The sequence below is a fragment of the Alteromonas sp. ABV4_150 genome (genome assembly GCF_056311745.1).
In genome coordinates this window covers 3229089-3286759 of record NZ_CM149971.1, presented here as the reverse complement: position 1 = coordinate 3286759, position 57671 = coordinate 3229089, and the positions used below count along the sequence as shown (strand labels likewise).

Here is a 57671-nt window from a genome sequence, read left to right as displayed (position 1 = left end):
ATGTCGGTAAAAGGTATTGAGCTGCAAAAAATATCGCTAGGTGCTCTTATCATTGCCCTTGGTATGCTAGTCGACAACGCCATCGTAGTAACCGAAGGCATGCTAATTGGCGTTAAAAAAGGGCAAACCAAACTTCAGGCAGCAAAAGACGTAGTAACGCAAAACGGTTTACCCCTTCTTGGCGCTACCGTAATTGCTATTACCGCCTTTGCGCCAATTGGCCTTTCGCCAGATGCCACTGGGGAATTCGTTGGATCTCTCTTCTGGGTACTGTGCTTCTCGCTTTTCTTAAGTTGGATCACCGCGCTAACCATTACACCCTTCTTTTTCGACCTGTTATTTAAAACTGAAAAAGAACGCGGCAATAGTGAGGAAGACGACGACCCTTACCAAGGCATTATTTTCACGGTATACAAACGTGTGCTTACTGCGGCGATTAACCATCGTTACGTGACCATAATGCTGGTGCTTGTTGCGCTTGTGGGTAGCATGGCGTCGGGTAAGTTTGTAAAAAACGCGTTTTTCCCAGATTCCTCCACACCGCTGTTTTTCGTAGATTTGTGGCTGCCCGAAGGAAGCGACATCTTAACCACCGAGCAGTCTATACGACGCTTAGAGAGCAAGGTTCTGAGCATGGAAGATATCGCCAATGTGACTAGTGTTATTGGCGGCGGTGCACAGCGCCTTACACTTACCTATGCGCCAGAAGACCGATACGCCAGTTATGGCCAACTTATTGTTGAAACTAACACGGTCGAGTCTCGTGATGCTCGCATGCGAGAAATTATCGAGCTGGTGCGGCAAGACTTCCCTAATGTGCAATACAAGGTAAAAGCACTGCAAGTAGGCCCTTCTGCAAAAGCGGCGATAGAAGCGAGAATTTACGGGCCAGATCCTGAAGTTTTACGAGAAATAAGCAGCGACATTGAAGCGATATTTCAAGCAGAGAAAACTATGGATAGCGTGCGTTTGTCGTGGAGTAATAAAGTGCCATTTGTTGAGCCAGTATTCTTGGAAGAACAAGCCAGGCGTATTGGTGTAACGCGAGATGCCGTTCACACCGCGTTTCTGCTTAACAACGAAGGGGAAACTGTTGGCCTTTACCGAGAAGGGAGCGATTTAATACCTATTGTCATGCGTAACGATCCAAACCAGCGCTATGACATTGATAATCTTGCCTCACTCAACGTATGGAGCCAAGAGCAAGGTAAATACATAAGCATGGCTGATGTTATCAGTAATGTGGATGTATCGCTTGATAACCCTATCATCAAACGCCGCAACCGGGTGCGTATGCTGGCGGTTTATGCTGAGCCCATGCCTTTATCCGGAGAAACGGCAGCGAGCGTGCAAGCGAAAGTTCGCCCTCTTGTAGAAGAGCTTAAATTGCCTGATGGCTATCGCATCGAATGGGGCGGCGAATACGAAACCTCAACCGATGCGCAAAGCGCCCTCTTCGCCAGCATGCCTATTGGTATATTGGGTATGTTCATTATCACCGTATTACTATTCGGACGATTGCGTCAGGCGTTAGCGATATGGGGCATAATACCACTTACTACCATCGGCATTATTGGTGGCTTGGTACTGGTTGGTGCACCTTTTACTTTTATGGCGCTGCTGGGCAGCTTAAGCCTTATCGGTATGGTGCTTAAAAACGGGATCGTATTAATGGAAGAAATAAACGTACAGGCAAAAGGTAATAGGGATGCGTTTGAAGCGGTTGTTACCGCATCAGTATCTCGTGTACGTCCCGTTTCAATGGCAGCCATCACTACCATATTGGGTATGATCCCGCTGTTTTCTGACGCGTTCTTTGCATCAATGGCGGTCGTAATTGTATTTGGTCTGACCGTCGCAACCGTGCTTACACTACTTATACTGCCTGTGTTGCACTGTACGTTCCACGGTATTAAAGCAGAGTAAAAAGCCTACAACCAAATTGTACGGAGAAAGCTGGCCCCTTTTTTAGGTTGCCAGCTTTTTTATGTTTGCGCTAATGCCTACAAAAGGTTACTGAACAGATGCCATTTTTGGCCTAAGTTTCTGCTGTTTAAACAAGCCATTTGAAAATTTGCCAGTTTTACTATTAGTTATTCACACCACAAAATTTTTGCTTGGTCATCGAGTGCTAATGCAGCTTCTCTAAATCTCGTCTCAATTTCAAAGCGTCTAATTTTCATCGTCGGCGTAAGCATATTATTTTCAACTGTCCATGGCTCACTAGCCACAAGAATATGGCTTAGCTTTTGATGGTTTTCTAGGCTTTCATTAGTATTTTGAAGAAACCGCTCAAGCTCTTGTCTAATAGCGTCTTTATCTAATAATGATGCAGTATCGCTAAGTACAACTGCCACGAAAGGTTGAGGCCTGTTGCTCCCCATCACACACGCTAATTCTATAATGTCGTGATTACACATTATTGCCTCGATAGGAGAAGGAATAATGTACTTTCCCGTTGTAGTTTTAAATTCGTCCTTTAATCGGCCTACAATTTTAAGAGCGCCCTGTTCGTCCCACTCGCCTCTATCTTTGGTTTTAAACCAGCCGTCGTCGGTGAAACTTTCACCGGTTGTCTCTGGGTTTAAATGATAACGGTTGAATACATTGCGGCCCTTCACCTGAATCTCATTATCTTGTGAAAGACGAACCTGAGCATCAGTAAAGGGCCTGCCTATTGTACCTATCATCGAAGATTTAAACGGATAGTTAATACACCCAGCCCCCGTTACCTCGGTCATGCCCCAGGCTTCAGAAATATAGATATCAAGGGCTTCAAACTCTTCAATTATTTCTTTCGCGATTGGTGCGGCAGCCGATACCCAAACCCTTGTTTCTTCGAAACCTAAACTACATTTTATTTTTTGTTTAATACTTTGATTTATAGAAGGCTCCTTTAACAGCGCTGACAGTTTTTTCTTGGGAACAGTGTGATAAATTGAAGCAAGAAACTTGGCCCATAGGCGAGGAACTGAGAAAAAAACAGTTGGTTTTGCGGCTTTCAGGTCTTCAATGAAGGTTTCAAGTGACTCGGAGAAATAAGTCACTGCTCCTGGGGCATAAATCATCATACCTTCGGTAACAACACGCTCGGCAATATGAGCAAGAGGTAGATAGGAAAAGAGCCTATCGCTTTGATTTACGTTAAACAATCTTGCAGTATCAGCACATGATGATGCATATGCAAGCTGTGTAAGTTCCACGCCTTTGGGCGTGCCCGTCGAGCCCGATGTGTACATGATACTGATAACACTATCAGCCACCCCTTTAAAAAACTCACCGGTAAACGACTTTTGTGCCATCCAATCTTTCCATGTGATTGTGCCGTCAATCGAACCATAAGGAAGTGCTACCTGTGCAAGTGAAGAAGGAAGCACCCGCATACCTATTTGATTATCGTCAAGCCTTCCAATGAATATAGCCTTGCACTTTGTGCGCTCAATAATAAAAGCCAGCGTTTTTTCATTTGCAGTTGGGTAAATGGGAATCGAAACCATACCAGCCAGCATTATCGCCCAGTCAGCTATGATCCATTCGGCGCTATTTTTGCCATAAATTGCCACAGCATCGCCTTTACCCAGCCCTAAATCATGCAAACCACCTATTAACGATCGCACCGCTTTTTCTACTTCTTTCCAAGTCCATACGCGCTGCCTTACACCATCAGGTTGGTAAAATGCCGGTTTCACAGCAAGATGTTTAAAGTTGTGGCTCAGCGCACTTAAAGGGAGTACATCATTCATTATTTCGCATCCTTAGGCAGTTAGTTAGGCACGAGGGAACTAAAACCTACCAATTGGTAGGCTAAATAGAAATAACTTACCAACTGGTAGGTTGTCAACAATAATAAAATAATTTGTAAAAAAATTTTGATCGCTTAGAGGTGGCAAAATTTTTTGGTAGGACTAGGAATTGAGGGTTGTGAGACAAACAAACCGTTAGCGGAAGAGAAGGAGTGTTTTAATGGCTTTCCATTAGCTTTCATTTGTAGAAACAGGTTGAATATTGGCCCTATTAAGGGTCAATATTCACTTCAAGAAAGAGAAGCACCTATCGCAATCCCATGCAAGGTGCGCTTATTAATCAAAAATAATGCCCTTTAACATCTCCATGTGCTGCTTTTCGTGTAGCTCCCGTTCTTCACGCGTATAAAGCTTGTCGAGCGTGGGACGGGAAACCACATAGTACTGCGTTGCGCCCAACAAGTGATACACGAAAGCAAGCGGTGACTGCTCTTTAAAGTACCCGTGTTGTTGCCCGCTCGTTACAATACCTACAACATCATCGAGAAACGGGCGTAAAAACCACTTATGTGCCTGTTCAGCGCGTTCGCGATTATCAAGCAGCTCACGCATAAGCAATATAATTACCCTCAATCGTTCTTCATCAGCACATACCATTCTTTTAAATAGTGCGAAGAGTTGATTTGGCGCATTATCTGATTCAGTTTTTATTTCCTCTATCAAATCGACGAGATGATGAGCGGCCTGTGCTATTACGGCTGCGTAAAGCTTTTCTTTTGAAGGGAAATGATGCAGCAGGCCTTGTTTGCTAACGCTAACCTCCGCGGCAACATCGTTAATACTTGTGCCATAAAAACCATTTTTCGAAAAAAGAATTGTGGCGGTACTCAATAACTTATCTTTCGTTTTTAATTTCACTTCATCAATCCAAAGCAAAAAATGTAAATAGTATATTGACAGCTTACCACCTGGTAGTTATTTTGTAAAAACCTACCAACCGGTAAGTAAATTAAAATACGTATACCGCGTTTGATCCGTCAAAACATACGCTTCCAGTTTAGGAGTGACATCATGAACACCGATATCGAAAAGTTGTTGATTAAAAATGCGAAACAAAACGTCGCTAACAAAACCACCTCTCTGGGTGATATTGAGGTACGTTCGGATACCGACAGATATACCAGCCAATTTCGATTTAACGATGAACTAAAAAAGGTGTTCAATTCTCTACCGACCATTGTGGCTCATGCCTCTGAAGTAGGTGAGCTCGACAGTTATAAGGAAGTTAAGACAACTATGGGCTCGTTGATTGTCAGCCGTGATTCGAACAACCTCGTGCATGTATTTAGAAACGCCTGCCGACATAGAGGTGCGAAATTAGTTGAAGGCTCGGGGTGCAGTAAGCAGTTTGTATGCCCTTACCACGCATGGTCGTATACCACTGGTGGCGCACTTAACAACATTCCAGGTCACCAGCACTGCTTTCCAAATACCAATAAGTCAGACAATGGCTTAATAGCACTGCCTAGCATTGAAATGTATGGCTTTATATGGGTGTGTCCAAGCGCTGCTGAAAATGAAGATATCAAAGCCCATTTAACGGGTCACTTGGCAGGTATGAATGCGCACCTTGAGTGGCTTAAAGCAGATGAACTAACGCATTTCAAGCGCTTTACTAAGGTATGGAAGGGTAATTGGAAGCTCTTTTCTGAAGGCGGACTTGAGACTTATCACTTTGCATTTGCACACAAAGAGACCATTGCGCCGTTTTTTTACAACAATGTTGCGGTAATTGACAAGGTTGATATGCATTACCGGGTAGTTATGCCCACAAAGAACTTGTCGTCTGAAGAAGCACAGGCAACAGACGATTTATCGCTGCATGACTATAGCCACACGCTGTTCATGTTGCTGCCTAATACGGCGCTGCTTATACAAAAGGAACACGTTGAATTTATTAACTTTCGCCCACTTAGCGCGGGAGAAACCGAAATTACTATTACGACCTTAATCCCCAAGAGCGCCGATCTTAACGATATTAATCAGCTTCGTCATTGGCAGAAAAACCACGACATCACCAATACCACGCTCAACGAGGATTGGGCTTTGGGTGAGTCTATCCAATCATCGTTAGAAAGCGGCGCCCTGCCCTACATTCAATATGGTAAGAACGAGTGGGCTTTACACGCGTTTAATGAAGAGCTTGATGCACTTCTTTCAGCGTAACGACTGTTTTTCATAAAAAATTGTCTTTAGTGGCTATAAAACAAAAGGCTCGGTGAGGTAGAAGCTATGTCGCAGTATAGAATATGGGAATGTCAGGCTTGTGGTTGGCTATATGATGAGGAACAAGGCTGCCCTGAAGAAGGCTTACGCCCAGGTACTAAATGGGAAGACATTCCCGACGATTGGTGTTGCCCTGACTGTGGCATTAGTAAGCGCGATTTTCAAATGAAACAAGTGACTGAAGTGAGAAATGTTGAGCATATGAACACGCAAAAGGCATCGCTCCAACCCTTTCACAGTGAAGGCCCTGCAAGCCCAAAGCCGCTAGCCAGCCAAGGAACTCAGCACGACGATGCAAGCGATGCACCCATCGTGGTTGTGGGTTCGGGCATGGCGGGCGTTAACTTTGTAAAATCGTACCGTCAACACGACAAACATACGCCTATTATTGTTATTTCTGCAGATGATGGCGCGGTTTACAGCAAGCCTCAGCTATCTAATGCTTATGCGCAACAAAAAAGTGTCGCTACGCTTACACAAAGTTCGGCCTCGGATTTTTCACGCCAATATCGCGTTAGACTGTTTACTCATACGTTGGTAGAACATATCGACACGCACGCTAAATGCGTGTTACTTCAAGGCGGTGGAGAGCAACCTTACGACAAGTTAGTTCTAGCGACAGGTTCATCGGCAGTGACGCCAGCTATTGAGGGTAACGCAAGTCACAAAATTCGCGTTGTAAATAACCTTACTGATTATGGACAGTTCATTACCGACGCCGCGCATGCCCGCCACATTACAATCATGGGGGCTGGCTTAATTGGCTGTGAATTTGCTGATAACCTGCTGCTGGCAGGTGTTCATGTGAGTATTGTCGACCCTCAACCCAGTGCGCTCAACGCGCTGCTGCCCAAAGAAGCTTCTACTTCACTCACTCATGCATTAGCAGAGGCAGGTGCAGCATTTCATTTTGACACTACAGTATCGCGTGTTGAAAATGATGGACAGGGCGTAGAAGTGTTGCTTGCTAACGGAGAGCGATTTAAAAGCGACCTTGTGCTATCAGCAATTGGTGTAAAGCCCAATATTGAGTTGGCGTTACGCGCTGACATTTCTTGTCAGCGCGGCATTTTAACTAATAGTAACCTAGAAACATCGGCGCCAGATGTGTTTGCCGTGGGAGACTGTGCGCAAGTCTCAACACAGCATGACGATGCAGGCGCTCAAATAATTGCTGATAATAAGTCTGAGCGAGTTGGCGTAGTTCTGCCCTACGTCGCGCCATTACTGAATCAAGTTAAGTTACTGGCGTCAAACTTAGCCAACGAGAAAATGAACGGGAAGCAACCCGCGCATTTGTCCTACCCCATTATGCCCATTGTTGTGAAAACCAGCTGTCATCCTATAAACATGGTGCTCCCCACTCATACTTCTAGTGGCCGCAATCGTTGGATAATTGAAGAACAAAGTAATAATGGGGTTAGTGCAAGGCTGCTCGACAATAAGTTCAATACCATTGGCTATGTGTTAACAGGTTGCTTTAATTCACCTAGTTCTGCAAAAGCATTCGCTCGACTCATCCCAGATTAGCATCCCATATTACAGTTTAATTGTGCTCCATAGTTAAGCCTGTCAGTACAACCAAACATCGGACAAGGCAACAAAAATACACTCAACAGTTTACTTTTTACTAGATTCGCTTATCATAAGTAAACTATACTGTGTAGTGTACTTTTAATTTAAGGTGAGAGCATGCCCGTTTTTAATCGCACACGCTTTCTTGTTGGAGTTTTATTTATGACATCTTTTTGTGGTTCTTCAAACACCCTTGCTGCAAGCGCGTCGCAACCTGAAAAATTCACTAATACTCATATTGAATATAAAACGACGTGGCGAGACATGTGGGAAGTCACCAAAGCGTATTTTCGTGACAATAGAGATGCTGCAACGCCAACGTTTGACATACCCGTGTCGGCACTTACACCACAAATGCTTGACGCAGTTGCAGAAGACAGCGTGATAAAGCTGGGCCACTCTACTACCCTATTGAAACTTGCCGAGCGTTATATATTGATCGACCCGGTTTTCAGTGAGCGCGCGTCTCCCGTTCAATGGGCGGGACCCAAGCGCTTCCACCAATCCCCTATATCGCTTGAAGATTTACCGAATTTAGATGCCGTAATTATCAGTCACGATCATTACGACCATTTAGATAAGGGCAGCATTGAAGTACTAAAAAACAAAGTCGACGTGTTTATTACACCGTTGCGAGTAGGCAATCATTTACGTGACTGGGGCGTAGATGCAAACAAAATCGTTGAGTTGGATTGGTGGCAAAACACAGGGGTTAGAGATATTGAAATCATAGCGACCCCCTCCCAGCATTTTTCTGGGCGAGGTTTATTTGATAGAGACGAGACCCTTTGGGCTAGCTGGGTTATTAAATCTTCGAATACCAACATCTTTTACAGCGGTGACTCGGGCTATTTTGAAGGCTTCAAAGTGATAGGCGACAAGTACGGCCCGTTCGACTTATCAATGATCGAAACCGGCGCATACAACGAACTGTGGTCTGACATTCATATGCTGCCTGAACAGAGTCTGCAAGCGCATATCGATATTCAAGCTAGTGTCATGATGCCCGTGCACAACAGTACCTTTGATTTAGCGCTACATAACTGGAATGAACCTTTGATGAAAATTACAGAGCTTGCCTATGCGAAGGGTGTTCCCACCAGCATTCCTATTTTTGGCGAAATAGTACCTGTAAAGCGTGCTGGTGAAGCCCCTAATAAAGTGTGGTGGCTAAATAGCAAGTAAAACGTATAGACAAGCTAAAAGCATTATTACTACTCGCTTAACATTTTGTTTTAATGTACATTTGTGATTACATTGTATAATTCGCACTCACCCCTTGTGTAAGCTACAATTACGCTTTAAGTGTAAGTGTCTTGCACTTAAAGCGTAATTGTACTGAACGGCTCGTGAATTCTTACACGGCAATGCCACACGACTGTTTTTAGCGAAAATTAATTTCTCAGTTAAAGGAGATAACTGCTAGTAATGAAGCTATCTAGCCAAACTAATTTGGGTATTGTAACCCTTTTGTTTTTAGCATTTACTGCATTGTCTGTTGCTGAATTACGTGAGTTACAAATTAACGCGTCTGAGGCGGTAACGCTGCAGGCTGAAAAAAGTGCGTTAATTTACAGGAGTGCCGTTGCTCAACAGGTTTCTCTTTCTCCCCAAAATGAGCGTCTAGCACTTAAAACATTGACGGAGAGTGCCGTAGCACAGCCCTATATATCTGCCGCATCGGTGATTGACGCTGACGGAAAAGAAGTATTGAGCGCAAAGGCCCTAAGCGAAGACACTTTGCCATCGTGGTATTCTCTTGTTGACCCAAGCCCCAGTTACACGAAGCGTGCACCTTTATATAATAGTGAGAATAACCTCGTACTTACGGCAAGTGAAAGTACGATTGCCAATAAGTTTATCGCTGTACTGATTAAAAATACCGCTGCTTTTGTCGCCCTTGCAGTGCTTCTTTCACTTTTCGTGGTACTCGTTAACGGACGGATAAAACGACCACTTTATAAGACCGTTAAAAAGCTTAATGAAATGGGCAGCCACAACTTCACATCGCCTGAACTAACGGCGTCGAGTGAAGAATTTAAGCCGTTAGCCGAAGCTGCTAACTCCCTCGCGAACACGTTATCTTCTAAGTTTGACGAGCTTAAGCGACAATCAGAACTATTCAAAAAAGAAGCCAGCAAAGATTCGCTCACAATGCTTGCGAATAGAGGCGCTTTCGAACGCCATATGCGTGCCCTATTAAACGAGAATGCCACTGCGCAAGAAAAAGAGCTCATTATTGTCAGGCTAGCTCATTTAGGCAGCATAAATACAAAATTAGGAATGGTGCCGGGCGACAATTACATAAAAGCAGTGGCGAATATTTTGGTGGAAGAAACTAAGAACAATCACAACATTCGCTTCGTGTTTCGATTGTCGGGCGGCGACTTTGCGCTTATTAGCGAGGCTATGGAAGGCGCAGCCCGAGAACTCATGCTTACTAATCTTGCAAAACAATGTGCAAGTGTCTCTCCACTTCGAGATGGAACAAAAGCAACCTACATGGGTATAACGCGTTTTGTCGGTACTATGTCAATGCCGCAAATCATGGAAAGTGTGGATAGCGCCCTTATTGCCGCCATGAAAACCCAAAACGGCTGGCAGTTAGCATCAGAAATATCAAAAGTGCACAGTAATACTCAGTGGCGTGAGCGACTGAACTACATTGTGTCTCAGCAATACGCAGATATTATGATTCAGCCTGTAATGAATACAGACCAAAACGTCCCCGCTTATTACGAAGCGTCAGGGCGCTTCAAGGATAAAGATACGAATGACGTGATCCCGATGGCACAGCTGATCCCAGCGTCGGAGCGACTAGACTTAATTCCGCAGGTAGACAAGCTTGTCACCACAATCGTACTTAAGAAGTTAGAGGTAACCTCGCAACAGGTTGCTGTGAATTTAAGCATAGCATCAATCGCTAATACTGAATTCAGGAATTGGTTGATAAAAGAAATCGCTAATCGCAAAGCCTTAAGCCACAGACTGTTTTTCGAAGTCGAGGATGCTGCATTGATTCAGTACAGAGAAGTGACAGAATCACTATGCCGGCAGTTAATCAACATAGGGTGTGGCATTACCATTGAGCGTTTTGGTGATAATTTTGCTTCACTATCTGGCCTTCGGGCGATACAGCCACAGTTTGTAAAGCTCTCCGGCAGGCTAACGCAAGGCATTCACACAAATAAAGACAACCAGCTATTTGTTTCAAGCCTTGTTAGCATAGCCAAAGGCTTGAACATAAAGGTAATATCCGAAATGGTAGAAAACGAGGCGGAATCGGTGGCGTTGAATAAGCTAGGGGTTGATCATCAGCAGGGCTACTATTTTGCAAAGCCATCACTGTGGAATGTGTATTAATACAGCGCTTTTTGATGATACTTGATAGGCGTTTACCGTGAACGAATGTGTGAAAAATACTTAGCGCCTTAAACGACTTTTTAAACCTAACGACTTTGCTCCTTATATAAGCTCTCTATGGCGTCAGCGCTTATTGGTCTTGAATACAGATAGCCTTGTACAAATTCTACATTTAGGGATTTACAATAGTCAGATTGGCTTTCTGTTTCCACTCCTTCCACAACGATCTTCAAGTTTAGCTTATGGCCTACATTAACAATGGCTGCCATTAATGCACTGTCGTACTCATTTTCCGGAGCGCCCTCTAGAAAAGAGCGGTCAATTTTAAGATGTGTAACCGGAAAATGCTTCAAATAACTTAGTGAAGAATAGCCAGTCCCGAAATCGTCAATTGAGATTTCTACGCCTAAATCCCGCTGTGCTCGAAGATCTTCTAAAATGTTACTGTCTGATTTAATTAGTACGTTTTCAGTAAGCTCTAAACCGATATCTTTAGGCTGCAGATTGTATTCGTCGCGACAAGCAGTAAGGCATTTAAAATACGAGCTTTTTTCTAGCTCTTTGCCTGAAACGTTAATATCGATACGAATTTTAATGCCTTTTTGCTTCCATGCGTGCGCCTGTTCACACGCTTTTCTAAGCACCCAGTTTCCTATATCTCCAATTAATTCACTACGCTCGGCGATAGGTATAAAAACATCAGGAGGTACAGCTTTGGTTTTATCTACAGGACACCATCTAAGCAGTGCTTCACATGAAGTAAACTCACCGGTTTTAACATCGACTTGGGGTTGAAATAAAAGTTCGAATTCATCATTGCGCAGCGATTTTCTTAAATTAACGGCTATGTTTCTCTGCTCGCGAAGCCGCTGACTTAAAGCGTTGGTGAAAAAGTGATATCTGTTGCGGCCCTCAGCCTTCGCCTGGTACATAGCTGCATCGGCATGCTTAAGGAGGTCGTCGATAACATCGCCATCACGGGGGTACAGGCTGATGCCAATGCTAGAGGTAATATGGACGTTTTCAGTACTTAGCGCGAAGCTCTCTTTAAAACACGCGGACAGGGTTTTCGCGATTTCCTCACACTTAATTTCGCAGGTTACGTCGATAGCCAAGTAAACGAACTCGTCTCCGCCAAACCGAGCTAGTACGCCATTAGCGTTGTCAATGCAGCCTGACAAGCGTTTGGCCACTGACTTTAGCAATTCATCACCCCAAGAATGCCCTAAGGTATCGTTAACCTCTTTAAACATATCTAGGTCGATAAAGAACAACGCAAAACCTGTGTTAGACGACTTTGCATCTTCAATAACAGAGGTTAAACACAGCTCTAGCGCGCGCCTGTTGGGCAAGTTAGTGAGTAAGTCAGTTGACGCCATTAGCTCCAACTCTTGACGTATCTCGTGCTGTTCAGTTAAGTCAATATCGACACAATACATCTCTGGCGAATCAGTACCTTGCTTTAACATTACGTGAGAAGAAAAAACGTGAATGGGCTGCCCCCCCTTCTTCTTTAACACCAATTCATCGGAGGGAATAGGCTCATCGAATTCGACCCATCGCTGATGAAGCTTGATAACATCATTTCGTATAAAGTTCGGAATAATAAGGTCTTCAAGCTTCTTACCCAGCGCTTCTTCCTCGCTGTAGCCGTAAATATCTTCGCTTGATTTATTCCAGTAAATCACCCTTCGTTGTTTGTCGTACCCTTGTACAGACACTTTTGGTAAGGCACTAATAAGCTCAAGGAACCGCCTCTCGGCAGCACCATGTTGTCCAAACAACAAGGGCTCTTCATATCTCTGCAAGCTCATCGTACTCCCTTAACTACTTTTTAAGTACTCAGCGTTTGAAAAAATTATCAGCACTACTTCAGTGTAGTCTAAAAGCAGTAATTAGATGATCTTATAAGACGTAATATTGAACACAGACGAATAAATGAATACTGTAATTGCCAACACACCATACCGTGCCAATAGCGCAAATAGGATTCGACAAAGGTTGAAATCTTTTTGATGAAAAATAGATGGTGCGTCTACCCTGATTCGAACAGGGGACCTCTACCATGTCAAGGTAGCGCTCTAACCAACTGAGCTATAGACGCATATAGAACTGTGTTGCACCTGTGAGGTGGGCGAATGCCGGACAACGGCGCGTATAATACTTAGCATAGACGCCACCTGCAAGAAAAACTTATTAAAAGAGGGTTCAAGTGACTAATTTGACAGCAATTAGCCGTTTACCTAACGATTAACCATCCCTTTTCATATCATATTAAATGGTAGTGGCTTAATAGCGTCCACTAAGGTTCCGTCATTTACAGCACGCATAAAGTATTCACCGAGCCTGTCGGTTTCTTGTAATACCGTTTGCCAGTATTTAATGCGCGTGTCAGCATCTAGCACTTCAAAATCTTTCCTGTCTGGAATTTTGCTATAAGGTAGATTTGCTACAAAAGAAGATGAAGGGACTAACATCACCACATTATCGTAGCTTGAACTGTGAGGCACCCTACCCTTTAAGCCTTTATCGAACCATCCTGGGATAGGTTTATCGTAAAAGTGCGGATACAGCACTAAACCGTCATCTGGTCCAAACGACAGGTCAAAGTGGTAGTCGATAATACCGCCATCGCGATACATACCTACTGGCGCACCTTCAATTTCCGGTACGCCTTCAATCACAATGGGAATAGAACCCGATGCAAGTAATGCTGCGTGTATATTACCTTGTGTCAGTTCATGGTACTTGGTAGGAAGCTGGTAGGGGTCGTGGATTGCAAAATCAGTATTCGGAGTAGAAAAGACATAACGTGTGTATAAGCGCGACAAATTTTTGCGATTTACAGTATTAGCCGCTGCGCTCATAGCTAAGCCCGAAAGCTGTCTGAATTTACTCTCAAAGCGGGTAGCACCCAAACACTTAGCAACTATAAGGTGGGCTTTGAATCGGGAATTAGACAGCACCTCTTGCTTGCCTGCTTCGTTTACCATTTCTTTCAACAAGTCTTCGGCTTTAGCCGTAATTTCTCTCGGCGTTGGTTTTTCGCTGTACGTTGTTGTCGAGTAAGACGTCGCTAGGCGGTTTATGGCAGCCAAGGGGTCGTCTTGAACAGCGCAAATTGCACGAAACGCACCTGCTGATGAGCCTATAACATGTATTTGATGGTCTATATTGGCAAACCATTCAGGAAATAGCACCCGGTCTAGGCCAGCAAGTGAAAACCATTTAGGGCCGCCAGAAGCCCCCAAAAAATAACTAAACAACTCAGGAACAAACCCGTTTTTCATTATGGTTTCACGTGCTTTTTTACCGGCGTATATGTCTAAGGGTGCCACTCAATTTCCTTGCTAAGTTTTTTTATGCAGCTCTGGTACAAGCGCTGGCTAGTAGCGATTGTTTAATATTTATAGGGCGATAAACCATGATTAATAAACGCCAAAGCTGTGCCATTTGATTAGTTCAGAGGAATCTAACAGTTAAAGGGGTAAAAGTAACCTTTATGGCGATAGACTCGCATCTGCTCAGACCAGACTTATCGAGGATTTCACCCGAATTTTAAGGCCTGAGTGCATCTATCACTTTTAGAAATATCTGGTACTCATCATCAGTGATATTTTCTAATCGATTATTTTGCCAGCATATGATTTTGGGTAACAAGGTTTTGTAAATTTGCTCCCCTTTTATTGACAGTGAAATAAGCGTGGCACGCTTGTCATCTGTACAGGAACGTTTGTAGATAGCGTCTCGTTTCACCAGTCGCTCTAGCGCTCGTGAGACTTGAACTTTATCAAGACGTGTTGCAATAGCGAGTTCTTTTGCCGTAAGCGAAGATACTGGCCCACTATCTTTAGCAGCACCTAGCGTGGCGAGGATACGCCACTCTGGGTTGGTAAGCTTATATTCAGCATATTCGTTTGCGAGAGACTCACTTAAATCGCTTGCTAGCATGGCCACCTTGTAGGCAAGCATGTCTTCTAGCTTCATGTACTCTTTCCTTTTATTAACGTAAGCCTTTCAACGCCTGTCATTAACAGTGTAAAGCTAGCGTACCGATGTCTGCTTCTTCATCATCCCGCCAACTGTATACCTATCATTGATTTACATTTCGTTTACCTCTAGCCTAAAACACATAGTTTCATTTGCAACTACTTTATTATTGGTCTGGGAGTAGAGCCAGACACTGGTCACGTCTATCGGAGCGTATATGGATAACTTGTCTTATTTAACGGGCTTTAACAACGAGCACGAAACTGAAGCGCTGCCAGGCGCCCTTCCCAAAGGTCAATTCAGTCCGCAGAAGGTGAACTATAAGCTCTATGCTGAACAGTTTAGCAGCACGGCATTTACCGCACCTCGGGCCGAGAACCGCCGCAGCTGGACGTACCGCCTGCGCCCATCTATCGCAATGGGTGACTTTGAAAAAATTGATAATGGCCTGGTAAGAACTGCGCCAGAAACTGATGTGCCTTGCCCACCTAATGTATTGAGATGGAGTCCTGTCCCTCTCCCTGAACAAGACATAGATTTTGTAGATTCACTAGTCACCATTGCCACTAACGGAGACGCTAAGGCGCAAGTAGGTATGGGAATACATTGCTACAGTGCTAATGCAGATATGCAAAATCGTGTTTTCTATTCATCTGATGGTGAGATGCTTATTGTCCCACAGCTTGGCGACATGCTCATTACCACCGAATTCGGCAAGCTCAATTTGTCTGTGGGTGAAATTGCGGTTATCCCTCGAGGTGTTCGTTTCTCTGTTAACCCTACAAGTGGACCAATTCGTGGGTATATATGTGAAAATTACGGCCATCCTTTTGTATTGCCCGAACGCGGCCCGGTTGGCGCAAATGGCTATGCAAACCAGCGAGATTTTTGTTATCCCACAGCTTGGTTTGAAGATAACGAAACGCCTCATACCATGGTCAACAAGTTCTGCGGTAACCTGTTTGAAGCCAAACTTGATCATTCCCCTTTTGATGTGGTGGCTTGGGTAGGTAATTCTGCCCCCTACAAATACGATCTCTCTCGTTTCAATGTGATGAATACCGTAAGCTTCGATCATCCTGACCCGTCTATTTTCACCGTACTTACCTCTCCGTCTGAGCTAGAGGGTACAGCAAACGTAGATTTCGTTATTTTTCCACCAAGGTGGATGGTAGCGGAAAATACCTTTCGCCCACCTTATTACCACAGAAATATCATGAGTGAATTTATGGGGCTTATTGAAGGTACGTACGATGCAAAAGAACATGGATTCGTGCCGGGCGGTATGAGCCTTCACAACTGCATGACGCCTCATGGACCTGAAGCTGAAGTTTTTGAAAAAGCGTCCAACGCTGAATTAGCCCCCCAGCGCTACGAAAACACATTGGCATTTATGTTTGAGTCTCGCTATGCCATTGCTCCGACGGAATTTGCTTTAAATAATGACACTCGCCAACGGGACTACTTGGCGTGCTGGGAAGGTCTTAAAAAATATTATGATGGACAGAAGTAAGCGCACTACTCTTCCTGATACTTACTAGTATTAAAAGGTTTACTCGTTTTGCTGCCTGTATCAATTTATGAACACAGGCACTAGTTATAAAACTGGTTTAATTCATAATACTTACAAAAAGTTAGAGCAACCACACTTGCTCTAACCTAACGTTACTGTCGCAGGTGAAAACTTAACGTTACAGCCTCACTTTCCATTTGCAGAACGGTGATACACGCCATCTATTGCTTGATTTTTCACTGCGGCCTTACAATCGAGCAACAATTATAAAATATGATTTACGTTGAGGATGTATCGCTATGGCTGATTTGTTTGAAAACCCAATCGGTTTGGACGGGTTTGAATTCCTAGAGTTCACTGCGCCAGAAAAAGGCATATTGGAGCCTATCTTTGAAGCGATGGGCTTTACGCTTGTTGCACGTCACAAGTCAAAGGACGTTGAGCTATGGCGTCAGGGCGACATCAATCTACTGAGTAACTACGAAAAAAACTGCCACGCAGGCTACTATGCTGAAGAGCACGGTCCTTCAGCTTGCGGCATGGCTTTTCGCGTTAAAGATTCCCAGCATGCTTACAAAGAAGTACTCGCACGCGGTGCGCAGCCTATGGACACACACACAGGCCCAATGGAATTGAAACTCCCTGCAATTAAAGGTATTGGCGGCGCAATGCTTTACCTTATAGACCGTTATGAAGGCGAGAACACTATCTATGATATCGACTTCAACTGGATTGAAGGTGTAGATCGCCACCCCGAAGGATGTGGCTTCCATACCCTCGACCACCTTACCCATAATGTGTATCGCGGTCGCATGGATTTCTGGGCAGGATTCTACGAAAAGCTATTTAATTTCAGAGAAATTCGCTACTTCGACATAAAAGGTGAATATACTGGCCTACTGTCGAAAGCCATGACAGCGCCAGACGGTAAAATTCGTATACCGCTAAACGAAGAGGCGGTTGGCGGCGGCGGCCAAATTGAAGAATTCTTAATGAAATACAACGGTGAAGGTATTCAGCATATCGCTTTCGCTTGTGACGATTTGGTAGCGTGCTTAGATAAACTGAAAGCAAGAGGCATGAAGTTTATGACGCCTCCGCCAAATACCTATTATGAAATGTTAGAAGAGCGCTTGCCTGGTCATGGTGAGAACGTTGACGAGCTTCAAAAGCGCGGTATTTTGCTTGATGGTACTACCGAGAACGGTGAACCTCGCTTATTGCTTCAGATTTTCTCTGAAACCGTATTTGGTCCAGTGTTCTTTGAATTTATCCAGCGTAAGCAAGATGAAGGTTTTGGAGAGGGTAACTTCAAAGCTCTGTTTGAATCTATTGAACGGGATCAAGTTAACCGCGGTGTACTGAACAAGTAAGCAATGAAGACAGGCAGCAAGTAGTTCTACACGCTGCCTTTTTTATTCTTCGCTCTTCTCTCTATGCGCTATTTCTAATCGTGGGGGTATTTGACTCTTCTTAGCTTTGTTCCTTTTGATAAAGCGCACAAGCTGCACCGCTTGGATCCAAAATCACGCAGAAGCTGTCTTTGCCATGGTGGCGAATTTCACCCACCTGCTTTCCGCCCTTTTCCGTCACCGCGTTTAACGCTGACTCAAGATTTTCCACCGTAAAATAGTTAATCCAGCCGCTGGGGTACTGCGCATTAACACCTTGCTTATGACAAATACCGCCTACTGGCGTACAGTCAGGCTTTAGCATGACGTAATCGTTGTAGCCTCCCATATCAATAGGTTCTTTTTTCCATTTCATCACGTCTTCATAAAAGCTGACTAGTTCATCTGCGTTTTCTACAGTAATATCGCACCATGATGAATCTGACATTGTCTTTTTCTCTATTGTTAGATTTAGGGATAAAGGGCTCTTGGTGTATTTAGTTTTGAGCTCTACGACTTAAAATTTATAACGTAACTACTGAATTTAGACCCTTACGAAATGTTTGTTAAATAATAGATCGTTTTAATTTTCACGCGCAGCAAAATCAATAGGTTTTACATGCAAGATCGTCAGTGAGCATCTGTTTTTCAATGCGCTGAATTTTTTAAAAAAGTGACGCTTGTCAAGCTAAGAAATTGCAAAATAACCAAACATTTTTTATTTTAGTTGTAGACATGACCTGTGGAAAATGCTTGTGAATTAGAGAATGTTATCCACTGACTATTGTTTGTACAGTTTATTTTATTATTCATTATCAATGACTTACATTAAGACCCCAAACTACTCAACAAACTTATCCACAGATTAAGTGGATAACACGTAGCACTTAATCACAGTTAGTGGTTTAATGTGGACATCTTCGAAGTTATCTTTTTTCCAATTTTTTCATGCCAAAACAAACACTGCTAGTTAGAGAATCTTTGTTTACAATTCACAGCTTGGATCCAGAAAGTGATATCCCAGCTTCTGTACTTAATAGTCCACTATTTTTTCTGGGCAAAACAGAAGATGAGTTGTCTATCGTTGTGCCAGACTCTATTGATGTCCCCTCCCTTGATAGCGATGAAGGTTGGCGTGCTCTTGAGTTGTTAGGGCCTTTGCATCTGTCTATGGTAGGGATCATGGCACAAATAGGCGAGGTATTAGCATCGGCCAAGGTGGCAATTTTCGTTGTATCAACCTTTGATACTGACTTCTTTTTGGTAAAAGATAATAAACTAAAAGATGCAATCCGCGCCCTCAAGGGAGCGGGCTACACGGTAAATCAGGACATTTAACGTAGTGAACGGTAAGCAATTACAGTACGCGCCAGACAGTTTTGCCAAGCAATTTGTCACCTTAAGTCCATTTTCGGGGCGGGTGATATCGCTTTGCGATATTGATGACCCTTTTTATCAAAGTGGACTTATGGGGCCAGGCGCCGCCATAAGTTCTAACTCGAATATTGTGGTCTCTCCTTTTGCTGGTAAAGTAATAAAGGTTTCGCCCTTGGACTATGCCATCGACATACAATCTTCCGCTGGTCTTAAGTGCAAAATTAAATACGGCGGTGATACGACTCACCTACATGCCGCACAATTCGGCTGCACGTTAAAGCGCGGCGAGTTAATTAAACCCAAACAGGTACTCTTTACTGTTAATGCAGCATGGCTGAAACAGCGTGGTGTAAGCAATACTTGTGCGCTAACTTTGCTTAATGCACAGGCGTTTATTGGTGTATTGCCCACACACCAAAAATTTGTAGAAGCTGGTGAAGACACACTCCTAACACTCTATCTATAACTTCACTCTTAATCTAAACACAGGCTTTTACCTTTAAAAACCATCGCGAGTGAGTTTAACAACGTATCAACTGCTTGTATGATGTAGCAAACAAGAAAAGTCGACAGCTGAAATCCTGTGAGTGCTAAAGATGCGCTTAGCGTTTATCTTCTTATGCACCGGCATAAATACTGGACTTAATGGCACCATGGCGACAGTGTCATCATCAATTAACAACAAAGTAGTACGGAATAAATCACCATGAGCACAATCCTTTATGGGATCCCTAACTGTGACACCATCAAAAAAGCGAAGAAATGGTTGGCAGAAAACGATATCCCGTTCACCTTTCACGACTATCGCAAAGACGGTATCGATAACGACTTCCTTGTACGCGCTGAGTCTGAGCTTGGCTGGGAAGCCATGTTAAATAAACGTGGAACAACCTACCGCCAGCTAGAAGAGCAAGAAAAAGCAAACTTAGATAAAGACAAAGCACTAGCCTTGTTAGAACTCCACCCTGCTATGGTTAAACGCCCAATTCTTTTTCACGATGATGCCTTTCACATTGGTTTTAAGCCTGCACAGTATGAGGAAATATTTTGTTAAACGATTCTGTTATTGAAATTGCTAAGCAGCTTATAAACCGCCGCTCTGTAACGCCAGAAGATGCAGGCTGCCAAGAAGCCATGGGCGAGTTTCTAGGCGCGCTAGGGTTTGACAATGAAACTATGGTGTTTGAAGACACTACTAACCTTTGGTCTCGCCGAGGTAAAGAAGGCCCCGTATTTTGTTTTGCTGGTCATACTGATGTGGTACCAAGCGGCCCAGAGTCGGCGTGGAAAACACCACCTTTCACTGCGACAGAAGTTGATGGCTATTTGCATGGTCGCGGCGCTGCCGACATGAAAGGCAGCCTTGCTGCTATGCTAGTCGCCACCCGCGAATTTGTGAACAAGTACCCAGATCACAAGGGAAGCATTGCCTACCTTATCACGAGCGACGAAGAAGGCCCGTTTATTAACGGTACTACACGCGTTATCGACACCCTAGAAGCGCGAAATGAAAAAATTGACTGGTGTATTGTTGGCGAGCCATCTTCAACAGACGAAGTCGGTGATATTGTTAAAAATGGCCGTAGAGGCTCATTAACTGGTGATTTAGTTGTGAAAGGTGTGCAAGGTCACGTTGCTTACCCTCACCTAGCTAACAACCCTGTGCACAGCGCCATGGCAGCCCTTGATGAGTTAGCTAAGTCCCATTGGGATAACGGTAACGACTTCTTTCCACCTACCAGCTTTCAGATTTCAAATATTCACGCAGGTACAGGTGCGGGCAACGTGATCCCTGGCGAACTTCACGTTTGCTTTAACTTCCGTTTTTCAACAGAAGTGACCGACCAACTTCTTATTGAACGTGTCACCGCTATTTTAGACGCCCACGATTTTGAGTACGAAATAAACTGGACCTTTAATGGACAACCATTTTTGACCGATACAGGCGCGCTGTTAGAAGCAACCCAAGGTGCGATTGCTGCAGTTAAAGGTACACCTACAGTACTCTCTACTGCTGGCGGCACATCAGATGGCCGCTTTATTGCACCTACGGGGGCACAAGTTATAGAGCTTGGGCCGGTTAACGCCACTATTCACAAAATTGACGAGTGCGTAAAAATGGCTGACCTAGAGCTACTTGCCGATATGTATTTCGGTATTTTAGAACGCTTGCTGGCTAAATAGCGTTTTTGTCTCACATGATTCAGATTGCGCAACAAGCATGGCTAGGCCAGCACAACAATCACCTTGTTGATGCTGGCAATGGGCATAGGCTTCATAAAGACGTTATTTCGCCCTTTCTTGCTATGCAAGATGCTGCGCACAATGACGGTATAGACCTACAGTTAGTCAGTAGCTTCCGCGATTTCGATAGGCAAACCGCCATTTTTAACCGCAAGTGGACGGGGCAGGCGCAGCTTCTTGATGTTAACGGCACAGAACTTCCTTTCGAGACGCTGAGTGACAATGAAAAACTGCATGCTATTTTGACCTGGTCTGCGCTACCTGGCGGCAGTCGTCATCATTGGGGCACCGATATTGACGTTTATGACAGAGCTGCTGTACACAATTGGGACGGCAACTTTAACCTTGTAGAAAGCGAATACCTTAATGGTGGCCCCTGCCATAACCTTTCCTGTTGGTTAGCTGATCATATGGAACAGTTCGGTTTCTATCGTCCTTTTTCTGTCAATAATGGTGGTGTGGCCGTTGAACCTTGGCATTTGAGCTTTAAAAGCACAGCAAGTATCTTTGAAAATGCCAGGAACCTAGACGGTTTTACACAAGCCATTCAACAAAGCGATATAGAAGGTAAATCGTGTATTTTGCCGCAGCTGCCTAACTTGTATAATCGCTACGTTTTGAACAAAGGGCGCAAGCCTACGGAATTTTTATGAGTACTACCTGGGTCATTATCGTTATTGTTTTAGTATTAGGCGTAGTCATCGGGAACATCACGCTACTTAAATACAGTGCTAAGTTTAAGTTCCCTACTCCCTCTAAGCCTTATGATGATGACAAAGGCGGTGACGAATATGATGACGAGTACGACAATCCCAATAGAGATGCTCACCACCCACATACCGAGCCCGAAACGTCCCGCGAAAATGCTTCGTCGACACTTGCACATAGCGATAGCGGTGACAGCGACAAGAGACCCGTGAAATAGCTCTTTCATTAAATCCTGTTATCGTCCATTACGGCCCATTATCGATAGTGACGCTTGAAACAAGTAACTAATTCCGTTCTTTTGAATTAGGTGCTTTTAGCCGCTTTGTGCATCGACGTATGCCGTTAAAACTAACTGTTTACACATGACGCTCACTATCTTCCTATCACATAAATACACTCTACGAGGTTCTAGACGTGTCTAATAAACAATCCTTACTTAGCAATATCGGCGTTCAAGTTGTCATTGCGATGATCATTGGTACTGCCGTTGGCGCCTTTATGGGTGAAAGCGCTGAAATGTTCGCACCTTTAGGAGCTATTTTTATCAACCTGATAAAAATGCTGGTTATCCCACTGGTGGCCGTGGCGCTTATCTCAGGTGCAGCGGGGCTTGGCAACAGCACCAATGCAGGAAAAGTGGGCCTATCTACGCTGGCCTATTTTGCTCTAACCTCAGCCCTCGCTGTGGCACTTGCGTTAATAATGGGCGAAGTGTTTAAGCCTGGTATCGGTATTGATGTATCATCGGTACAAGGCATGTTCTCTGGCGAATACGCATCTAAAGGTAAACTCCCCTCTTTTTGGGCAACCGTCACAGGCATGATCCCAACCAATGTGTTTGCATCATTAACTAACGCAAACATTCTGCAAATTTTGGTGTTTTGCTTATTCTTCGGTCTTGCCCTTTCCAAACAGCCGAAAAAGAACCGTGAGCCTATCTTAAATGGAGTAAACACCATTGTTGATGCCATGGTGTGGATGATTAACTGCGTAATGAAAATTGCCCCTATCGGCGTTTTCGGCTTAATGGCAGAGGCTGTAGGCACATTCGGTTTTGCCGCGCTTATGGTGGTGTTCAAACTTTTCTTAGTGTTTACTGCTGCTATTTTAGTGTTTGGTTTTGTGGTCTACCCCCTACTGGTTCAACTATTTACAAAAACATCGGCTAAGTCTTTTCTTGTTGCGATGAAAAAGCCGCAAGCTGTGGCGTTATCAACGGCATCATCTATGGCAACGCTACCAGTGACTATGAATACTGTAGAAAACGAATTGGGCGTAAGAAATTCAACAGCGTCGTTCGTACTGCCTTTGGGTGCCACTATTAATATGAGCGGAAACGCAATCTACTACGGCTTAGTGGCGGTGTTTTTTGCACAGCTTTTCAATATCGATTTATCAATGGGCGCCTATGTCGCCATTATCCTGACTTCTACCCTTGGTGCAGTTGGACAAGCAGGGGTTCCTGGTCCGTCATTCTTGGTCGTTGCCGTGTTAATTGCTGCTGGCATTCCTATTGAAGGCTTACCTTTGTTGTTTGCTCTCGACAGAATTTTTGACATGATCCGTACCGCCCTGAACATTACCGGTGATGCTGCTTGCGCCGTGATTATTGATACTATTGCTATTGATAAAACTGACAGCGATGGTAGTGCTAGCGATACTGCTTTTGAAGAGAAGGTGGTCACAGATAACGGTTAGATAAATGTGCATTCAATTGGCAGTGAAACAGCCAATATAAAAGTGCGATTTACAGGAAAAGAAAAAGGTGGTCACTTCACAGTGCCACCTTTTTTTAATTTCGCTATCAATACACTAGATAATATTACTGTGACTGTTTAGCGCCTTTGTTTTTCACATACTTTTCAAGCCACTGGTCTTGTTCCCAAAGGGTGTGCAATACACTTTCTTTCGCTCGGTATCCATGGCTTTCTTTTGGCAGCATAACTAATCGCGTCACTGCGCCTAAGCCTTTCAGAGCGTTAAAATAACGTTCACTTTGCATAGGATAGGTTCCCGAATTGTTGTCTGCTTCGCCATGTATTAGTAAAAGTGGCGTCTTCATTTTCTCAGCATGCATAAATGGCGACATGGTGTAATACACGTCTGGCGCATCCCAGTAATGGCGTTCTTCCGACTGAAAGCCAAATGGGGTCAGTGTACGATTGTAGGCACCAGAACGGGCAATTCCCGCAGCAAATAAATCCGAATGAGACAACAGGTTTGCCACCATGAAGGCACCATAGCTATGCCCGCCTACCGCGACACGTTCTGGGTCAATAAGGCCTTTTTCGTCAAGTGCATCAATTGCTGCCTTTGCGTTGGCAACAAGCTGAGGTCTAAAGGTGTCGTTAGGCTCTTCGTCTCCCTCCCCTACAATTGGAAAAGAAGCATCGTCTAGCACCACATAGCCTTTGGTTACCCAATATATAGGCGAGCCGTACCATGGATAAATAAAACGATTAGGGTTTTGTGTATTTTGACCTGCGCTCGATTTATCCTTAAATTCTTCTGGGTAAGCCCATAGGATCATGGGGTAGCGTTTGCCTTCTTCGTAGTTTGTTGGCAAATATAAGGTGCCTGTTAAATCTAAACCGTCATTACGCTTATACGTAATCACTTCTTTCTTAACGTTTTGAATACTTTCGAAAGGATTTTCGAAGTGGGTTAACTGAGTCAGCGTGTTATCTTTTAAGCTACGGAAATAGTAGTTCGGGTAATCCCGCTTAGACTCAATTCTTACCAACAAGCGGTCGTTTTTCATATTGAAATTGCGCAAGTCTTCAAATTTATCAGTGTACTCACTTGAATACACCCGCGATGTTTCTAGGGTTTTAAGGTTTATTTTGTCTAAGAACGGGAACTGCCCTTCAGGTGTAAAACCATCTCCAAGCAAAAACGCATGCTCTTCATCTAGTGCAAGCACATCTTTGAAAAATTCATTTTTGCGGGTAACAAAGCTGCCTGGGTCGCTGTATTTATCTTGATAGCTTCGATTTGAAATAATCTTTGCAGATTTACTTTGATCAGGGCTAAACAGATAAGTTTTTAGGTTGCGGGTATTCCACCAATAATCCATCGCTACCGCAGTACTGTCGTCGCTCCAAATAAAGCGATAAAACCTGTCCTCTGTTTTAAGGATTTGCTCAGCTTCGCCACTAAATGGCGCTTTAAGTTGCATTAGCTTGTCACGGTGCGTCACCTCTGTCTCAGGGTCTCCCCCGTCAAGCGCTTCAGCGTATACAATTGTATTTGGTTTATCGTTGCGCCACTGTACATCGCGAGGCCCAGTACGAACAGCCATGAAGCCTTGTGGTAAGTCTTCGATAAGCGGAACGTCGACAAGTGTTTTAGCTAGCGTTCCATTTTTATTATACAAGCTAATAGTGTGAGGAAAGCGGCGGTAGGTCACTAAATAAGAAAACGGGGTGTTGTACTCTTGCACCATCACGTAATCGCCGGCAGGAGAAACGCTAATATCGCCATACATTCCTGACGCTAACCAAGGTGAAGGCTCCCCTTTTAGTGGCACGTTATAAATTTCAGAACGGGCTAATTGCTCAAAATTAAACTTATCATTCTTATTTTTCAGCAAGTCTTGATATGTGCGGTTTTGTGCTTTTTTACCGTCGCTTACTGAAATCGTTGGGCCCGTTGGCACCGCTACGCTGGTGTCGATTAAGCCTTTTCTATCTTTGGGTACCACTTTTACCAAAAGTGAAAGGCTATCTGCATTCCAGTTTAAGGTATCGCCCATATTTGCATTTATGGGTTTATCAAAAAGTTTTCTCGCCGCCGCCGCCTCGATATCAAGCACCCAAAGCTCTACATCTTTATTTGTGGTGTGAGTAAATGCCATATAGTGCTGATTCGGTGACCAAGAAAAGTTGGTGAGGCGTGGTGTTTCAGGCATGCCTTTAACAGCAATGCTATCCTTATTCCCTACCCGCTGAACCTCTAACTTATTGTAAAAAGTGACACGACTTCCTATGTTGGTGACAGGGTCAATTCTAAGGCCTGCTAAGCGAAGCTCTTTTTTCGATAAGTCTTCTATCGACTTATAGTTATCGCGAAACAACAGCACCATATTCTTTTGTGCATCATCTACGAAGGTCGCTGGCGCAAGCGTAACATCTACTAAATCTAGAATTTCTTTAGACGGTTTTTGATACTGAAGGCCATCCTGCGCAAATAGCTGACAGGAACATGCAGTAAATAGGACAAACATCCATTTTCTAAGCATTCTATTTCCTTAAAAAGGTTTTTATAAGAGTAAAAACAAAAAAGCGAGGCATTGCCACTGTTGAAAAACATCTGGCTCAAGCCTCGCTTCAATTGATTTATAAGCGCATACTTTAAAAACTATACACTTTTTGTATTTATACCGGCGTCGTTTTTACTGCAGTACCGCTAATGCTCACCATTAGCATGCTGCCTTTATCACCTATTACTTGATAGTCTAGGTCTATACCAACCACAGCGTTGGCGCCCATGCTTCTTGCTTCATGTTCTAGTTCGGTAAACGCTAGTTTTCGCGCAGTAGTAAGTTCTTCTTCATAAGACCCCGAACGACCGCCCACGATATCCCGAATAGACGCGAAAAGATCTTTAAACACATTTGCGCCCATTACGGCCTCGCCTACAACAATACCGTAATAGGCTTCAATTTGGTGACCTTCCAAGGTTGGGGTAGTCGAAACAATCATGCGAAACTCCTTTTAATGTTAACTGTTAATTTATCGCTATTCGGGCATACCCGCCTAGCTGTTATTCTTAAGCCATTGCGCAATGGTTTCAACAAGCGCCTGCGCTTCACTGGTGTCATAGGCCACTGTAGGCTGATTACCCCATACAGGTTTTGGCCAAGCACTGTCGTTTTCAAAACGCGCGACGTGATGGACATGAAGCTGTCTTACCACGTTACCCAATGCGGCTACATTTAGTTTTAATGGTGAAAATATGGCTTGCATCGCTTTTGAAGCCAGCGCAGATTCTCTTAGTAAGACCACCTGCTCATCTTCTGATAAGTCGATAATTTCCGCGATATCATTTTTCATCGGCACCAGTATGAGCCACGGAAATTGACTGTCGTTCATTAACAGTACACGACACAGCGAGAGATCACAGACAAAAAATGTATCATTGTGTAAACGGCTATCGAGTTTAAACATCTAGCTTATCCAGTGTGGTAGGCACCACAGTTAATAAGGCACGTTGTCCAATGGCAACCTTTGCGTTAGGAAAAACAATGGCTTCACCGTCTTGCTCTGCTATGTACTCTTTGCCTAGTTCAGACGCCAGCACTGTGCCCTTAGGGTAGTCAGTGAAATTTGGCGTATCGTCATCGAAATGAAGTGTAAACGCTTCTTCTTGGCGGTTTATTACTTGGTTCACGCGATAGATATCAAGGTCTTCCATATTTACCGAAGGTGAAAAGTCCTGTTCCGTTATAAGCTGCAAGAGTGCGTTTTTAGCATCTGCAAACCGGCTCATATCGTTTTGCCCAAACGGGCGTACTTTTCCAAGTTCAACGGTAAACGCATGGGCGTTATATTGATAAGAAGAAAAATAGCTAAACGTGGTGGTTGAACTTTCAGAAAGTAGAATGGTTTTTACCCCGCACGCCGCGAGGAAGGCAAGCTGCCCTTTGCTGTGAACTCTGTCGTGAAGATAGGGATATACCGCAAACTTTTCATTTTTAGAAGCGCGAATTGCCGTATGTAGATCGTAGTGATGACGGGTACCCTCAGCCGCTTCAAAGAAAAACGCCACCGCTTCTTCCAGCTGCTTAGCACGCACCCGCTCAGCGTTCACTAAACCTTCACCTGTTGAGTGTGCCCCGCTGAACAACCGATTCATGTTCTCCTCAACAAAACGCTCAGCAATATCCATGGCTGGCAAATTGCCGAATAGAAACAGCACATCGTGTGCTAGCGTAATTTCCCCTGTAAGGATGCCCTTTACCAAGTCATCACAGATTTCAATAGGCGCGGTTTCATTACCGTGGACGCCACAAGACAATACAATACGTTTGTTTGGGGAGGAGGTAGGCTGTACGGAAAAACTAATGATGCCAGGCGCAGTAATGCTGACATCAGTGCCATTGGCTAGTGTAAATTGCTGAGCACGTTCGAATAACTCAGGTTGACGGCGAGAAAGTGTTAAAAATTGGCCGCTTTCGATAAGTTCTTGCATAAATGTGAGCTTTGTTGACTTTGTCTAATCTCGGATAGCTTAAGTGTACCGAGACCGTCTATCAAAATCACCTAATCGCAAGGTTTTATTGCGCTAAGATGTAACTAATAAATAACGCTTTCGCGCACTTGTTGCGATATTCTGCAGGGTCAGGCCGCTCTGTAATAATGAGGGTATATTAGTATTTAACCTAGTTCGGTGAGCAAAATTGGAGAGACTAGAAGCCAAAATGAAATAAAGTGCAGAGCTACTGAGGTTAATTGCGATTGACTCGTATTGGTAGTAGTCAAGCCTGTGCCCTTCTTGGCGAACTTCCAATAATGATTTCTTGCTGAGTAAGTTGAACAAATTCAGTGAAAGGTACGGCTCGAGAAAACAAATACCCCTGACCTTGGGAAACCCCTACTTCTCGAAGTATGTGAAGTTGTTCAACGGTTTCAATGCCCTCAGCGACGACACTACACCCCTTTGCGTGACCTATTACTTTCGCAGCCTCTATAATCGCTCTATTGACCGGGTGCGCTTCTAACTCCATCACAAAAGATTTATCTATTTTAAGTGCATCAAGATCGAGGTCGCGAATATAAGCGAGGTTAGAATATCCTTTGCCGAAGTCATCTACTGATATAGCCACACCGAGACTTCTCAATTCATCTAGTTGCTTTTTCACCATCAGTGAATTAGACAGCGCTACATCTTCTGTGAGCTCTAATTCAATGAGGGACAGCGGCAAACCATAAGTGTGACTTAACATTGTCAGCGTAGGTATCAACTGATTGTCATAGAGCTGGGTAGGTGAAATATTTACCGAAAGAACAATGGGCATTTTTAACCCATCTAGTTCAGCAAGGGCCTTAAATGCTTGCTCTAACGTCCAGTACCCCAGTTCATTCATCATATTGTATGACTCTGCGGCTTCAATTAATGGCCCGGGAAACAATACACCGTCAAGAGGATGGTTCCAACGTAACAAACACTCACCACCCACCACTTCAAGGGTATTCAGATCAACTTTGGGCTGGTAATAAAGCTCAAGTTCATTTTGAGCTAGCGCGCGTTTTAGGTCAGCTTTTAACGCTAAGCTTCTTCCAGTATTAGATTTGTCTGATTTAGTTAACGCGAAGTAGTTTTCGTATTTATTCTCTTTGGCCTGCTTTAATGCAGATTCGGCCCGAGATACAAACGCGGTAATCTCAAACCCGCCGTCTTCGCCGCATACTACGCCAACATTAAAGTCAGCAATAAATGCTGTGCCATCATAATGCATAGGCGTTTTGAAATGTTCTACAAGGCGCTCGAACATTTGCCGCATTACGGTTTCTTTATTTTCGTTGGGAAAAACGATTCCAAACACATCGCCGCTGATTCGCCCAATAAGCACATGTTGCCCAAAAAGGTGTTGAATACGGTTGGCTATCTCTAGCAGGAAACGGTCGCCGACGTGAATACCTAAACTCGTTGTTACATCTGAAAAACGCACAACATCAACCAGCATCAAAGAAATAGATGTGCTTTGAGACGCTTGTTTTAAAACGCTATCGATAAACGCATAGCGATTGGGGATGGTTGCCAGTGATGTGTGTTGGCTCATGATGTTTTCCTTGAGCTTTACGCTTCTAGGTACTAAAAACAACTACTTATATAAAACCATGCCACTACGAAAGGCGCAACGACACTCGCGTATTATTTTACATACCTTCTTATACTTAACTACAACTGTTCATGCTTGTTGTTTTAATCGTTGCTAGTTAATTGTCATTATTAAAAGAGCAAGCCGAACGAAAAAAGCGCTACATTGTTGTACCCGACTATGAATTCGGTTGTCAATATAGACGCTTTTTAAAAAGTGATAAAAAAACCCGGCTAGTCTAACACTGCCGGGTTCTTTCTATATGCTTCTGCGATTAGCTTTCAATCTTACACGGTGAAAAGCTTCCAAACACGCTCTACGTAGTCACGAATTGAGCGGTCTGAAGTGAACTTACCCATCTTCGCTGTGTTGATAATAGCCATTTCCGCCCAGCGCTCTTTGTCGCGATACGCAGCATCAACGGCTATTTGCGCGTCAGAATAGGCGCGGAAATCCGCTAGTACCATGTAAGGGTCGCCGTTATCTAGCAGGCTTTGCTTGATAGATACCAGAGCACCTGGTTTACCCGGCGTGAAATAATCAGTTTCTAACCAATCCAGCACCGCTTTAATCTCAGGGTCTTTGTAGTAGTAATCATGCGGATTGTAGCCGCTAGCTTTAAGCTCATTCACTTCTTCTACAGTAAGACCAAAGATAAAGATGTTGTCATCACCTACTTCTTCAGCAATTTCAACGTTTGCCCCGTCAAGTGTGCCAATAGTAACCGCACCATTTAGCGCAAGTTTCATATTACCTGTACCTGATGCCTCTTTACCTGCCGTACTGATTTGCTCAGACACGTCTGCCGCAGGGATCATTTTCTCCGCTAGCGATACGCGGTAGTTTGGTAAGAATGCCACTTTGATCTTATTATTTACTCGCGGGTCGTTATTGATCTTGTCAGCAACTTTATTAATCGCGTAAATAATGTCTTTTGCAAGCTTGTAGCCTGGTGCCGCTTTTGCACCGAATACAAATACACGTGGGTGCATATCGTAATCAGGATTCTCAAGAATACGACGGTACAAGGCCATAATATTTAATAGTGCTAAATGTTGACGCTTATATTCGTGCAAACGCTTAATCTGCACGTCAAAAATAGCATTAACGTCTACTTCTATATCCAGTGACTTGCGGATCTCTTCTGCTAACAACTCTTTGTTCTCAAGCTTCACTTTCATGAATTGCTTCTGGAACGTTTTGTTGCTTGCGAATTTTGCTAAGCCCTGCAGCTTATCTAAGTCGCGCGGCCAGTCATCACCAATTTTCTTATCAATCAGTTTAGACAGTCCTGGGTTACACGCTTTCAACCAGCGACGCGGCGTAATACCGTTGGTCACGTTAGTCAGCTTACCCGGGTACAGGTCGTCAAATTCAGGGAAAAGCGATGACTTAACAAGACGAGAGTGCATTTCTGCCACGCCGTTAACCGCAAACGAGCCAATCACTGAAAGATGACCCATTCGCACCATTTTCTCGTTACCCTCTTCAATGATTGAAAGCTTAGCTTTCATGGCATTGTCGCCAGGCCATTTCTTATCAACCTCTGCCATAAAGCGATGGTTGATTTCGTAAATGATTTCCAAGTGACGAGGAAGAATTTTCTCAATCATACGTGCAGGCCACTTTTCGAGTGCTTCTGGCAGCAAGGTATGGTTGGTGTAGGCGAATACTTTCGTACAGATGCCCCAAGCTTCGTCCCAACCTAACTCTGCGCGATCCACAAGAATACGCATTAGCTCTGGTATTGAAATAGCTGGGTGAGTATCGTTTAGCTGGATAACAACCTGGTCTGCGAAACGGCTCCAATCGTCACCGTGGGCGCGCTTGTAACGACGAATAATATCTTTAAGCGAGCATGAGCAGAAGAAATATTGCTGAATAAGGCGTAGCTCTTTACCCGCTTCGGTTTCATCGTTTGGATAAAGCACTTTTGAAATGGTTTCTGCCTGCACGTTTTCACGCTGTGCATCAACGTAACCACCCGCATTAAATACGTCCCAATTGAAGTAATCAGACGCTTCTGACTGCCACAAACGCAATACGTTTACTGTTTTACCTTCATAGCCTACAACCGGAATATCCCATGGTACACCTTTTACGATTGAGCCAGGGTGCCACTCTTTAAGCACACGACCATTTTCGCCGTACTTTGTTTCTACGTAACCATAAAGAGAGACTTCTTGTATAGATTCTGGGCGGCAAATTTCCCACGGGTTGCCATAATCACGCCAGCTATCTGGGCGCTCGATTTGTGCACCGCTCTTAATTTCCTGACGGAATAAACCGTGTTCGTAGTGAATACCATACCCAATGGCAGGCAACTCCATGGTCGCTAGCGAGTCAATAAAACACGCTGCAAGTCGACCAAGACCGCCGTTGCCAAGTGCCATGTCTGGCTCTTCTTCCAGAATATCTGAAATTTCAACGCCTAGCTCTTTTAATGCGCCGCCAGCAACATCGAACAGGCCAAAGTTTTGCAGGTTATTTGAAAGTAAACGACCCATAAGGAATTCGGCCGAAAAGTAATGAACGGCGCGGGTGTCATTCAAATAGTGACTCTTTTGCGTCTTGCGCAATCCTTCAAGCACTTGCTCTTGAATTGCCGCACAAGTTGCTTTCCACCATGCGTGGTTGTTGGCTTTGTTTTCGTCGGTGCCTAGCGTGCAGTGTAAGTGTTTGATGACCGCTGCTTTGAATGCAGCTTTATCGATCACAGGAGAGGTTTGCGTCTTGGTCGCTTTTGCGTTCATTTTGCGTCTCACTCTTAAATAGAAGCGGTGTTTTCACACCGAAAACGTAATTTAATTACAGAATAACTTCAGAATATGACAGCAATATAGCAGCGCTTAAACGATTATGTTGTAATAATTTTGTTAAAATAACAAAAAAGCGCATGAATTCGTATGCATTCACGCGCTTTTTAACACCTTGTTTACAACTCAACGTTAAAGCTGTTTTGTTTTTGTACTTATTTGATGATTTTACCTACCAAGGCTTCAGCTTCGCCAATTAATTCTTGTAAGTGGCTTTCACCGTTGAAGCTCTCTGCGTAGATTTTGTAGATCTGCTCGGTGCCCGATGGGCGAGCTGCAAACCAGCCGTTTTCTGTTGATACTTTAACACCACCAATGGCTGCATTATTGCCCGGAGCGTGAGTTTGCACAGAAGTTATAGGCTCACCTGCTAACGTATCGCTAGTGACTACCGATGCATCCATCGCAGAAAGTTTCTGCTTTTGCTCCAGGGTTGCTGCTACGTCAACACGGCTATATACCGGTGCTGCAAATTTTTCCGTTAGCGCTTTGTAGTGCTCGCCCGGGTCTTTGCCTGTAACGGCTAGAATTTCTGCTGCCAACAAGCAAAGAATAAAGCCGTCTTTATCTGTAGCCCAAGTGCTTCCATTGCGCTCAAGAAAAATACCACCCGCACTTTCTTCACCAGCGAAACCAATAGTGCTGTTAGATAGACCACCTACAAACCATTTGAAGCCAACAGGCATTTCAGCCAGCGGCTTACCTAGGCTATTCGCTACGCGGTCAATCATGCTGCTAGAAACAAGTGTCTTGCCAATATTTAAGTCACTTGGCCATTCTGGACGGTGGGTATAAAGGTAATTAATCGCCACGGCCAAATAGTGATTAGGGTTCATCAGCCCTGCACTTTTGCACACGATACCATGACGGTCGAAATCTGGGTCGTTGCCCCATGCTAAATCGAAGTTGCCTTTTAGCTCGATTAACCCTGCCATAGCGTAAGCAGATGAACAATCCATGCGAAGCTTTCCGTCTTTGTCGCGGCGCATAAAACCAAACTGAGGGTCAACAGCATCATTAACCACTGTGATGTCTAACCCAAATTTTTCAGAAATACGCGACCAATATCCTACCCCGGCGCCACCCAATGGGTCTGTGCCTAATTTTAGCTTCGCTTTTGCAATCGCTTCCATGTCGATGACTTTGGCTAAGTCTTCGATATAAGGTTCCATAAAGTCTTCTTCACGAACCAGTTTACGCTCGGTGGCTTGGCGAATATCAATACGCTTAACATCTTTGTTGCCATCAGCAATTAACATGTTCGCGCGCTCTTGGATTTGCTTGGTTACGTCGCTATCGGCAGGGCCTCCATGAGGGGGGTTGTATTTAAAGCCACCGTCTGAAGGAGGGTTATGAGAAGGCGTGATAACAATACCGTCTGCCTTGTCCTTATTATCATCACGATTATAACGAATGATAGTGCGGGAAATAACAGGCGTTGGCGTGTAGCCCATGCTCTCGTTATCTGAACGTTGCACCACAACATCTACGCCGTTGGCACATAAAACTTCTATGGCAGTGATCATGGCCGGTTCAGATAACGCGTGGGTATCTTTTCCAACATATAACGGGCCGTAGATACCTTCCTGCTTGCGGTATTCTACCAAAGCTTGGCAAATTGCACTGATGTGAGTGTCAGTAAAAGTAGCGTTTGACGCCGTACCTCGGTGGCCAGAAGTACCGAAGGACACCGCCTGGCCCGGGTCATTCATATCCGGTTTATAGCTGTAATACTGGCTCACTAACTGGGGTACATTAATGAGTTGCTCTTTTGCTGCATGCTCTCCAGCCTGCGGATGTAATGCCATGAAAAAAGTCCTTATTTAGAAGTTTCGTTATTCTGCTGTTGCTCTTGCTATTTACCTTCTGAAGAGAAACGCGCTACAACAGTTTCAATTACATCAGGTTGATAACCTAGGTTACGCAAAACTTGTTCCAGCATGTTCGTTTTCTTAGCAGTGTTGTTATTTGTCACTACCCAGAACGGACTATCTGGGATAGCTTTCGGATTAGTGCTGCTGCCGTTTTCAAGCAACGCTTCCTTACTTGTCGCAAAGTAAGTACGGTTTTTACCCTTGATACTTTCAACGCGCGCAAAGTTTCCTGCATTAAGCTTGTGCGCTGCACTTAAAACAAACAAGAATTGATCAACCCGTTTGGTAAAAGTGCTTAATGCATCTTTTGACACGGCATCCAAAATATCTCGTTTAGTGTGGGCATCACTTGAAAGTGATGCTTCAGTAGCTGCCGCTGGCTTTTTTGCTACTTTGTTGTTTGCGGGCTTTTTCGCTGCAGCAGTTTTTGCTGGCGCTTTCTTAGCCGCAACTCTATTTACCGAGGCTTTATTCGCCGTAGGCCTTACCGAAGCGCTAGCCGCTTTTATAGCAGGTTTCGCTGACGTTGTTTTAGGTTCTGCTTCTACCGCCGAACTAGGTTTACTTGTCGACTCTGTAAGGTCTGCACTTTTTGTTTCGCTTGTTTTTGCAGGCGTCGATGATGCTTCACTAGGCTCTGAGCCCTGCGATGCCGCCCCGTCTTCAGGTAAAAGTAAACGTCTTAAAATTTGCGATGCACTCTCACCAATATGCTTAGTCTGGCTGGCGATGAAGGCATATAAATCGTCATCTATTTCAATGCTTTTCATAACTACTTCCTTTTTAAGAGGCACCATTATAGACAACACAGTTAAACTACGCAGCACTTAATAGCAGATGTTTTGAGGATTCGTGAATATAAAACGTTGAACAAACCTATTGCATACCAAGGTATAAATTTACAGAGGTATAAGAATAGAAAGCGATACCCTATAGTTGCTACTATGATTAAAACTACCGTTGTTAGAATGACAGAGTATTTTTAAATAAAAGTGACAATAATATGCGCCAAGAAATTATTCGTATTCAGCAAGCTCTTAGTCAGAAGATTATTGGTAAAGAGCATCAGTTGAAACTCGCAATTACGTGCTTACTGGCCAATGGTCACTTGCTAATTGAAGACTTACCGGGGATGGGTAAAACCACGCTTTCACACGCCCTCTCGCAAGTTTTTGGTCTTCAATATGCGCGTATTCAATTTACGTCAGACTTACTTCCTTCCGACATGTTGGGCGTAAACATTTTTCACAGCCACGAAAGCGATGAGCAAAAACGCTTCATCTTTAGACACGGTCCTATTTTCAGCCAAGTTGTACTTGCCGACGAATTGAACCGAGCAAGCCCCAAAACTCAAAGTGCCCTATTAGAGGCAATGGAAGAGCGCCAGGTGAGTATTGATGGTGTAACCCACGCACTTCCTTCACCTTTCTTTGTGATTGCTACGCAAAACCCTAGCTATCAATCTGGTACTTACCCTTTACCCGAGTCGCAACTAGACCGTTTCTTTATGCGTATATCACTTGGCTACCCAGCTTGGGAAGCGGAAAAAGCTATGCTTATGCAGCAAGACGCATCAGCGCCTCTCAGCCAAATCCTAAGTGAAGCAAACTTACACCAGATGCAAAGTGAAGTGTCTGCTATTCATACGAGCGATGCCATTCTCCATTATATATTGCGACTGGTTAGCGAAAGCCGAGAGAGCGGCGACTACCCTAACCCGCTTTCACCGAGAGCCAGCCGAGCGATACTTCAAGGTGCAAAGGCATGGGCGTACGTTTGTGGTAGAGAGTACGTGACGCCCGAAGATGTGCAGGCTGTATTTGTGGCAATTACCGCACACCGGTTAAGTTTGTCTTCCCACCAAGGTGGTCAGGGGCAACATAACCAAACTTTTGATGGCGAGAAATTAAGCCAAAAATTACTTGATAGTATCGACCCATTGGCAGCTTAGTATTAATGGGTAGCTGGAGTATTATACGTGCGTAAAGTGCCTATTTCCTTGTCAAATTACTTTAAACGCCGACTGCTGAAGTGGCTTGATAAGCGGGTTCCGGCTTCTCAAGAACATCATCTAAGCTTGAAAAGCATTTTTATACTACCGAGTGGGTTTGGCTGGTCGTTCATTATTTTGTCTCTGTGCTTGTTTTTGCTTGGGACCAACTATCAAAACAACCTGATGTTACTGCTTAGCTATTTGTGCTTGAGCATTATGCTGCTGACGCTATTTTACACTCACCAGAACTTTGCCCGTTTAGCACTTAAAGCCATTCCACCCGACTCGTTTCACTGTAATTTAGACGGTCAAATTCAACTACAAGTCATCCCCCACAAGAGCACACCGACGAAAGCCTGTAACGGCATATTATCGGTAGAATGGCTTAATGTAGTGCGCGCAGCAGATATGCACACTCAAAAAACAACTGACGGCGAAACATCAGCATTTTTAGAGCGAAGCTTTAGCTTTACCTTAAATAAAGATTTAGTTTCAAACAAAGAACAAAAACAAAGCCTCAGGGTGCCTTTGCAAATACCAAAGCGGGGGCAGTTTACTTTGGGGCGAATGACCATCGCTTGTGACTTTCCTCTTGGGCTTTATAAATGCTGGACTCACCTTGATTTTGATCAGCAAGTTATTGTGTATGCCAAGTCTGAGGAAGGCCCTATCACTATCGATAAGGTTGCCAGTACCGATGAATCAGAAAGTGTGAGTGAATTGAGCGACCCAAACAGTAACGAAGACTTTTACGCATTGAAGGATTACGAAATTGGACAGCCACTTAACCGGGTATCCTGGAAGCATGTGGCTAAAAATGATAACTGGGTTTCTAAGTCTTTTACTTCCCTGCAAAGCGATAGCTATATACTCTCGATTCCGCGGGATACAGATTTAGAAACTGCCGTTTCAGCACTTACTTATTCCATAATATATTGGACACGAGCAAACCGCGAATTCGGGATACAGTACAGAGGGGTGAATATTACGCCTAACCATGGAACAAAACACATGCATGAGTCCCTTAGCGCACTTGCGTGTTTAGCGCCTGTGAGTAGTGCATACCACAATACTTCGTCGACCAACTCAACCATAAACAGGCCCGTTTCTTTAGCTTCCAAGCAAAAGAAGAAGATAAGGCCTTTAAGATGAACATCCTTACTTCTAGCCAGTTTTCACAATTAGCAGTTTTAAAAAACGTATTTAGCCAACCCCAGCCTGTGGCTGTTCTTCTACTTTGCGCAGCCTTTTCCCTAATACTCTCTACGCTTACCTCACCTTTAATGATTTGGGTATTGATGCTTAGCGGGTGTGCTGTGGTGGTGAGAATCGCAGGCCTTAGCACACTGCATAGCTTACCTACTTCACGTACGGTGAATTTGCTTGCTTTACTTGCAGTATTTGCTTTGTCTTGGTTTGGGTTCTCAGTAGGCCTTCTTGATAGCATGATCAATTTGTTGACTATTGCGTGCGCCCTAAAAATCATGCTCGTTGAAAAAAAGCGAGATTTTCATCTACTAATATGTACCTGCTTATTCTTAATCGGCTGCGGGTTTATTTCGTCACTGAGTGTATTTGCATGGATAGGCTATACGGGAATATTAGCGTTATTGCTCGTCGCAACGGCCATTTATCACAGTGCTGGTGTTTCTATAGCGAAAAGCTTTAAATTCGTCAGTGTACTTATTGTTCAAGCTTTTCCCATTGCGCTACTTTTATTTCTGCTGTTGCCTCAACTCCCGCCCCTTTGGCAAATGCCCACATCAAAATCCACGGAAACCGGGCTTTCCGATACAGTAACACCTGGGGATATAGCGTCACTTGCTAGCTCATCTGAACTCGCTTTTAGTGCAACCTTCAATAGTGAAGAGGAGGTTCCCGATGCGCCTTTTAGATACTGGCGTGCAATGACACTTGAGCATTTTGATGGAAAAACCTGGTCTATCAGTGATAAACGTAAACAGGCCGAGCAACAGTTAGCTTCCATGGGAAGGTCAACGCCTCTATCGAATCTAGCAGTAAAAGAGTTACCCCTAGTAACTGACTATGAATTAATTGTAGAGCCGACTCAACAAAGGTGGTTATTCGCGCTAGAACCTTCATCGCCTAATAACCTTAAGAACAGTATTACTGTCAGCACGCTATTTGATTATACCTTGCGTTCCGACACGCCCATATCCAGCAAAAAAGCCTTTTATTTACGCTACTTCCCAGACGCTCCAATCATTAACGGAATAGGAAGCTTTGAAGCGCAACTAAATTTACAAGTTTCAAAAAATGGCAACCCCGAAGCGAGGGCTTGGGGACAGGCACTAGCTAATCAATACAGTAATGCGCAAGAGCTAGTCAATGCGATAATGCGCGAATTCAGTCAAAGTGGATTCCGCTATACCCTTTCCCCAAACGCCATGCCTGTTGACCCTATAGACAGCTTTTTATTTTCGCAACGGGCTGGTTTTTGTGCTCACTATGCTGGCGCTATGGTCTACGTACTTCGCGCAGCTGGCGTGCCGGCTAGAATGGTGACTGGCTACCAAGGTGGCAGCGAACTCAGTGATAAGGTCCTACAAATAAGACAGTACGATGCCCACGCATGGGTAGAAGCCTTAATAAACGGCAAATGGATACGTTTCGACCCCACCAGTATGGTTGCGCCTTCTCGGTTATCTTTTGGCCTAGAACACGCATTAGAAGAATTAGGAGAATCACGCGAAACAACCATACTAAGTGAATTTGGTAATTCTGCATTATTTGCAACCTTGCAAGGCTGGTTTCAGCAACTTGACTATTCGTGGAGCAAATGGGTGCTAGGCTTTGATAATGCAGCCCAGACCAACATGCTCGAGGAACTATTAGGCGCGCTGACTCCGCAAAAAATGCGCGCTGTATTTTTATCGGCTCTTGGGCTGATGGGCCTCATATTGGCGCTATACTTTTTACCCAAAAAACAAACGAGCCACTTGTCGCCTTCTTATCGCATATTACTAAAAGCGATAAAACTTGTTGAAACAGAGACAGGAGTACAAAGGGATAATAAAACCTTATCAGCCTATATAAAGCAAACCAGCGCTTTTTTGCCACCACATGCAGCCAGGTCATTTAAGCAACTTTGCGAGCTATTTGAACATGAGCATTATGCAAAAACTACCTCAAGCGCTAATAAACATGGAGCCATGAAGCTTCAATTAAAAACACTCAAACAGTCACTGAAATAAGATTTTAAAAAGAGAAGTTAGTGTGCCAGTGTAAAAGACAGCGACATTGCACCGTAAACATTCACGCTCCCACCTTTTTAGTGCAAACGGCTGAACTTTTAAAGAAACCATTTTTAACGCCCAACTAAAAAATACAGCTCAATATATTGTTTTAAATAGAGTTTTTTAACACTATCACTCAGTTTTCATCTGTTGGCACTTTTTTGGCTACTCTTTTGATGTTTTAAAACCATAGATAGTAAAAGTTCGAAGCGATGGCTGCTATGAATTATTGCTTAAGAACTTTAGTGTACAAAGGCGTGCACATATAAAGCGTTTTAAAAAATTACATCTGATAGCTACTACAATGCACATTTTTTGGACAAAGGCGTCCCCAGTTCTTTCTTACGAGAGTGCTGCGGACGCCTTTTTTTGATCTGCAAGAGCGCATGTAGATAGCTAACTTTCGGATGGCAACTGGCAACTTATTAATAACGACAACGTGAGGTGAAACCATGGCTTATCTTCTCCCCGCTGAGTTTGCGACCAAAATGGTAGATGCAGGCGAAGCGAAGATTTATATGTCTACACGAGATACTCTAATACGCGCTTATATGGCAGGTGCAATTTTGGCACTCGCTGCCGTTTTTGCAATTACCATAGCCGTTCAAACTGGCATTTTCCTGCTAGGAGCCGTGCTGTTCCCAGTCGGCTTTTGTATGCTTTACCTTATGGGTTTCGACCTTTTAACCGGCGTGTTTGTATTAACGCCGCTAGCATGGCTTGCCCAGCGCCCAGGGGTTACGCCAAAACAAATATTGAGAAACTGGGGCTTAGTCTTTTTAGGTAACTTCGGCGGTGCATTAACCGTTGCCTTTATGATGTCGTTTATTTTTACTATGGGATACAACGTAGATGGCGGCGCTATTGCGACCAAGGTTGCCAGTATTGGCGAAGCCCGAACGTTAGGCTATGCAGAGCATGGCGCGGCCGGCTGGTTCACCATCTTCATTCGCGGCATGCTATGTAACTGGATGGTGTCATTAGGCGTAGTAGGTGCGATGATCTCAACCCACGTAAGCGGTAAGGTGTTGGCTATGTGGATGCCCATCATGCTGTTCTTCTTCATGGGTTTTGAACACTCTGTAGTAAATATGTTCCTTTTTCCATTTGGTCTTATCATGGGCGGTGATTTCTCTGTGATGGATTACTTCATATGGAATGAAATTCCAACTGCACTAGGCAACTTGGTAGGAGGCTTAGCTTTTACTGGCCTAACGCTTTACACCACCCACGTGAAGACATTGCCAAAGCGTACAATCCCTGTTGATAAGGCAGCGGCCTCTCAAACGCTGCCTATCTAATCAAGATATTTAACCAAACCGCCATCACGACACTAACCTCTATGTTAAGTCGTGATGGCAGCACCTTTCCTATTTAAAAGTAACTCGATAGACCAATAACTCGAAAGTTGGGTAACAAGCCAGTGAATAAGAATAAGCAAGCAGCCCTACAAACATCGAACTACTCGCTACCTTGCACACTTTCAGTAAGTGCTTTTTCAACACCTGGCGTGAAAGAGATAAACCAAGATGCTTACACCTACCATGTATCTTCTGATGAGCTAAATCAAAGTAGTATTTTTGTGGTTGCTGACGGTGTCAGCAGTAGCACGGTAAGCCAGATTGCTAGCGATTTTGCTACCCGTCAGTTTATTAAGCTGTTTAGCATAGCGCCTGAACAATGGTCGGTTAAAACCCGCGCCGAAACTATTATCAAAGAAATTAATGCACTGCTTTATACCCGAACGCAGAAAAGCGCTTTTTGCTATACTCCCGAAAAAGGCTATGTGTGCACACTTTCGGTAGCAATCGTAACAGGCAATCACCTAGACGTATTTCACGTTGGAGATAGCCAAATTCAGGTTGTTACAAGCGACGCTAAAGACCCTATATTGCTAACTCGTCCTCATCGACAAGCATCAGATAGTGAACCTTCACAAACTTATCTTGCTAATGCGTTGGGCGTAACAGCAAGTATCGATATTGACCATACTTCATTAACTATAACCTCACCAAGTACCATTGCGATAAGTACCGACGGCGTTTATGAATTCGTAGCGTTACCGAGCATACTCAACAAAATTAATAATGCCAATACGCTATCTGAAAACCAATCTGCATTAGTTGTACACGAAGCGTTTAACAATGGAAGCGAAGATAACCTCACCCTTCTACTTATAAAAGTCGAGTTCGCTCATATTAGTCACGATGGAAAACAAAACCTAATCTCGGCTATTGGAGAAATAGATACCAACTGCCACGACGTATCGAATGCTGCCGGTTACAGCAGGGGTAATTTAGCATTAAAGGCTACCAGCGAGTTAGCGTTTGCCGAACTTAAAACAGGCGATGAAATAGATGGCTTTAAACTAGAGCGACAGCTTTATACTTCTGCGCGAAGCCATGTATTTATCGCCACACGTCGCCCTTCACCCAATGCAAATACGAATGATAGAGTGGTCGTAAAAACACCAGCCACTGACTTTTCTCAATCGCCTGAATTGCTAAACGGTTTTTTAATAGAGAATTGGTTTTTAAGGCGGGTCGACTCACCCCATATTGTAAAAAGCCCCACTTTTACGGACTTGGGTTATCAAAACACACCCACAGCCTTTTATAGCGTGAGTAGCTATGTGCAAGGGCAAACCTTGGCACAGTGGTCTATTGATAACCCTACGCCTTCATTAGAGCAAGTGAGGAATATTGTTGAGCAGGTCAGCAATGGATTACAGGCAATGCACCGCCAAGGCATGCTTCACAGGGATATACGCCCCGACAATATTATCATCAGCGAACACGGTCACTGTACTCTTATTGACCTTGGTTCAGCGGCCTTAAAAAATGCCCCCAGCCTTTATAGTGATGCGCCTATTCCTGGCGCAGCACTCTTTGCTGCACCAGAGTACTTTTTAGGAAATGTGGGCACCGAGCGCTCGGATTTATTTTCCTTAGCCGTACTCACTTATTACCTTTTATGTGGTCGTTATCCTTACCATACCAAGCTTGCCCACTGTCGCACTTTTGCTGAACAGAAAAAACTAAAATACGAGACGGCGTTAGATCCTAAACGACCAATACCTACTTGGGTTGATAGTGCGCTTAAGCGTGCTTTACACATAACCCCTGACAAACGCTACTCTTCGCTTTCAGAGTTTATTCACTCGCTGCGCTACCCAAATCCTACTGAGCACACAACATATCAACCCTTAATAAAACGCCATCCGCTTTTTGTCTACAAAGCATTAATACTCGCTCTTATTGTTAGCAACCTAGTAACGCTCATTTTATTTAATTAACCCGTTGAGGAAATACTAATGATTACATCAAGAACACAAGTTACCGATATGATCCAATCAGCCAAAATTCTAAAAGGCATAAAGTGGAGTCAAATTGCCGAAGTTGTTGGCCAGTCAAAAGAATGGAGTACTGCCGCCTGCTTAGGCCAGATGGCCATGACAAAACAACAAGCAGAAGCGGTAGGCGAATTACTTGAACTTTCAGATGAAGCCATTGCTTGGCTTCAGATAGTTCCTTACAAAGGCTCATTACCCACAGAAGTACCTACTGACCCGCTTATTTATCGCTGGTATGAACTCGTAAATGTATATGGCACTACCTTAAAAGAACTTATCCATGAAGAGTTTGGCGACGGTATTATGAGCGCGATTGATTTCTCAATGGATTTACAGCGCGAAAACGACCCTAAAGGCGACCGCGTTAGCGTAGTTATGTCTGGGAAGTTTTTGCCGTACAAAATGTACTAAAGCCATGTACTAAAGCCCTGCGCTGTAGGCATAAAAAAAGCCGGTCGAATGACCGGCTTTTTCTATTTTTTTGAAGCGTTAGCTAACACAAGCTAGCTAACGTTCGCAAAGGCTAATTACTTAGCGTCTTTACGTGCTTTCGCTTCTTCAATTACTTTGTCAGCTACGTTCTGAGGACATGCTGAGTAGTGGCTGAATTCCATAGAGAACTGACCACGACCAGATGTAATAGTACGTAAGTGACCAATGTAACCAAACATCTCAGATAGAGGTACGTCAGCCTTGATGCGAACGCCAGTAGCGCCAGCTTCTTGGTCTTTAATCATACCACGACGACGGTTAAGGTCACCGATTACGTCACCAACGTTGTCTTCTGGGCTGAATACGTCAACTTTCATCACAGGCTCAAGAATTTGAGGGCCTGCTTTTGGCATTGACTGACGGAATGCACCTTTTGCTGCAATTTCGAACGCGATTGCTGATGAGTCAACTGCGTGGAAACCACCGTCGTATAGCTCAACTTCAACGTCTAGTACTGGGTAACCAGCTAGAGGACCTACTTCCATCATACCTGCGAAACCTTTTTCGATTGCAGGGAAGAATTCTTTAGGTACGTTACCGCCCACAACAGTAGATGTGAACTTGAAGCCAGAGTTAGTTTCGCCTGGCTTGATGCGGTAATCAATCTTACCGAACTGACCAGAACCACCAGACTGCTTCTTGTGCGTGTAGCTGTCTTCAACAGGTAGCGTGATAGTTTCACGGTATGCAACCTGTGGCTGACCAACTTCTAGCTCAACGCCGTAAGTACGCTTCAAGATGTCTACTTTGATATCAAGGTGAAGTTCCCCCATACCTTTAAGGATGGTTTCGCCTGAATCTTCGTCAGTTTCAACTTGGAAAGATGGATCTTCTGCTACTAGTTTACCGATAGCGATAGACATCTTTTCGTTAGCGCCTTTGTCTTTTGGCTTAACAGCAATCGAGATTACTGGCTCAGGGAAGATCATTGGCTCTAGTGTACAAGCGTTTTTAGGATCACAAAGCGTGTGACCAGTTTGAACGTTCTTCATACCAACAACAGCTAGGATGTCACCTGCTTGTGCAGAAGTAAGTTCAGTACGCTCATCAGCGTGCATCTCAACCATACGGCCGATACGCTCAGTTTTACCTGTAGCACTGTTAAGGATAGTGTCACCCTTGTTAAGTACACCAGAGTAAATACGGATAAACGTAAGCGCACCAAAACGGTCGTCCATGATTTTGAACGCAAGCGCACGGAACGGCTCTTCAGTAGATACTGTTGCTACTTCACCAGTAGGTTCACCAGTCTCTTCGTCTGTAAGAGGCTGTGGGTCTACTTCTGTTGGAGAAGGTAGGAAATCGATAACCGCGTCAAGAACTAGCTGAATACCTTTGTTCTTAAATGCAGAACCACAGTACGTTGGGAAGAACGCTAGGTCACGAGTACCCTTACGGATACAACGCTTGATGTCTTCTAGAGACGGCTCTTCGCCATCCATGTAAGCCATCATTAGGTCATCGTCTTGCTCAACTGCAGTCTCGATTAGTTGCTCACGGTATTCGTTAGCTTTCTCAACCATATCTTCTGGGATATCTACTACTTCGTAGTTTTCAGGTAGGCCTGAGTCGTCCCAGATGTACGCTTTCATGTCTAGAAGGTTTACAACACCTTTAAACTCGTCTTCGATACCGATTGGAAGTGTCATTACTAGTGGGTTAGCAGCAAGTACTTTCTTAACTTGGCCAACAACACGGTAGAAATCTGCACCCATACGGTCTAGTTTGTTAACGAAAATACAGCGAGCAACGCCAGATTCGTTAGCATAACGCCAGTTAGTTTCTGACTGAGGCTCAACACCGCCAGAACCACAGAATACACCGATACCGCCGTCTAGTACTTTAAGTGAACGATATACTTCAACTGTAAAGTCAACGTGTCCCGGAGTATCGATGATGTTCATGCGATGATCTTTCCAGAAACAGGTTGTTGCCGCTGACTGGATGGTAATACCACGCTCAGCTTCCTGCTCCATGAAGTCAGTTGTTGATTCACCATCGTGAACCTCACCAGTTTTATGGATTTTACCAGTAAGCTTCAAGATACGTTCTGTTGTGGTAGTTTTACCCGCGTCTACGTGGGCGAAAATACCAATGTTTCTGTATAAAGATAAGTCTGACATTAGTTCACTTTCATTGGTTCAGAGTAAAAAAACGGCTGGATTATAAAGGATTTCTATACCAGATTTACACCTTTTTTAGCATAAACCTCAAATTCGCTTGTCAAAATCCGCGCCAGCATCAATTCTTTTCTATAAGTATCAACAACTTAATATGTTATGACACTTTTTTGAAAAATAACAAAATCACACCTCATCAGCTGAAGTGCGAACAATTGTTACTGTAACTTCATCTCTGTCGTGGTAGAGATGCCTAACCTTAACCGCGAATGCATCATCTAAGGCATTTAAACGGCTATTTAGCAACGCCATGGCTTCGACTACAGTTTCATAGCGTTGTTTCATAGGTAGCTTTAAGTTAAAAATGGCGTGGGTCGCCCAGTGCTTGACCAGCCAATCCCCCATCAATTTCGCTACTCTATCGGGTTGCTCTATCATATCACAGACAAGCAGATCGACGCGACCAAATTGTGGTCGATAAGTAAAGCCATCTGCTGCGTGATGTTCAACCAACCCGGTACTCATCAAACTATCGGCTACAAGTCCATTATCGATAGCTTCCACATACATGCCGCGCTTCACCAGTTGATAGGTCCAACCACCAGGGCATGCCCCTAAATCAACCGCACGCCCACCATTTCGAAGTACTTTCGTTTGCTGAGTGTCACTCAGCATGTTTACAAGTGCATCTTCGAGTTTAAGCGTAGACCGGCTAGGTGCATCGCTTGGAAATTTTAATCGGCAGATACCGAGATGATCGCGGCTTGCGTGGCTAGGTAATGTATAGCCAATATGACAAATTTCAAATGACTCAAAGAAAATATGCAGTTTAGGTTTACCTAAATTTTCTTTTGCAGTAAGCCACCCTGCTTTTCTTAACGCTTGGCGAAGGGGTACGGTAAACTTACGGCAAAACTTAGCGAGGGTTTTCCCATCCTCGGTATCAGGGTACTCCACATCGATGGCACCAAATATAGAAAACGGCTTTTCTATTTCTTTTAGTGCGTCGAGTACCTGCCCCACTCTATCTTCTTTTTCCACTTCAGTTAACGTGGCAAAAACGGCCACTAGCTGGCGAGGAAAGATGCTGTCATGGACAGCAAACTGGGTAATGGTTTGCTCTAATTGCGAAGCATCGTATAAATGGTAGTGCACAAAGCCACTGTTCTTCTTAGACACAGGGTAACCGTAACACTGCACTTCACCGTACCTCGACGTGAGCTCGTTTGCCGTGTCATTTTCATACCCCGGCCGGCAATAGCCTAAAATGCTGGCATTAGACATTACCTGCTCCCTTATTTTGGTTCACGTGTTTAGCGTTTATTTTGTCTGTTTTCGTCAAGCTTTGCTGCGCGCTTACGCTATGCTTGGAAGGCCCCACTAACAAGCCAGCAATCAATAAAATCCAGCCTGTAATCATGAATAGGCCACCTAACGGGGTTATTGGCCCAAACCATTTAATACCGCTGATGGCGAGCGCGTATAAACTTCCGCTAAACAATACCGTACCGATAACAAAACAAAACGCCACCCGGTTAGCCCACTTCGGCGTGACATAAGCAGACAGAGCAGGCAATAGCATCAAGGCTAGTGCATGATACATTTGATAGCGCACACCTATTTCAAATGTATTGAGTTGCTGTGCATTTAATACACTTCTTAAACCGTGAGCGCCAAACGCCCCTAGCACAACCGCTAAGCCCGCAAGCAGCGCTCCAATGATAATATAAGGTTTAGCAAACCTAAGTTTTTCGGTACTCATTGATTTAATCGTTCGCTTTCATTTCAAATGTCATTTTGAACATTAATTATCCAAATTACGGGTTATAAACGCCGCGGTTAATTCAGCAGCTTTAATAATATGCTGTTGCTGGGTTTTACCGCTGGCCTTTCGAGGTTTGAAGCTGTGGTCACCGTCTTCTAAAAATACGCATTCAATCGTTGATGATAGCGCGTAGTTCTCTTCACCACTTTCAATCTCATTTTTATTACCAAAGGTATCCCTTTCCCCTTGAATAATAAGCAAAGGTTTCGCCGCCGTTAGTAAGTGTTCTGTGCGAGTTTTCTCCGGCTTGCCTGGTGGGTGAAATGGATAACCTAGCGCTATCGCGCCTTTTACGTTGCTTATACCTTCATACACCATGGTGGACATACGTCCGCCCATCGACTTACCGCCAATGAAGACGGGTAAGTTATGCAGGGCTTTGTTATCCTTGCTGCACGACTCTATTACTGCAGTAAAGTGTGACATGAGTTTGTCGGCCTTATCTGGAGGCCTGCGCTTTCCTGTAGCCTTGATGGTCTGCATATACGGGAAATTGAATAGCACCGTAGATATGCCTTTAGCAACAAGTTCGTTTGCCATGTCTTGCATGAAGTCATGCTCTTTACCTGCACCAGCGCCGTGCCCAAGTACTAAACATGCGATAGGCGCTTTGGCAGCATGCACTTCCATATCGAAAACAACGTCATTTGTAGTCGTTTCTGTAGTGGTTTGTGTATTGCTTTCTTTTAATCTCGCCATACTACAACAACTCCTCTTGTTCAGCTTCAACCAGGGCTAAGATCCAGTCTCTAAATGCTGCAATTTTTCCTAATTCAGCCTGTGATTCCTCACACACTAAATAAAATGCGTCACGACTTTCTACCCGCTCTTCAAACGGCATCACAAGTCGTCCTGCTTCAATTTCTGGCCTAGCGAGTATGGTATTACCCAATGCGATACCTTGACCTAGCGCAGCCGCTTGCAATACCAACATAGAATGGCTAAAAACCGGCCCTTGGTTCACATTCACACCAACAACGCCAACATGCTTAAGCCAGTTTTTCCACGCGGTTCGACTAAGGTCATGTAGTAACACGTGATGTCGTAAATCAGATAAGCTAGATAGTGGCTTAGGGCCTTGAAACAGCATGGGTGAACACAGCGGTGTAAGGAACTCTCTGTGCAGCTGGTCAGCTTGAAGCCCGGTCCAACGGCCTTTCCCGTAATATATCGCAACGTCAACATCGTCTTCTAAGAAGCCTTCGTCGAAGTCTACCGCTTTAATGCGAACGTCAATATCGGGGTGAGCCAAGCTAAACTTATGAATGCGTGGTACCAACCATTGGCTAGCGAAACTCGGTGGCATAGCTACCGTGATAGCACCTTTACTGCCTTTCGCAAGTAGCCTTTCTGTCGCGTCTTGTAAGTTTTTGAAGATATCTTTTAACTCCAAGAAATACGCCTGCCCTTCTTCGGTAAGAAGCAAAGTTCTATTTCTACGAAGGAATAGCTTCATAGATAAGAAATCTTCAAGCGCTTTTATTTGATGACTTACTGCTGCTTGAGTAACAAACAGTTCATCAGCTGCCTTGGTAAAGCTCAAATGGCGCGCGGCCGCTTCAAACGACTTTAAGGCATTAAGAGGGGGTAAACGTCGGTGCATAGTTTGTTTTGAATCCAGTGTGACCGAAGCATGACAAATCCATTATTTTTTCTAATGACAGCCCATACTTTTACTCGTTTTATTTCTCACCACCCACTGATTATAATTTACCCGAAATTAAGAAAGAGCATTTAATTTCAGTCAATTATGCCGACCAAATGTTAAACATTTTAACATTGGCCAACAATTTTTTAATTATTTTTATTAGGTGTGAAAATGAAAAAACTACTTTTAGCTAGCGTTTCTGTAATGGCTTTCGCAAGCGCTGCTGCAAATGCTAACGCACAACCAGAAAAGATCAATCTACAATCATTAATCAACACTGCAATGACCAGTGTAAAAATGGCTGAAGTATTGCCGGAAAACGATGCTCACATCGTCGTTAAGAAGCAATCAAAGGCAATTTTAGCTGAAGAGATCCAAGTCCAGCTTCACAAGAATCTATTAGCAATGGCGAAAGGTGAAGAGCGCGTAATCGTTTCTGAAGCGGAATAAGCAACTCACACACCTGATACGCATGCCGGTGCTCGCACCGGCATACGCCATCAACACCTGCTTAGGTATTACTTGTATCTAACGCGTCAAAACCTTTCACTAGTTCATCTAACGCTTTCATTTGCTGTAAATATGGCTCTAATTTCGCCAGCGGCAGTGCACAAGGCCCATCACATAATGCTTCATCAGGGTTAGGATGCGCCTCTATGAATAGTCCTGCCAAACCTAATGCCATACCGCTTCTTGCTAGTTGTGCCGCTTGCGCTCGTCGACCATCTGCAGACGTTGCACGACCACCTGGCATCTGTAGTGCGTGAGTCGCATCAAATATCACTGGCGCGTACTCTTTCATTGCATCCATACCAAGCATATCTACAACCAAGTTGTTGTAGCCAAAGCAACTGCCACGCTCGCAAAGAATAACCTTGTCATTACCCGCTTCATCTAGCTTTCCAATTATATGGCGCATTTCATGAGGCGCTAAGAACTGAGGTTTCTTAACATTAATTACGGCACCTGTCTTCGCCATAGCCACCACTAGGTCGGTCTGACGAGCTAGGAAGGCAGGTAACTGGATAACGTCAACCACTTCGGCGACTGGTGCCGCTTGGTGCGGCTCGTGTACATCAGTAATAAGAGGAACGTTAAAGGTCGCCTTAATTTCCTCAAAAATACGTAAGCCTTCTTCCATACCTGGCCCACGGTAAGAAGTCACCGATGAACGGTTCGCTTTATCAAACGAGGCTTTAAAAACGTACGGAATATTGAGCTTTTGTGTTATTTCAACATAATGCTCAGCAATTCGCATTGCCAGGTCGCGCGACTCGAGTACGTTCATTCCTCCGAACAGTACGAAAGGTAAATGGTTGGCAACGTCGACGTTACCTACATTAATAACCTGTTGAGATTCAGACATTATTTATTTCCAATTAAATCTTAAAAAAGAGGTTGTTTGGTTACTGCTACCATAGCTGTTGCCATTAACACCACCAGTGCTGCAACGAAGAAGCCCCACTTGCTTAACTTTGTTTTAGCTTTCTTAAGTGCAAACAATCCAAACACAATGTAAAGCACTACGCCAATGACCTTAAACGTGAGCCACGCGTTAACAAATGGGTATTGAGACAGAATGACACACAGCCAGATTGCACTCGCTAATAGCACGGTATCAATGATATGAGGAAGAATTTTCACCCACTTCTTGTTTAACGCTGTAGCGTCAAATTGGCTCCAAATAAACCGAAAGACAAAGAATAGGATGCTTAAGCCAACGGCGGTTAAATGAAGGTGTTTTGCCATCATGTACATAGTGTGTTCCTGTTTTTATTAGATGATAAGCCTGCTGCTCATTTTTTAACACATGAGCCAAATGGTCATTGTTTTATCTTGAACGTGAAAATCGAAAGCCTCTAAAAGGCAGCCAAGTTTATGCCTTTCTCTTGAAAGCCATCGACAATATGTGATTACTTTACAGTCACATTTTAAACCACGAGCAGTCATCTTAAAGGCAGGTGGGTTGGGTTAGACCTGTCTTATTTTTTATAGCTCTCGTGTAAGCGCTATTATTGTAACGTATTACAGTAAGTAAATAACGGGAAATGCATCATTGCGCATCAGGATATTGAGCTTGTATCGCTAAAAAAGCGGGAAGATCACTTAGCATGCAGTCTACCAAACGTGGGTCGAAGTGTTTGCCACTTTCCTCTTTTAACACTGCTTCAACCTTTTCGATTGTCCACGCAGGTTTGTAGGGGCGTGGGTTTATAAGCGCATCAAATACATCAACCAATGTGGCAATACGGCTTTTAATATCTATTTCCTCGCCCTTAAGCCCATCGGGATATCCTGTTCCATCCCAACGCTCGTGATGCTGTTTCGCTAACATAGCGGCAAGCTGAACAGTAGGACGACTTGAGTCTTGCAAAATTTGATATCCGAATTCTGCATGCTGACGTATCTTAAAAACTTCATCTTCGGTTAAAGGGGTTGTTTTTTGCAAAATCGCTTTAGGCACAATAGAAGTACCAATATCATGTAGCGGTACAGCAAGGCGCAAAGCATTCACTTCCTGCTCATTTAACCCAACTTTCTCAGCCAAGCGTTGGGCCATCTCGACCATTCTTGTGAGATGGTTAGACGAGTTAGATTCATGTTCTAGAGCGCGACCTAAACGTTCTATAATTTCTTTCTGCGTCGCCTCAACATCAACGGTTTTCAATACGTTATCAAACGCAAGCTGCACGCTATCTGAAAAGCGTTTCACCAGATGTCGGTCATTATCCCCTATTCGCCTTGGCAACCCAGATAAATACAAAAGTGCACCGTTGTGAGTTTTGCTATTACAGTAAGCCACCACGTGATCTTCTGCATATACAATCTGCTTATCGCGCATCGCTTGTGCACACAGGGCATATTCTTGTGCGCTAATCGCATCTTTTAACGGCACACCTTCTTTGCTGGCATATTCGCCATTTCCTGCAAACACATACAGTTCGTCTTTGCCCAACTGACTATTGTTTGTATTGATTGTTCGCGATGTAGTGGCAACCGCAGTAGTAATATAGGCGGCATCTTTCGAACAGCCTAGAATCGAGGCCAACTGTTGGATGATACCCTGCATGAATTTTTCGAGAGAATGTGAAGAAAACAAATCTACAGATGCATCAATGATTTTTTCAAGACCGCGCCTATTTTCTTCAATAACGATAATATCGCGATAAGAGCGCAGCGCTGCAATAATAACTGTGAATAGTTTTTGTGCAGTTAGTTCGGTTTTAGATTTATAGTCGTTGATGTCGTAGTTAATGATGACATCTTTTTCTGGTGCTTGGCCGGGCTGGCCAGTGCGTAAAATAATGCGGGTAAAGTGATTGTCGAGCTCATTGCGTATGTAGTCTGCCACTTTAAGACCTGCGTCATCGGTTTCCATTACCACATCAAGTAAAACTACAGCGATATCATTATGCGTTTCGAAAATTCTCTTTGCTTCTTCGCCACTGTGTGCGCTAACAAATTCTAGAGATTTACCATTTAAACTGAAATCATTTAGAGCTAGTTTGGTAACCGCATGTACTTCGGGTTCATCATCAACAATGAGTACTTTCCAGCTACCCAGATCTTCTACTTCATTTTCATCGTCATCTTCTGCGAAAAGAAAGTCATCATTCATCTGGTACATCCTGTAGTGTAAGAAGTTGTATAGCTTAGTGCTTTTGATTTTTATTCGATGCTACACAGATACTAATGCAAAACAAAATATAAGCAAGTTTGCAATTAAACAGCTATGGTTACTGCCAATTTTATGTATGATGAGAGTAATTAGAGAGCTAACGCCACTGACCTAGCGTTACGCGATCATTGTCGCCGTAGTCCTTAACAGTTTTGACATTTACAAATCCAGCATCTGCGAGCAAAGCGTTAACAGCAGTGCCTTGGTCAAAGCCGTGTTCGAATGCAAGTAAAGCCCCTTTATTGAGATATTTTGGCGCATTATTAATAATATGCTTAATGTCATCTAAGCCATCATGACCCGAGGTTAATGCCGTTTTCGGTTCAAAACGCACGTCGCCTTCGTCAAGATATGGGCTGGTTTCTTCGATATAAGGCGGGTTTGAAACGATAATGTCGAAGGTTTGGCCATTGAGAGCATTAAACCAATCACTTTGCACGAAGCGGGTATTGGTTATGTTATTAGCTTGTGCATTGCGAGTAGCAAGTTTTACCGCCCCATGTTGGAAGTCCACACCAGTAACTGATGCTTTAGGTAATTCGCTTGCTAACGCCAAGGCTATAGCGCCAGTACCTGTTCCTAAGTCACAAATTGACAGCGGATGAGATAGATGGTCATTCGCCCAGTTAAGAACCTGTTCAACCAACACTTCTGTATCAGGCCGGGGTATTAGAGTATCAGGTGAGGTAAATAATGATAGGGTCCAGAAATCGCGCTTGCCGATAATATAAGCAACAGGCTCACCGCGTTTTCTCTTAGCTACTGCAACCTCAAATAGAGTCCGCTCAGTGTCGTCCAAGGTTTTATCTGGCCATGTGAACAGGTAAGTTTGAGACTTACCAAGAATATTTGCCAATATAACTTTGGCATCAACAGAGGGTGACTCTCCACCCTCTAATTGCTCAACAGCCCATGCTAGGGCCTTATCTATGCGCATTATCTTTTTTAACGCTAATTATGCTGCAAGACAAAATTATTCGTCAGAAAGCGAAGCTAACAAATCAGCCTGATGCTCTTGCAAAATCGGATCGACGAGCTGTTTTAGATCTCCTTCAACTACTTCATCTAAGCGATAGATAGTCAAGTTGATACGGTGATCGGTAACGCGACCTTGCGGGAAGTTGTAAGTGCGAATACGCTCTGAGCGGTCACCGCTACCGACTAAGCTCTTACGAGTAGATGCCTCTTCTGCTGCACGCTTTTCTTCTTCAATTTGGTTTAAACGGGCTTGAAGTACTGACATGGCCTTAGCACGGTTCTTATGCTGCGAACGCTCGTCCTGACACTCCACAACCAACCCCGTTGGCAGGTGCGTGATACGAATAGCAGAGTCAGTTTTGTTAACGTGCTGACCACCTGCTCCCGATGCGCGGAAGGTATCGATACGAAGCTCAGCTGGATTGATTTCAATGGCTTCTGACTCAGGAATCTCAGGCAATACGGCAACAGTACATGCTGACGTGTGAATACGACCTTGCGATTCGGTCTCGGGTACGCGCTGTACGCGGTGACCACCGGACTCGAACTTCAGCACACCATAAACGCCATCGCCACTAACGTTAGCAACCACCTCTTTGTAGCCACCGTGTTCACTTTCGTTGGCATTTACCAACTCAACACGCCATCCGCGGCTTTCGGCGTAGCGGCTATACATACGGAATAAATCGCCGGCAAATATCGCCGCTTCGTCGCCGCCCGCTCCTGCGCGAATTTCTAAGAAGCAGTTGTTGTCATCGTTTGGATCTTTAGGCAGAAGTAAAACCTGAAGCTCAGTTTCAAGGCGCTCAATTTCTGCCTTCGCTTCTTTCATTTCTTCTTGTGCCATTTCACGCATTTCAGCATCGTCTTCGTTCAGCATTTCTTGTGCTGAACTTAAGTTTTCTTGTGCTTGCTGATAGGCATTAAACCCAGCGACTACATCTTCTAGCTGGCTGAACTCTTTTGATAAGTTGCGAAACTTATCCTGATCGCCGATAACTTCAGGGTCACCGAGTAACGCCTGAACTTCTTCGAAACGCTCGACTAAGTGTTCGAGTTTCCTAACTACCGACTCTTTCATATGCTTCTTATTACCTTATTTATTATTGTCTGACGAAAAGTCAGATAAATCTAATGCTTGCCCCATCCAACGGCTTAACGCCGGGTCATCGTGCATGGCAGCCTCGCGTAACGCTAGGGTCGTTGAGTGCAACAACGTATTAGTTAGCTTATACGCCATTTCTTCTAATACCGTTTCGGCATTTTTACCTTCCGCTAATTGCGCTTTGGCTTTTTCCACAATATCGTCACGCTGTGCCATGCCTTTTTGGCGATACTGTCTTACTAAATCTATGGATTGCTGCGACTGTTTCCATATCATGTAGTCGCCAGCTTGCTTGTCGATAAGCTTTTCAGCTTCTTTAGCAGCTTGCTCGCGGTTTTCTAAATTCTTTTGAACAATATGCTGTAAATCATCGACAGTATAAAGATAGGCATCACCTAACTCGTTAACCTCTGACTCTATATCACGCGGCACCGCCAAATCGACCAAAAACATTGGCATGTTTTTACGCTGTTTAAGCGCTTTTTCCACCATACCTTTACCGATTAAAGGTAGCTGACTCGCGGTAGAGCTTATCACGATATCGAAATCTTTTAAGTGTTCAGGTACTTGTGACAAGGTAAACACGCTGGCATCTAGCGTTTCGGCTAAAGCCTCAGCTCTGGCTACCGTTCTGTTTGCCACAGCTAAACAGCTCACGCCCTGCTCTTTCAAATGCTGAGCAACTAACTCAATGGTTTCACCTGCACCCACAAGTAATACCGAACGCTTAGGTAATTCAGCGAATATATGCTTGGCTAACTGCACTGCTGCATAAGCCACGCTCACTGCGTTTGCCCCTATATCAGTCTCACTGCGAACGCGCTTCGCCACCGAAAAAGTATGTTGGAACAACTTATCAAACTCGCTGCTCACCATTCCCGAATGCTTTGCATCGCCAAACGCCTGCTTTACCTGACCTAAGATTTGAGGTTCTCCCAAAATCAGTGAATCAAGGCCGCTGGCTACTCGCATAATGTGCTTTACCGCTTCATCCTGCGCGAGCACATAGCTGTTACTAGCAATCTCTTCTACATCTAAATGATGAAAGTCGCTTAACCATTGTAGAAGCTGTTGACCCGTATCATCTTGGGTGTTGACATATAGTTCAGTGCGGTTACAGGTTGATACAATGACAGACTCATCTATGCCGTTCAGCTTTTTTAAACTCGCAAGCGCTTCCACCAGAGAATCTGGGGTAAAGGCCACTTTTTCACGAAGTGCTACTGGTGCTGTCTTGTGGTTAATACCGAGGGCGAGTAAAGTCATTAAAATCTGTGCTGGCAACGTCGGAGCGGCATTGTACGAAAAACCCAAAATGATTGAAAGTGTTGGTGAAACTGTGTTCCCATAATGTCACAACTAAATGTGTTTTATTTTTATACGGGTATGTTGCCTTAATGATTCGCTTATTTTCCTTATTATTTGCCCTTTGCTTTTTATTAAGTGCATGTACGACCGCTCCGAAAGGCCCAGAAAATGCGGTAAACCTTACTGCGCAACTCGAAAAAGTGGCTGAAGTCCACCATTGGCAAATGCGCGGAAAAATTGCTTTTCGCCATGGAAAAGAAGCGGCGAGTCTTAATTTAGTCTGGAAAAACGATTCCGGCGATTTCGATTTTCGATTAACTAATTTTTTAGGAGTGAGCCTAGTTAATCTAAACGTGAACAGAAATCAGTCAGTATTAGAGGCTGACGGTGAAACCTATGTAGATGCCTTGCCAGAACCACTTATTTATCAGATTACAGGAATGCTAATACCGGTAGAGCCTTTATTGTCTTGGGTTAAAGGTCTTCCCCTTAAGGGAGATAAATACACCTTAACCGAAAAAGGGCTTTTGAATACCCTTGAAAGTTATTGCCAAGGTTGCCGCAATTGGAAGGTAACTTACGGCAACTACGGTAGTGTTGATTTGGAAGATGAAACATCTGTATGGCTACCACATAGCATCACGCTTACCCAAGATGAAACCCCGAATATGCCTAAAACTCAGCTTAAAATTAAAATTTATCAGTGGACTCTGTAGTGAACGCATTTGAATCAACGCAAAAAGATTGGTGGCCCTCCCCCGCTAAATTAAACCTTTTCTTACATATTCTTGGTCGATATGACAACGGCTATCACCAGCTTCAAAGCCTGTTTCAAATGCTGGATTACGGCGATGCCCTCGCCTTTGATATAGATAATGACAGCGACGTCGGCTCTGATAATTCAATTATCCGTATGGAAGTGCCGTTAGAAGGTGTACCCGATGATGATAATTTGATCATAAAAGCAGCACGATTACTGGCAGCAAAAACAAAGTGCAATAAAAGCGCTGTTATTTCAATTAATAAACGGCTACCCATGGGCGGCGGCATTGGGGGCGGATCATCGAATGCAGCTACAACCCTTGTCGCTCTTAATCATATATGGAATACAGGGCTCAGCGAAAACGAACTAGCCGACTTAGGATTAAGTTTAGGTGCCGATGTACCTATTTTTGTGCGAGGTCTGACGGCATTTGCGGGAGGCGTTGGAGA

47 protein-coding genes, 1 tRNA gene and 1 pseudogene (2 of these 49 cut by a window edge) are annotated in these 57671 nt (G+C 44.1%); 23 read left to right on the top strand and 26 right to left on the bottom strand.

Going from position 1 to position 57671, the window contains the following annotated elements; genetic code table 11:
* Positions 1-1926 carry the 3' portion of an efflux RND transporter permease subunit gene (locus ACYX4M_RS14295; RefSeq protein WP_476080602.1) on the top strand. It extends 1122 nt beyond the left edge of the window, so 1926 of the gene's 3048 nt are visible here — the last part of the coding sequence; its start codon lies beyond the left edge, outside the window; it ends in the stop codon at positions 1924-1926.
* A gap of 167 nt (positions 1927-2093) precedes the next feature.
* Here the strand turns inward: ACYX4M_RS14295 and ACYX4M_RS14290 are convergent, their stop codons facing one another.
* Together ACYX4M_RS14290 and ACYX4M_RS14285 are read right to left on the bottom strand one after the other, a co-directional pair.
* The gene (locus tag ACYX4M_RS14290) at positions 2094-3743 is read right to left on the bottom strand and encodes an AMP-binding protein (RefSeq protein ID WP_476080601.1); all 1650 of its coding nucleotides are present in this window, start codon (positions 3741-3743) and stop codon (positions 2094-2096) included.
* A 336-nt stretch (positions 3744-4079) separates the two neighbouring features.
* Positions 4080-4661: a TetR/AcrR family transcriptional regulator gene (locus tag ACYX4M_RS14285; protein WP_476080600.1), complete on the bottom strand. Its 582-nt coding sequence runs from the start codon at positions 4659-4661 to the stop codon at positions 4080-4082.
* Between the two features lie 153 nt (positions 4662-4814).
* Between ACYX4M_RS14285 and ACYX4M_RS14280 the strand changes: the two genes are divergently transcribed.
* The 4 genes from ACYX4M_RS14280 to ACYX4M_RS14265 all read left to right on the top strand — a co-directional run bounded on the left by ACYX4M_RS14280 (position 4815) and on the right by ACYX4M_RS14265 (position 10967).
* Positions 4815-5969, top strand: a complete 1155-nt coding sequence (locus tag ACYX4M_RS14280) for an aromatic ring-hydroxylating oxygenase subunit alpha (RefSeq protein ID WP_476080599.1) — start codon at positions 4815-4817, stop codon at positions 5967-5969.
* Between the two features lie 66 nt (positions 5970-6035).
* The gene (locus ACYX4M_RS14275; protein ID WP_476080598.1) at positions 6036-7559 is read left to right on the top strand and encodes an FAD-dependent oxidoreductase; all 1524 of its coding nucleotides are present in this window, start codon (positions 6036-6038) and stop codon (positions 7557-7559) included.
* Between the two features lie 162 nt (positions 7560-7721).
* Entirely contained in the window at positions 7722-8789 is a 1068-nt protein-coding gene (locus tag ACYX4M_RS14270) for an MBL fold metallo-hydrolase (protein WP_476080597.1), read from the top strand.
* Positions 8790-9032: 243 nt separating this feature from the next.
* A complete protein-coding gene (locus ACYX4M_RS14265; RefSeq protein WP_476080596.1) occupies positions 9033-10967 on the top strand; it encodes an EAL domain-containing protein in 1935 nt (644 codons plus the stop codon).
* Positions 10968-11053: 86 nt separating this feature from the next.
* Here ACYX4M_RS14265 and ACYX4M_RS14260 read toward each other — a convergent pair whose 3' ends face one another.
* From ACYX4M_RS14260 to ACYX4M_RS14245, 4 genes are all read right to left on the bottom strand, one after another.
* Positions 11054-12781 (bottom strand): sensor domain-containing protein, encoded by a 1728-nt coding sequence (locus ACYX4M_RS14260; protein ID WP_476080595.1) that lies wholly within the window; start codon positions 12779-12781, stop codon positions 11054-11056.
* A gap of 213 nt (positions 12782-12994) precedes the next feature.
* A tRNA-Val gene (locus ACYX4M_RS14255) sits at positions 12995-13071 on the bottom strand.
* A gap of 160 nt (positions 13072-13231) precedes the next feature.
* Complete coding sequence (locus ACYX4M_RS14250; RefSeq protein WP_476080594.1) at positions 13232-14305, bottom strand: patatin-like phospholipase family protein; 1074 nt, start codon at positions 14303-14305, stop codon at positions 13232-13234.
* Positions 14306-14525: 220 nt separating this feature from the next.
* Complete coding sequence (locus tag ACYX4M_RS14245; RefSeq protein ID WP_476080593.1) at positions 14526-14954, bottom strand: MarR family winged helix-turn-helix transcriptional regulator; 429 nt, start codon at positions 14952-14954, stop codon at positions 14526-14528.
* A 220-nt stretch (positions 14955-15174) separates the two neighbouring features.
* On the opposite strand from ACYX4M_RS14245, the gene hmgA reads away from it, so the two are divergent.
* Together hmgA and hppD are read left to right on the top strand one after the other, a co-directional pair.
* A complete protein-coding gene (gene hmgA, locus ACYX4M_RS14240) occupies positions 15175-16470 on the top strand; it encodes a homogentisate 1,2-dioxygenase (protein ID WP_476080592.1) in 1296 nt (431 codons plus the stop codon).
* 299 nt (positions 16471-16769) lie between these two features.
* Positions 16770-17843: a 4-hydroxyphenylpyruvate dioxygenase gene (gene hppD, locus ACYX4M_RS14235; RefSeq protein WP_476080591.1), complete on the top strand. Its 1074-nt coding sequence runs from the start codon at positions 16770-16772 to the stop codon at positions 17841-17843.
* A gap of 100 nt (positions 17844-17943) precedes the next feature.
* On the opposite strand, the gene ACYX4M_RS14230 is transcribed toward hppD, so the two are convergent.
* The gene (locus tag ACYX4M_RS14230; RefSeq protein WP_476080590.1) at positions 17944-18309 is read right to left on the bottom strand and encodes a VOC family protein; all 366 of its coding nucleotides are present in this window, start codon (positions 18307-18309) and stop codon (positions 17944-17946) included.
* Positions 18310-18809: 500 nt separating this feature from the next.
* Here ACYX4M_RS14230 and ACYX4M_RS14225 point away from each other — a divergent pair, with 500 nt between their 5' ends.
* From ACYX4M_RS14225 to ACYX4M_RS14195, 7 genes are all read left to right on the top strand, one after another.
* On the top strand, positions 18810-19199 hold the full coding sequence (locus tag ACYX4M_RS14225) for an ACT domain-containing protein (protein ID WP_476080589.1): 390 nt from the start codon (positions 18810-18812) through the stop codon (positions 19197-19199).
* A gap of 4 nt (positions 19200-19203) precedes the next feature.
* Positions 19204-19704, top strand: a complete 501-nt coding sequence (locus ACYX4M_RS14220) for a PTS sugar transporter subunit IIA (protein WP_476080588.1) — start codon at positions 19204-19206, stop codon at positions 19702-19704.
* A 240-nt stretch (positions 19705-19944) separates the two neighbouring features.
* Positions 19945-20292: an ArsC family reductase gene (locus ACYX4M_RS14215; RefSeq protein ID WP_476080587.1), complete on the top strand. Its 348-nt coding sequence runs from the start codon at positions 19945-19947 to the stop codon at positions 20290-20292.
* Complete coding sequence (dapE, locus tag ACYX4M_RS14210) at positions 20286-21422, top strand: succinyl-diaminopimelate desuccinylase (protein ID WP_476080586.1); 1137 nt, start codon at positions 20286-20288, stop codon at positions 21420-21422. Before ACYX4M_RS14215 ends, dapE begins: the two co-directional genes overlap by 7 nt.
* Positions 21423-21436: 14 nt before the next feature.
* Positions 21437-22135, top strand: a complete 699-nt coding sequence (locus ACYX4M_RS14205; RefSeq protein WP_476080585.1) for a M15 family metallopeptidase — start codon at positions 21437-21439, stop codon at positions 22133-22135.
* Positions 22132-22407: a DUF2897 family protein gene (locus ACYX4M_RS14200; RefSeq protein ID WP_476080584.1), complete on the top strand. Its 276-nt coding sequence runs from the start codon at positions 22132-22134 to the stop codon at positions 22405-22407. Before ACYX4M_RS14205 ends, ACYX4M_RS14200 begins: the two co-directional genes overlap by 4 nt.
* 197 nt (positions 22408-22604) lie before the next feature.
* A complete protein-coding gene (locus tag ACYX4M_RS14195; RefSeq protein WP_476080583.1) occupies positions 22605-23888 on the top strand; it encodes a dicarboxylate/amino acid:cation symporter in 1284 nt (427 codons plus the stop codon).
* A gap of 124 nt (positions 23889-24012) precedes the next feature.
* Here ACYX4M_RS14195 and ACYX4M_RS14190 read toward each other — a convergent pair whose 3' ends face one another.
* From ACYX4M_RS14190 to seqA, 8 genes and pseudogenes are all read right to left on the bottom strand, one after another.
* Positions 24013-26430: an alpha/beta hydrolase family protein gene (locus ACYX4M_RS14190; protein ID WP_476080582.1), complete on the bottom strand. Its 2418-nt coding sequence runs from the start codon at positions 26428-26430 to the stop codon at positions 24013-24015.
* A 136-nt stretch (positions 26431-26566) separates the two neighbouring features.
* Positions 26567-26893, bottom strand: coding sequence for a heavy metal-binding domain-containing protein (locus ACYX4M_RS14185; RefSeq protein ID WP_476080581.1), 327 nt, complete (start codon positions 26891-26893; stop codon positions 26567-26569).
* Positions 26894-26947: 54 nt separating this feature from the next.
* Positions 26948-27358, bottom strand: a complete 411-nt coding sequence (locus tag ACYX4M_RS14180) for an HIT domain-containing protein (RefSeq protein ID WP_476080580.1) — start codon at positions 27356-27358, stop codon at positions 26948-26950.
* Positions 27351-28382, bottom strand: coding sequence for a succinylglutamate desuccinylase (astE, locus tag ACYX4M_RS14175; protein ID WP_476080579.1), 1032 nt, complete (start codon positions 28380-28382; stop codon positions 27351-27353). The genes ACYX4M_RS14180 and astE overlap by 8 nt, the downstream gene beginning before the upstream one ends.
* Before the next feature lie 286 nt (positions 28383-28668).
* Complete coding sequence (locus tag ACYX4M_RS14170) at positions 28669-29973, bottom strand: putative bifunctional diguanylate cyclase/phosphodiesterase (RefSeq protein WP_476080578.1); 1305 nt, start codon at positions 29971-29973, stop codon at positions 28669-28671.
* 313 nt (positions 29974-30286) lie between these two features.
* Positions 30287-32765 (bottom strand): annotated as a pseudogene (locus tag ACYX4M_RS14165) (glycogen/starch/alpha-glucan phosphorylase).
* 218 nt (positions 32766-32983) lie between these two features.
* Positions 32984-34636, bottom strand: a complete 1653-nt coding sequence (pgm, locus tag ACYX4M_RS14160; protein ID WP_476080577.1) for a phosphoglucomutase (alpha-D-glucose-1,6-bisphosphate-dependent) — start codon at positions 34634-34636, stop codon at positions 32984-32986.
* A 47-nt stretch (positions 34637-34683) separates the two neighbouring features.
* Positions 34684-35472, bottom strand: coding sequence for a replication initiation negative regulator SeqA (gene seqA / locus ACYX4M_RS14155; protein WP_476080576.1), 789 nt, complete (start codon positions 35470-35472; stop codon positions 34684-34686).
* A gap of 233 nt (positions 35473-35705) precedes the next feature.
* Here seqA and ACYX4M_RS14150 point away from each other — a divergent pair, with 233 nt between their 5' ends.
* From ACYX4M_RS14150 to cynS, 6 genes are all read left to right on the top strand, one after another.
* Positions 35706-36653: an AAA family ATPase gene (locus tag ACYX4M_RS14150; RefSeq protein ID WP_476080575.1), complete on the top strand. Its 948-nt coding sequence runs from the start codon at positions 35706-35708 to the stop codon at positions 36651-36653.
* 27 nt (positions 36654-36680) lie between these two features.
* A complete protein-coding gene (locus ACYX4M_RS14145; protein WP_476080574.1) occupies positions 36681-37847 on the top strand; it encodes a DUF58 domain-containing protein in 1167 nt (388 codons plus the stop codon).
* Positions 37844-39910 (top strand): transglutaminase TgpA family protein, encoded by a 2067-nt coding sequence (locus ACYX4M_RS14140; protein ID WP_476080573.1) that lies wholly within the window; start codon positions 37844-37846, stop codon positions 39908-39910. The genes ACYX4M_RS14145 and ACYX4M_RS14140 overlap by 4 nt, the downstream gene beginning before the upstream one ends.
* A gap of 494 nt (positions 39911-40404) precedes the next feature.
* Positions 40405-41253, top strand: a complete 849-nt coding sequence (locus tag ACYX4M_RS14135) for a formate/nitrite transporter family protein (protein ID WP_179982984.1) — start codon at positions 40405-40407, stop codon at positions 41251-41253.
* Between the two features lie 122 nt (positions 41254-41375).
* Positions 41376-43247 carry a bifunctional protein-serine/threonine kinase/phosphatase gene (locus ACYX4M_RS14130; RefSeq protein WP_476080572.1) on the top strand — a complete coding sequence of 624 codons (1872 nt, stop codon included), beginning with the start codon at positions 41376-41378 and terminating at the stop codon, positions 43245-43247.
* Positions 43248-43265: 18 nt separating this feature from the next.
* On the top strand, positions 43266-43715 hold the full coding sequence (gene cynS / locus ACYX4M_RS14125) for a cyanase (protein WP_071814393.1): 450 nt from the start codon (positions 43266-43268) through the stop codon (positions 43713-43715).
* Between the two features lie 116 nt (positions 43716-43831).
* Here cynS and fusA read toward each other — a convergent pair whose 3' ends face one another.
* The 5 genes from fusA to ACYX4M_RS14100 form a co-directional block, all read right to left on the bottom strand.
* Positions 43832-45919 (bottom strand): elongation factor G, encoded by a 2088-nt coding sequence (gene fusA, locus ACYX4M_RS14120; protein ID WP_476080571.1) that lies wholly within the window; start codon positions 45917-45919, stop codon positions 43832-43834.
* 183 nt (positions 45920-46102) lie between these two features.
* On the bottom strand, positions 46103-47200 hold the full coding sequence (gene rlmM, locus ACYX4M_RS14115) for a 23S rRNA (cytidine(2498)-2'-O)-methyltransferase RlmM (RefSeq protein WP_476080570.1): 1098 nt from the start codon (positions 47198-47200) through the stop codon (positions 46103-46105).
* On the bottom strand, positions 47193-47678 hold the full coding sequence (locus ACYX4M_RS14110) for a DUF423 domain-containing protein (RefSeq protein ID WP_476080569.1): 486 nt from the start codon (positions 47676-47678) through the stop codon (positions 47193-47195). Before ACYX4M_RS14110 ends, rlmM begins: the two co-directional genes overlap by 8 nt.
* Positions 47679-47720: 42 nt before the next feature.
* Positions 47721-48371: an alpha/beta family hydrolase gene (locus tag ACYX4M_RS14105; RefSeq protein WP_476082885.1), complete on the bottom strand. Its 651-nt coding sequence runs from the start codon at positions 48369-48371 to the stop codon at positions 47721-47723.
* 70 nt (positions 48372-48441) lie between these two features.
* Entirely contained in the window at positions 48442-49344 is a 903-nt protein-coding gene (locus ACYX4M_RS14100) for a transcriptional regulator GcvA (protein ID WP_476080568.1), read from the bottom strand.
* A gap of 216 nt (positions 49345-49560) precedes the next feature.
* On the opposite strand from ACYX4M_RS14100, the gene ACYX4M_RS14095 reads away from it, so the two are divergent.
* Positions 49561-49839, top strand: coding sequence for a hypothetical protein (locus tag ACYX4M_RS14095; protein WP_476080567.1), 279 nt, complete (start codon positions 49561-49563; stop codon positions 49837-49839).
* 61 nt (positions 49840-49900) lie between these two features.
* Here ACYX4M_RS14095 and kdsA read toward each other — a convergent pair whose 3' ends face one another.
* The 6 genes from kdsA to hemA form a co-directional block, all read right to left on the bottom strand.
* Entirely contained in the window at positions 49901-50755 is an 855-nt protein-coding gene (kdsA, locus tag ACYX4M_RS14090; RefSeq protein WP_476080566.1) for a 3-deoxy-8-phosphooctulonate synthase, read from the bottom strand.
* Between the two features lie 20 nt (positions 50756-50775).
* Positions 50776-51147, bottom strand: coding sequence for a SirB2 family protein (locus ACYX4M_RS14085; protein ID WP_334059240.1), 372 nt, complete (start codon positions 51145-51147; stop codon positions 50776-50778).
* A 295-nt stretch (positions 51148-51442) separates the two neighbouring features.
* Positions 51443-53008: a DUF3369 domain-containing protein gene (locus ACYX4M_RS14080; protein ID WP_476080565.1), complete on the bottom strand. Its 1566-nt coding sequence runs from the start codon at positions 53006-53008 to the stop codon at positions 51443-51445.
* A 157-nt stretch (positions 53009-53165) separates the two neighbouring features.
* The gene (prmC, locus tag ACYX4M_RS14075) at positions 53166-54005 is read right to left on the bottom strand and encodes a peptide chain release factor N(5)-glutamine methyltransferase (RefSeq protein ID WP_476080564.1); all 840 of its coding nucleotides are present in this window, start codon (positions 54003-54005) and stop codon (positions 53166-53168) included.
* 36 nt (positions 54006-54041) lie between these two features.
* Positions 54042-55127 carry a peptide chain release factor 1 gene (gene prfA, locus ACYX4M_RS14070; protein ID WP_179982972.1) on the bottom strand — a complete coding sequence of 362 codons (1086 nt, stop codon included), beginning with the start codon at positions 55125-55127 and terminating at the stop codon, positions 54042-54044.
* Positions 55128-55142: 15 nt separating this feature from the next.
* A complete protein-coding gene (gene hemA, locus ACYX4M_RS14065; protein WP_476080563.1) occupies positions 55143-56417 on the bottom strand; it encodes a glutamyl-tRNA reductase in 1275 nt (424 codons plus the stop codon).
* Positions 56418-56548: 131 nt separating this feature from the next.
* Between hemA and lolB the strand changes: the two genes are divergently transcribed.
* Complete coding sequence (gene lolB / locus ACYX4M_RS14060; RefSeq protein ID WP_476080562.1) at positions 56549-57175, top strand: lipoprotein insertase outer membrane protein LolB; 627 nt, start codon at positions 56549-56551, stop codon at positions 57173-57175.
* Positions 57175-57671 carry the 5' portion of a 4-(cytidine 5'-diphospho)-2-C-methyl-D-erythritol kinase gene (ispE, locus tag ACYX4M_RS14055; protein ID WP_476080561.1) on the top strand. The gene runs 388 nt beyond the window's last position, so only the first 497 of its 885 coding nucleotides appear in the window; its start codon is at positions 57175-57177; its stop codon lies beyond the right edge, outside the window. The genes lolB and ispE overlap by 1 nt, the downstream gene beginning before the upstream one ends.

What these genes read in the sequence shown, in the direction of transcription:
- ACYX4M_RS14150 (WP_476080575.1), top strand. Translation starts at nt 35,706, where the DNA reads ATGCGCCAAGAAATTATTCGTATTCAGCAAGCTCTTAGTCAGAAGATT.
- prfA (WP_179982972.1), bottom strand. Translation starts at nt 55,127, where the DNA reads ATGAAAGAGTCGGTAGTTAGGAAACTCGAACACTTAGTCGAGCGTTTC.
- ACYX4M_RS14275 (WP_476080598.1), top strand. Translation starts at nt 6,036, where the DNA reads ATGTCGCAGTATAGAATATGGGAATGTCAGGCTTGTGGTTGGCTATAT.
- ACYX4M_RS14110 (WP_476080569.1), bottom strand. Translation starts at nt 47,678, where the DNA reads ATGAGTACCGAAAAACTTAGGTTTGCTAAACCTTATATTATCATTGGA.
- ACYX4M_RS14225 (WP_476080589.1), top strand. Translation starts at nt 18,810, where the DNA reads ATGCCAAAACAAACACTGCTAGTTAGAGAATCTTTGTTTACAATTCAC.
- ACYX4M_RS14185 (WP_476080581.1), bottom strand. Translation starts at nt 26,893, where the DNA reads ATGATTGTTTCGACTACCCCAACCTTGGAAGGTCACCAAATTGAAGCC.
- ACYX4M_RS14205 (WP_476080585.1), top strand. Translation starts at nt 21,437, where the DNA reads ATGATTCAGATTGCGCAACAAGCATGGCTAGGCCAGCACAACAATCAC.
- ACYX4M_RS14080 (WP_476080565.1), bottom strand. Translation starts at nt 53,008, where the DNA reads ATGAATGATGACTTTCTTTTCGCAGAAGATGACGATGAAAATGAAGTA.
- hppD (WP_476080591.1), top strand. Translation starts at nt 16,770, where the DNA reads ATGGCTGATTTGTTTGAAAACCCAATCGGTTTGGACGGGTTTGAATTC.
- ACYX4M_RS14265 (WP_476080596.1), top strand. Translation starts at nt 9,033, where the DNA reads ATGAAGCTATCTAGCCAAACTAATTTGGGTATTGTAACCCTTTTGTTT.
- astE (WP_476080579.1), bottom strand. Translation starts at nt 28,382, where the DNA reads ATGCAAGAACTTATCGAAAGCGGCCAATTTTTAACACTTTCTCGCCGT.
- ACYX4M_RS14095 (WP_476080567.1), top strand. Translation starts at nt 49,561, where the DNA reads ATGAAAAAACTACTTTTAGCTAGCGTTTCTGTAATGGCTTTCGCAAGC.
- ACYX4M_RS14270 (WP_476080597.1), top strand. Translation starts at nt 7,722, where the DNA reads ATGCCCGTTTTTAATCGCACACGCTTTCTTGTTGGAGTTTTATTTATG.
- ACYX4M_RS14290 (WP_476080601.1), bottom strand. Translation starts at nt 3,743, where the DNA reads ATGAATGATGTACTCCCTTTAAGTGCGCTGAGCCACAACTTTAAACAT.
- ACYX4M_RS14190 (WP_476080582.1), bottom strand. Translation starts at nt 26,430, where the DNA reads ATGCTTAGAAAATGGATGTTTGTCCTATTTACTGCATGTTCCTGTCAG.
- ACYX4M_RS14105 (WP_476082885.1), bottom strand. Translation starts at nt 48,371, where the DNA reads ATGGAAGTGCATGCTGCCAAAGCGCCTATCGCATGTTTAGTACTTGGG.
- ACYX4M_RS14215 (WP_476080587.1), top strand. Translation starts at nt 19,945, where the DNA reads ATGAGCACAATCCTTTATGGGATCCCTAACTGTGACACCATCAAAAAA.
- cynS (WP_071814393.1), top strand. Translation starts at nt 43,266, where the DNA reads ATGATTACATCAAGAACACAAGTTACCGATATGATCCAATCAGCCAAA.
- hmgA (WP_476080592.1), top strand. Translation starts at nt 15,175, where the DNA reads ATGGATAACTTGTCTTATTTAACGGGCTTTAACAACGAGCACGAAACT.
- ACYX4M_RS14230 (WP_476080590.1), bottom strand. Translation starts at nt 18,309, where the DNA reads ATGTCAGATTCATCATGGTGCGATATTACTGTAGAAAACGCAGATGAA.
- ACYX4M_RS14260 (WP_476080595.1), bottom strand. Translation starts at nt 12,781, where the DNA reads ATGAGCTTGCAGAGATATGAAGAGCCCTTGTTGTTTGGACAACATGGT.
- ACYX4M_RS14170 (WP_476080578.1), bottom strand. Translation starts at nt 29,973, where the DNA reads ATGAGCCAACACACATCACTGGCAACCATCCCCAATCGCTATGCGTTT.
- lolB (WP_476080562.1), top strand. Translation starts at nt 56,549, where the DNA reads ATGATTCGCTTATTTTCCTTATTATTTGCCCTTTGCTTTTTATTAAGT.
- prmC (WP_476080564.1), bottom strand. Translation starts at nt 54,005, where the DNA reads ATGCGCATAGATAAGGCCCTAGCATGGGCTGTTGAGCAATTAGAGGGT.
- ACYX4M_RS14140 (WP_476080573.1), top strand. Translation starts at nt 37,844, where the DNA reads ATGAACATCCTTACTTCTAGCCAGTTTTCACAATTAGCAGTTTTAAAA.
- ACYX4M_RS14135 (WP_179982984.1), top strand. Translation starts at nt 40,405, where the DNA reads ATGGCTTATCTTCTCCCCGCTGAGTTTGCGACCAAAATGGTAGATGCA.
- fusA (WP_476080571.1), bottom strand. Translation starts at nt 45,919, where the DNA reads ATGTCAGACTTATCTTTATACAGAAACATTGGTATTTTCGCCCACGTA.
- kdsA (WP_476080566.1), bottom strand. Translation starts at nt 50,755, where the DNA reads ATGTCTGAATCTCAACAGGTTATTAATGTAGGTAACGTCGACGTTGCC.
- hemA (WP_476080563.1), bottom strand. Translation starts at nt 56,417, where the DNA reads ATGACTTTACTCGCCCTCGGTATTAACCACAAGACAGCACCAGTAGCA.
- rlmM (WP_476080570.1), bottom strand. Translation starts at nt 47,200, where the DNA reads ATGTCTAATGCCAGCATTTTAGGCTATTGCCGGCCGGGGTATGAAAAT.
- pgm (WP_476080577.1), bottom strand. Translation starts at nt 34,636, where the DNA reads ATGGCATTACATCCGCAGGCTGGAGAGCATGCAGCAAAAGAGCAACTC.
- seqA (WP_476080576.1), bottom strand. Translation starts at nt 35,472, where the DNA reads ATGAAAAGCATTGAAATAGATGACGATTTATATGCCTTCATCGCCAGC.
- ACYX4M_RS14280 (WP_476080599.1), top strand. Translation starts at nt 4,815, where the DNA reads ATGAACACCGATATCGAAAAGTTGTTGATTAAAAATGCGAAACAAAAC.
- ACYX4M_RS14245 (WP_476080593.1), bottom strand. Translation starts at nt 14,954, where the DNA reads ATGAAGCTAGAAGACATGCTTGCCTACAAGGTGGCCATGCTAGCAAGC.
- ACYX4M_RS14180 (WP_476080580.1), bottom strand. Translation starts at nt 27,358, where the DNA reads ATGTTTAAACTCGATAGCCGTTTACACAATGATACATTTTTTGTCTGT.
- ACYX4M_RS14100 (WP_476080568.1), bottom strand. Translation starts at nt 49,344, where the DNA reads ATGCACCGACGTTTACCCCCTCTTAATGCCTTAAAGTCGTTTGAAGCG.
- ACYX4M_RS14200 (WP_476080584.1), top strand. Translation starts at nt 22,132, where the DNA reads ATGAGTACTACCTGGGTCATTATCGTTATTGTTTTAGTATTAGGCGTA.
- ACYX4M_RS14085 (WP_334059240.1), bottom strand. Translation starts at nt 51,147, where the DNA reads ATGTACATGATGGCAAAACACCTTCATTTAACCGCCGTTGGCTTAAGC.